Raw genomic sequence first — 57,671 nt, forward strand, 5'->3', positions numbered from 1 at the left:
GAACGCTTCGATTGGAACATACACGTCATTCCATGCACCTGGATTTCAATTTCGACTTCGGCGTTTTCTTTGATCTCCACCATACTGTCCATGTTTAACTCTCTGGCAAGCACAGAACGCGCCGCGCCTTTGCGTCCCCAGTAGTTGCATGTATAGTAGTTGGTGCCTGTCGTTTCTGTGCTCCAATGAAGCTTCAGGCCAGGCGCAGATTCACGAGCAGCCATAAGCACGGCAGGATCGCCAAACACGGCTGCATCGACACCGGTTTCCGCTAAATAAGCCAGATATTCGCCAAGCTCTCCCACTTTATCGTTATGGAAAATGGCATTTACAGCAACGTATACTTTTGCCCCTTCTTTGTGAGCGATCTCTACAGCTTTTGTTACATCTTCACGAGAAAATTCCCCGGCTAATCTCAAGCCGTATCTCTGTTCCCCAACTAAAAACGCAGTTGCCCCCGCCTGTATCAGCGGCAAAATGTCCGCCGTACTCGTCGGCGTTACTAAGAGCTCTGGTTTTTTCATGACGTTCACCTCTTCTTTTTACTAATCGCAAGTCCGTCCCCGACTGGCATAATCGCAGTTTGATAATCCGGATGATTCATCAGCCAATGATTATATTCATCAATTTTTGCTATCAGCCTGCGCTTTCTTTTCGGTTCTATTTTGCTGTAATCCTCTGCCACCAGACCTTTAAACAGCACATTGTCTGTTATAATCACCCCGTCCGGCGAAAGCATCGGTTCATATAAATGAAAAAAGTTTTGATACTGTCCTTTTGCAGCGTCAATAAAAATAACATCGTAAGGCGCGGTTACATGAACGGCGGCGGCTAATTCAAGCGCGTCTCCGTAAAAAACATGAATCCGGTCATCAAGCTGAAACTCCTTGATATTGTTTACCGCTTCTTCATGCCGTTTCTCATTGCGTTCAATTGTATATATTTCGGCAGACGGCAGCTCCAGCGCCATACGAATGGCGGAATAACCAATGGCCGTTCCGATTTCTAGTATTTTTTTCGGCTGTTTCACAGACAAAATTTGAAGCAGCACCGCCATGCCCGCTTTTTCCATAATTGGGACATGATGTTCATCTGCATATGCTTCAAGCTTCTTCACGTTTTCCGGCCGAGGCTTCAATAATGCTTCTATATAGTCATTTATTTGTTCATACCGGTCAGTCACTACAAACAGCCTCCCGTTCTAAAAAGGAGTGCCCCCGTCTTTTTACACAGGACACTCTCTGAATACGTCATGATACATCGGTAAACAACCCGATATATTTTATCATAAAACCTTGCGGAAAGCGAATAAAAGGAGAGCTTTTTGCTCCCCTTTTATTGCTCATTTTTTGAGAAAATGTATTTTTCTTTTGCTTTATTATGCTCTTTTAACGTTTTTGTAAATACAACCTCACCACTTGATTTAGCCAAGAAGTACAGATAGTCCGTTTGATCTGGATGCAACGCCGCCTCCCATGACGACATGCCGGCGTTGGCAATCGGTCCTGGCGTCAATCCCGGGTTTTTATACGTATTGTACGGTGAATCGATTTCCAAATCCTTATAAAGAACACGATCTTTATGCTTGCCTGCCGCGTACAGCACGGTCGGATCTGTTTGGAGCGGCATGTTCTTCTTCAGACGGTTATAAAAGACGCTCGCAATTTTATGGCGATCGACTTTTTCAGTCGCTTCTTCTTCAATCAAAGAAGCCATCGTCAGCAGCTTATGCACGGAAAGGTTATTTTTCTTCATTTCTGCTTTGTATGTTTCGACATAAGAATTTGTCTGTTTAACCATTGCCGTGATGATGTCTTCAAGTGACGTGTCTGGATCATGAAAAGGGTATGTAGCCGGGAATAGGTACCCTTCCAGCGGATGCTTAATGTTTTTATTGAAAACATCGTTTGTAATAGTGTCCGGGAATTCTTTCTTCAGCTGATTGATAAATGTTTCATCGTCCAGCTTCGCCATGACTTGTTTTTTAGAGTATTTCGTTTCATCAGCAATAGCGGCCGCGATTTGTGTCAGCTGCGCTCCCTCAGTTGCTGTAATTTGAAATGCATAGCCTGTAGCCCCGCTCGTCAGCTTATGAATAATGGCATCTACATCCATTCCTTTATTCAAATGGTAGAATCCCGCCTGAAACCCGGAAGCGCCTTTATATTTGACATAATACTGAAATGCCTTCTCGCTTTTTATGACATCGTTTTTCTTCAATATCGATGCGATGGCCGAAACAGACGAGCCGCTCGGAATGTTGATGTTAACTGTGGTTTCACTGTCTTTTTCAACAGGTTCAAGCAATGTTTTCCCATATAAAAATGCCCCGCCAATGATGAGAAGCAGCACTATAATGGAAGACAGTATGATTCTTTTTTTATTGAAGAATGATTTTTTTTGCCGATTGATATACATTAGGTCCCCTCCCATCAGCTCTTATACTACATGATTCATTGGATTTCGGCAATTTATTACAAAACAAGGGTGAAAGAGGCCTTATACAGCATAAAAAAAGCCGGAGCAGTATGGCTCCGGCTTTGGCGCGGTGTTTTATTCTTCGTCTTCGTCCGCTAAGAATGTGTTAAGGGTTTCTTCAATCATATCCCATTCTTCGTCAGTTTCGATCGGATGTAGCTCACCGTTTTCACTGCCTTCGTTTGGCGTGAAGCTGGAAGCAAGAATTTCTACTTCTTCATCATCTTTTGCTTCCATTGGGTAGTACAGCACATAAGACTTCCCAAACTCTTCGTTTTCAAATGTAAACAGCACTTCACAAAGCTGTTCATTTCCTTGATCGTCAACAATTGTAATATTATTTTCGCCGTGTTCCATTTTCTTCACCCCTGGCTTTAATTTAAACTGTCAAGATATCCTTGCAAAATCATAACAGCCGCCATTTTATCAATGACTTTTTTTCGTTTTTGCCTGCTGACATCAGCGGCAATCAGCATTTTTTCAGCCGCCATTGTGGTAAGACGCTCGTCCCACAGCACAACAGGAACATTGTACGTTGTTTCAAGCATTTTCGCAAATGTTTGGCTGGCTTCGCCTCTCGGGCCGACTGTTCCGTTCATATTCTTAGGAAAGCCGAGCACGATTTTATCTATAGTATACTCCTGAATCAGATCAGATAAACGGGAAAAACCATAATCGCCTTCAGCTTCATTGATCTTTATGGTCTCAATGCCCTGAGCAGTCCAGCCCATTTCGTCGCTCAGAGCAACACCGAGTGTTTTGGTTCCTAAATCGAGTCCTAATATTCTCATACTTTTTTTACGCCTCTTTATGCTGTTCTAAATAAGACTTCACCAATTCCTCGATTAATTCGTCTCTTTCAAGTTTGCGAATTAAATTACGAGCGTCACGATGCCTAGGAATATAAGCGGGATCACCTGACAGCAAGTATCCGACAATCTGATTGATTGGATTGTAGCCCTTTTCCTGAAGCGCGTCATACACTGTAATCAGCACCTCATTTACATTAGTCTCAGCAGAATCATCGGAGAAATTAAATTTCATCGTTTTATCAAACGAGCTCACCGTTTTGCACCTCTTTCCCAAATTCGCAGGCAAAGTTCAGCCTGGGGTCCTAATCTTACCATCATTCTACACTACATGGGCAAATTATAAAACGGATTTGACCCAATCTTCTACAGAAGTCAAAGCTTCTTCTAATTTTTCCGGCTGTTTGCCGCCTGCCTGCGCCATATCCGGACGGCCTCCGCCGCCACCGCCGCAAACTTCCGCAGCTTGTTTGACCAGCTTGCCGGCATGTAGGCCTTTCTCAATGAGATCCTTTGTTACGCCGGCGGAAATATTGACTTTATCGTTTTGTACCGCACCGAGCACAATCACCGCAGATCCAATCTTCGCTTTCAGTTCGTCCACCATTGCGCGGAGATGATTCATGTCTTTCGCATTTACTTTTTCCGCAAGCACACTCACACCGTCAACATCTTTCACTTTTGACAGAATCGCTCCTGCTTCCACGTTGCCTAGTTTCGCAAGAAGAGATTCATTTTCTCTTTGTGCTTCCTTCAGTTCAGCCTGCAGAGCCGCAACCCGTTTCGGCACTTCTTTGATATTTGTTTTCAGCTCGTCTGCAGCGTGCTTCAATACTGAAATTTGGCTGTTCATTTCTTCGTAAGCGCCTTGCCCCGTTACAGCTTCAATCCGTCTTGTGCCCGCGCCGATTCCAGATTCAGAAGCCACTTTAAACAAGCCGATTTCCGCTGTGTTTCTGACATGGCATCCGCCGCACAGCTCTAAACTGTAATCTCCGACTTGAACGACACGGACAATATCGCCGTATTTTTCGCCGAACAGAGCCATCGCGCCCATTTCTTTTGCTTCAGCGATCGGTTTTAAATCAATGCTGACCGGGATACTCGCCCAGATCTTTTCGTTTACGATTCTTTCAATTTGTTCAAGCTCTTCTTTTGTCACTTGACCAAAGTGCGAGAAATCAAAACGAAGGCGGTTTTCAGTCACAAGAGATCCCGCCTGATTGACATGAGTTCCAAGAACGTCTTTCAATGCCTGATGCAATAAATGCGTTGCCGTATGGTTTTTAATGACGCCGCTTCTCATATGGTCTTCAACTTCAGCAGTAACATGCAGGCCTTTTTGAACAGTGCCGCTCTCCACAACACCTTCATGCACATGCTGGCCGTTCGGCGCTTTTTTTACATCTTTAATTCTTACCACTGCCTGTTCGCTGCGGAGATAGCCTTTATCGCCGATTTGGCCGCCGCTTTCTGCATAGAACGGTGTTTCATCAAGAATCACTTGAACGCTGTCTCCTTCATGAGCCTCTTCAATGAATTGGCCGTCTTGAAGAAGCACAATGACACTGGCATCAGCTTTTGTTTGAGAGTAGCCGACAAATGTGCTTTCATCGCTCACGTCGCGCAATGCGCCGCCCTGCACCTGCATGCTGCCGACATCTTGGCGGGCGTTTCTTGCCCGTTCACGCTGCTGATTCATTTCTTCTTCAAAGCCTTCATGGTCAACCGTCATATTCTCGTCTTCGGCGTATTCTTCCGTCAGCTCAACTGGGAATCCATACGTATCGTACAGTTTAAACACATCGGCCCCTGAAATCACGCTGCTGCCCTTGCCTTTTTCTTTTTTGATCATTTCTGACAAGATCGCAAGCCCTTCGTTAAGAGTTTCGTGGAAGCGCTCTTCTTCAGTTTTGATGACTTTTGCGATAAAATCCGCTTTCTCTTTTACTTCAGGATAGAAATCAGCCATGATTTCAGCAACAACCGGCACTAAGTCGTACATAAACGGACGGTGGATGTTGATTGTTTTGGCATAACGCACTGCCCGGCGCAATAAGCGTCTTAAGACATAGCCGCGGCCTTCATTGGACGGCAGCGCCCCGTCACTGACAGCAAAGGCGACCGTTCTGATGTGGTCGGCAATCACTTTAAACGCAGTATCTTTCACATTGTCTGTGCCATATGTTTCACCAGAAATGCTTTCTGTTGCTTTGATGATCGGAACAAATAAATCGGTATCAAAGTTAGTCGGAACATTCTGGATGACAGATACCATTCTTTCAAGCCCCATGCCCGTATCAATGTTTTTCTTCGGAAGCGGCGTGTACGTGCCGTCAGGGTTATGGTTGAACTCAGAGAACACAAGATTCCATACTTCCAGGTAACGGTCGTTTTCTCCGCCTGGGTAAAGCTCCGGATCTTCCGGATCGTTTCCGTATGCTTCACCGCGGTCGTAGAAGATCTCTGTGTTCGGTCCGCTCGGTCCTTCACCGATGTCCCAGAAGTTCCCTTCAAGACGGATAATTCTGTCCTCAGGAATACCGATTTTTTTCGCCCAGTACTCATACGCCTCTTCATCCTCGGGGTGAACCGTAACAGAGAGAAGCTCTTTGTCGAAACCGATCCACTTGTCACTGGTTAAAAACTCCCAAGCCCATGTAATGGCTTCTTCTTTGAAATAATCGCCAATGGAAAAGTTTCCGAGCATTTCAAAGAATGTATGATGGCGCGCAGTTTTACCTACATTTTCTATATCGTTTGTTCTGATCGCTTTTTGAGCGTTTACGATTCTTGGATTTTCCGGAACGACACGGCCGTCAAAATATTTTTTCAGTGTCGCAACACCGCTGTTGATCCAAAGCAGTGAAGGATCCTCATGTGGCACTAATGATGCGCTCGGCTCTACCGCATGTCCTTTTTCTTTAAAGAAATCCAAAAACATTTGACGAACTTCAGCAGAAGTTAGGTGTTTCATTGTATTTCCTCCTCTATAAAAATCGAAATTCTCTTTAGTGACAGCAAAAAAGCCCTCCCCCTATGCAAACCACACGTTTACACAGGGACGAGAGCTGTCTCGCGGTACCACCCTGATTACGGGCTTCATTTATCATTCGCCCGTCACCTTTTACCCTGTAACGCAGGATGTGCGGCAGTGATTAACTGCACTCAGGATTAGCTTCCTCCGATCTTCTGATAAAGCTCCTTTCAGCTTGCGGAGCTTCTCTCTTTAACAGGGCTTCGGCGTACTCGGATCCGTCACTCGAGATTCGTATGTATTCTACGAGAAATTATAGACAAGCTGCACGTCAATGTCAATGCTCCGTCCTCATCCGCAAAAAATGGATCATCATCACTTTTAAAACAGCCGTCGCAGGAACAGCCAGAATCATCCCGACGATTCCCGCAAGCTCTCCTCCGGCAAGCAGCGCAAGCATGATGACGACAGGATGCATTTTAAGGCTTCTGCCAACAATGAACGGACTGAGGATATTCCCTTCCATAAACTGCAGAGTAAACACTGTAATCACCACAACAAGAATCGCATTCACTGAGATCGTCATCGCAATTAAAAGCGCCGGAACCGCTCCGATAAACGGACCAAAATAAGGTATGACATTCGTTATCCCTGAAATCAGGCCTAAGATCAACGGATAGGGAAGTCCAAATATCCAGAATGTAACGCCCGCCAGCACGCCGAGAATGAAACAGACCAGAAGCTGGCCGCGGACGTAATCGCCAAGAGAGTCATCCACATCCCGCAAGAAGGCGCTGCCCCGCTTTCTCCACGACTTCGGAGTCAAGTACCATACCGTCTTTTTCATCAACTCAATATCCTTTACCATATAAAACACGAGAAAAGGGATTGTTGCCGCAATGATGAAGTAATCAAGCACGTTGCGAATTCCGCTGATTGCACCCTCGATCGCTCCCGCGAAAAACGCCTCCGTCTGGCGGATCATTTTATCTATCCGATGGTGCATGCCGTCCGGCCAGTCATCAGTATGGTTATGCACATGAAGAAGGAGCCCGTTATACGTATCGGCAAACATAGGTATATTCTCAGATAAATCCGTCAGCTGCACAATTAAAACAGGCACCCCTTTATACAGCGCCCAGCCAATTCCGCCAAAAAAAAGAACATAAATAACCAAGATGCTCAAGGTCCTCGGCAATCCTTTGCCGTGCAGCCACTCCGTGACCGGGAGCAATAAATAAGAAATAAAAATTGAAATGATCAAGGGAATAAAGATTGTTTTTATGACGAGCCAAAAGGGCGACCATAACACATCAAGCATAAAAAAGACGTAGACTGTTAACAGGACCAGCAAACAAATGGCCACCCACAACAAAAGCTGCACCGGTTTTTGAAGCATCTGCTTTCACCTCTTCTATATCTTTTGAGGAACGGTACGAATTATTCTCTCTCCTTATAACAAAAAGGATACTCTTCGGAGAGTATCCTTTTTCACTTAAAACATTTTCGTTATTCTTCTTCTCATCCGCTTCATGCTTCGATTATTCAGCATGTTGGATTGAGTCGTCATTCGGTACACGAGAGCCCCAGCTCCCAATGCCAAAAGAGAAGTCATCGTCCGATTCATCCTGCGCATCTCCCTTCATCATTAAAAATTGATGCTGCGTTCATCCTCAGAAAACAAATCATCTAAGCTGCTTAACGTTCCGTCTTCTTCCACCTGATGAGTTGCAATCTTCCCTTTGGCTACTGTCAGTTCAATAAAACAGCTCCAGCAATAATATTGGTTCACGCCGATTTTCCCGATATCCTTACTTTTGCAATTCGGGCATATAAGCATATCTCACACCTCTATCCGTTCAGAACGATCTCGTCTTTCCGCACCTCGACAAGCGAATCCGCTCTTTGGATCTGATGCTTGCTTCCCGCCAGATCAGAAAAGAAACCGTCCGAGAGTTCATATGCTACGATTATGCCCCTGTCCAAACAAAAGTATACATCTTCCAGCATCCCCAATATATCTCCCTCTTGCGATTTTACAAGCTTCATTTTCATCTGCTCGTATGTGAAGCATGATTTCGGAAGAGGCAGAAGCTGGTCTGAACTGATCGAGACCAATATGCGGTCATCAAGAATGCAAGAAATATCACACGCCCGTAATAACGCGTGATGATGATGCAAAAACCGTTTTTGTGCAACAATAAACCCGAGACAATCTCCCTTAAGAGAAAAACAAATATCGGAAATTGTCCCAAGATAACAAGAAGTTCGTTCTGAGTATACTGGGAATCCTTCTATCTCATGGCATGTTCTCAAAGTGTGATCAACCACCTTTTGTTGAACAAGCTTAGGTTTTGCTTTGCACCTTAGACTCATACGATGAAATCACTTCCACCGCAAAATAAAAAAACTCCCGCAGCGCGGGAGCCTTTTACAGCTGTCCTTCTTTCATAAAATCGAATGGTGTAATGCCTTCCATACCAATATTGGCATCGTGTACGCTGAATGGGAGCTCTTTTTGCAAAGCCTCAAGCTCAGCATCCATTTCCTCAATCTGTATTGAGAGCCTGTTTCTCAAGGCGGTCTGCCTGACCGTTGCGTCATTATTTTTCACGCCCCACTCCAGCGCCTCCTCTTCTCCGCATAAAATGAGAAACTTCTTCGCTCTTGTAATCGCGGTATAAAGAAGGTTTCTTCTGAGCATTCTATAATAGCCTTTCACAACAGGCAAAACCACAATCGGAAATTCACTTCCCTGCGATTTATGAATAGAGCAGCAATACGCGTGTGTAAACTGGTTAAAGTCTTTTTTCGTAAACGTCATTTCATTCCCGTCAAAAGAAACGACAGCCATATCTTCTTTTTCTGTATTTTCCTTCGCATAAAATATCGACGTAATTTCGCCAATATCTCCGTTGAATACATTGTTTTCCGGCTGATTGACGAGCTGCAAAATTTTATCTCCGGTTCTGTAGACAACATCTCCGAATTTCAATTCCCTCCGTTTTTCTTTAGGAGGATTTAAAATGTCCTGCAGCATTACATTTAGTTCATTGATCCCGGCTTTTCCTCTGTACATCGGAGCGAGAACCTGAATGTCCTTTGCCGTATAGCCTTTTTTCAATGCATTGGCGACGACCTTTTCAACTACCTCTTTAATTTGCGATCCTCCGCAGCGAATAAAGGAACGGTCCTTCGTCGGGGCAGTCAAATTGTTTGGCAGCAAACCATTTTTCATCTGATGGGCAAGCTCGACGATTGATGATCCTTCCGCCTGGCGGTAAATATCTGTCAGTCTCACAGTGGGTATCACCTGAGATGCCAAAAGGTCTCTCAGCACTTGGCCCGGACCGACAGAAGGCAGCTGATCTTCGTCTCCGACGATGATGATTTGAATATGATCAGGGATCGCCTTGAACATATGGTTTGCAAGCCATATATCAAGCATACTCGCTTCATCGATGATTAACAGCTTCCCTTCGATCGGCTGATCCTCTGTATGGGTAAAGCCCTCTGCGCCATTCCAGCCAAGGAGCCTGTGAATCGTGACTGCCGGAAGGCCCGTTGATTCACTCATCCGTTTCGCCGCTCTCCCTGTCGGTGCGGCCAATACAATCGGAAAGACTTCATCCTTTTTATAAGCTGACGGGTCTAGCGACACACCGTGAAGCTCTCCGTACAGTTCGACAATCCCTCTGATTACCGTCGTTTTCCCTGTTCCCGGGCCTCCCGTTAAAAGCAGCATCGGTGAGGAAAGGGCTTTTTGAATCGCTTCCTTTTGGCTGGGGGCATACTGAACGTTCATCCGTTCCTCCAGTTCTCCCAAAGCGAGCAGAAATTCTGATTCAGGAAACTGGTCGTCATATTCGGTTTGGCTTGCGATATGTTTCACGCGCTTCGCAACATTTTGTTCCGCGTAAAACAGCGATGGGAAATAACAGCGGCCATCTTCTATGACAATGTCTTTATTTTCTCCAAGGGCAATAATCGCGTTAGCTGCATCCATTTCTGTGATGCGCTGCCCTTCCTTTGCTGACTGATTTAACAGTGATTGGGTATCGATAATGAGCTGTTCCGTTTCTATGTACGTATGCCCATCTGACAGACAAGTTGTTTCAAGCGTGTACAAAATGGCGGCTTTTACCCGCTCAGGATGATTACCCGAAAGCCCCATTCTGCTGCCCAGTTCATCCGCTTTTCCAAACCCGATGCCTTCTACATCTTTCACAAGCTGATAAGGGTTTTCCTGAATCTTTTCAAGCGTCTCCGATTCATAGGCTTGATAGATTTTCATAGACAGCTGCGGACCGAATCCAAACTGATTAAGGGATATCATGATTTGTTCCAGTCCCTGATGCCGCTGCAGGGCGCCGGCTAGCGTGTCGGCTTTCTTTTTTGACAGCCTTGGAACATCGTAAAGCACTGAAGCGTCAGCTAGTATTTTATTAATCGCGCTGTCACCCAGTTTTTTCACAATTTCTTCAGCTGTTTTTTTGCCGATCCCCTCGAACAAATCACTTGATAAATAGTGAACGATGCCTTCTTTAGTCGTCGGAATCTCCTTTTTGAAATGCTCCGCCTGAAATTGGAGCCCGAATTTTGGATGGGTTACGATCTTGCCGTAAAACGTGTAGGTCTCTTCTTCTTGAAGCGCAGGGAAGTAGCCCGTCACGGATACGGCTTTATCTTCAATGGCTTCGGAGGTCTCTCTGACTTTCACTTTCAGAACCGTATATAAATTGGTGTCATTATGATAGATGACTGTGTTGACTGTCCCTTTTAGATAGGGCTCTTCCTCCATGTTAAGCTGATCCGGATGCTGCTGCACGAGCTGTCCCTCCTCCTGTGCTGTTATGATGGATCGATCAGTTTTTTAGCATGAAGCGCAAGCATATGATCCGGCTGGATGGCGATCGCCTTGTCCAGCATTTCCAGCGCTTTTTTTCGATTTTCTTTATATGCATAAGCGACACCGGCATTGTAAAATGCATCAGCGTGCCCCGGATTTAGCTTAGTTACAGCTGTGAACTGGCTGAGCGCTTCGTCCAGCATGCCCTCGTTCGCTAAGCACATCCCAAATTGAAAGCGCGCTTCCGCATCGTTTTCATTCAGTTCGACCGCTCTTTGTAAATATGGCAGTGCAAGTTTAGGTTGTTCGAGTTTGACAAGAACCGTTCCGAGCATGTAAAACAGGTCGCCGTTTTCCATCCCGGCACGAAGCGCTTTTTCAAACATGTCTTTCGCTTCTTTGTACATTTCTTTTACAACATAGACATTTCCTGCCCCATAATACGCAGTGGCTGCGCTATTGTCTAATTCAAGCGCTTTATCATAAAACGCAAGCGCCCGTTCCAGCTCGTTTACGGATGAAAGCAGGTTAGCAAAGTTGATATATGGAATCGCGTCTTCTTTATTTTCTTCAATCGCTTTTGTAAATGCCTCTGCCGCTTTCTCGTAATCGCCTTCCTGCATCGCCTCTATACCGAGTTGATTATAATCCACCGACCATCTTCCTTTCATTAAAAAACCCCAACTCAGTGTTGAGGTTTTTCATCTTTTATACGTACCACAATTTTGTTCCATCTTTGTACACATCATCAATTGTTCCGCCGCCAAGGCATTCTTCGCCATCATAGAAGACAACGGCTTGACCCGGCGTAACAGCGCGGACTTGTTCATCAAAGATGACTTCCGCTTCGCCTTCACCCGTCATGCGCACCGTCACTTTATGATCTTCTTGACGGTAACGGAATTTAGCCGTGCAGGAAATCTCTTCGCCCTTCATGATATCCGGACGAACCCAGCTAATATTCGTTGCTGTAATTTTGTCGGAATAAAGAAGCGGGTTATGGAATCCTTGATCCACGTAGAGGATGTTCTTTTCAAGATCTTTACCGACCGCAAACCACGGCTCGCCGCTTCCGCCGATGCCAAGCCCGTGACGCTGTCCGATCGTATAGTACATCAACCCGTCGTGGCGTCCTTTTACTTCGCCGTCCATCGTCATCATATCACCCGGCTGTGCAGGGAGATATTGGCTGAGAAACGTTTTGAAGTTGCGCTCGCCGATAAAACAGATGCCCGTACTGTCTTTTTTCGCCGCCGTAGCAAGATCTGCTTCTTTGGCAATTTCACGCACACGGCTTTTTTGAAGCTCGCCGATCGGGAACATGACTTTGCTTAGTGTATCTTCTGTCAGCTGATTCAAGAAGTACGTTTGATCTTTGTTTTCATCAATGCCTCGCAGCATTCTGACTTTGCCGCCGCTTCTGTCAACCCTTGAATAGTGGCCAGTCGCTAGATAGTCGGCGCCAAGTGACAGGGCGTGCTCCAAAAACGCCTTGAATTTAATTTCTTTGTTGCATAGCACATCCGGGTTGGGTGTTCTGCCTGCTTTATATTCATCAAGGAAGTATTGAAATACCTTCTCATAATATTGCTTTTCAAAATTTACGGCATAGTACGGAATTCCGATTTGGTTGCAGACGCGGATCACATCTTCATAATCCTCTGTCGCCGTGCAAAAACCGTTTTCGTCCGTATCATCCCAGTTTTTCATAAAGATTCCGATAACATCATAGCCCTGTTCTTTTAACAGAAGGGCCGCCACAGATGAGTCTACACCGCCGGACATACCGACGACGACTCTTGTATCTTCCGGCCGTTTTTCCAATTTCATTCACTCCAATAACTAAGCCGCCTTATTGTGTCAGCCGTTTGACAACGTCGGCCACATGTTTGGCAGCAGTTTTCACTTGCTCAGCGGTATTGCCGAGGCCGAAGCTGATCCGAATTGAGGACGTCAGCCGGTCACTCTCTTCTCCGAACATAGCAGTCAGAACATGTGACGGCAGGACCGAACCGGCCGTGCACGCTGATCCGCTTGAAACGGCTACTCCCGCCATATCCAGATTCACCAGCAGCGCTTCCACTGATACACCGGGGAAATAAAGGTTCAGAACATGCGGCAGGCAATGCTCTTTGTCCCCGTTGATCTCGAATGCCACACCGGCATTTTCAAGCGTGTCGGCGATGATTGTTTTAAACGATTGATACTTCTCGTTTTTTTCGTCCCGTTCTTCACTTGACAGCTTGATGGCTTCTTTCAGCCCGACAATGCCGGGAACATTTTCTGTTCCGGCACGGCGTTTTCTTTCTTGCTCTCCCCCGAATAAGAGCGGGGAAAGCTTCACATCTTTACTTGCATATAAAAAGCCTGTCCCTTTTGGCCCGTTGAGCTTGTGCCCAGAAACAGACAGAAGGTCGATATGGCTGTTGTTCACATCAATTGGCAGCAACCCGAATGCCTGTACAGCATCGGTATGAAAATAAGCCTGGTGTTCCTTCAGCAGCTCACCGATTTCATCGATCGGCTGCAATGTTCCGACTTCATTGTTTCCATACATCACTGTCACAAGGATTGTATCATCACGCAGTGCTTCTTTCACCTGTTTTGCACTGACTCTACCATTTTGGCCAACGTCCAGATACGTAACTTCAAATCCGTCTTCCTCTAGTTTTTCACAAGCATGAAGCACGGCGTGATGCTCAACTTTTGTCGTAATGATGTGTCTGCCCAAATCTTTTCTTGCAAGCGCGGTTCCCATAATGGCCAAGTTATCAGCTTCCGTCCCTCCGCTTGTAAAAATGATCTCCTGCTCCGCCGCTCCGATTTCGGCTGCAATCTGAGCTCTTGCTTCGTCCACCCATTTTCGAGATTCTCTACCAAATGAATGAATACTGGATGGATTCCCAAAATTGCCGGAGAAATGAGGGATCATTTTTTCCAGCACTCGCTCATCCATCGGAGACGTTGCGGCATGATCTAAATAAATCCGTTCCATTATATTTGCACCTCTGATCTAAATATAGAACATATAAGCTTCTTGCTCTCCGTCTGTATAGCTGGCAAGATCCTCTAATGTTGTACTGTCTAAAACCTCTTTCACAGCATCACGTATACGAATCCAGAGCTCCCGCTTGGCAGGCTCCTCGTCTTCCAGCACTTCAACAGGACTGATCGGCCCCTCGAGTACACGGATAATATCTCCCGCCGTGATCGCATCCGGCTCGCTGCCTAATACATATCCGCCGTATGCGCCTCTAATGCTTTTCACTAAGCCGGCATTTCTGAGCGGCGATACGAGCTGCTCCAAATAATGCTCGGAAAGATTATTCGTCTGTGCGATGCTTTTTAATGAAGTCGGGCCTTCACCATGCTTTTTTGCAAGCTCGATCATAATGGTGAGCCCGTATCTTCCCTTAGTTGATATTTTCAACATGAACACCTCTGTTATTTCATGATTTTCCACGTTTATAATGGCAATTTCTATATGATTCGTCCGTTTATTATCTAATAGACCAACTGTTATTATAACATACCTTCAGCGATTTTTCATTGAGGCGGGGGGAAACGGGCTTCCCTCTTTCCTAATGTCCGGTTTTCCGTTACCCTGTAATTATGTAAGGAGAGATGAGGATGAAGCCATTGGCATATCGGATGCGTCCGACAAAAATTGAGGATATTATCGGCCAGCAGCATCTGGTGGCTGAAGATAAAATAATCGGCAGAATGGTTCAGGCAAAACATTTGTCATCCATGATTTTGTACGGGCCGCCCGGAATTGGAAAAACATCAATCGCAACAGCAATCGCCGGTTCAACAAGTATTGCTTTTCGGAAGCTGAATGCTGTCATTAACAATAAAAAAGATATGGAAATCGTAGCCCAGGAAGCTAAAATGTCAGGCCAAGTGATTTTGATTCTGGATGAAGTTCACAGGCTGGATAAAGGGAAACAAGATTTTCTTTTGCCCTATTTAGAAAACGGGATGATCATTTTGATCGGAGCAACCACGGCTAACCCGTATCATGCCATAAATCCGGCGATCAGAAGCCGGACACAGATCTTTGAGCTTGAGCCGTTAACACCGGAACTGATTAAACAGGCTCTGGAACGGGCGCTTCATGATGAGCATCGCGGCCTTGGCACCTATTCTGTATCCATTGATGATCAGGCGATGGAGCATTTTGCCCGGGGATGCGGAGGGGATGTCCGCTCCGCTTTAAATGCGCTTGAGCTGGCCGTGTTGTCAACAAAGGAGTCACCAGATGGTGTGATTCACATTACATTAGAAACCGCGGAAGAATGTTTGCAGAAAAAGAGCTTTACTCACGATAAAGATGGTGACGCGCATTATGATGTTTTATCCGCTTTTCAAAAATCGATCCGCGGCTCTGATGCCAACGCTGCTCTTCACTATTTGGCAAGATTAATTGAAGCAGGCGATCTGGAAAGCATTGCAAGAAGACTGCTTGTCATCGCCTATGAAGATATCGGCTTAGCAAGCCCCCAAGCTGGCCCAAGGGTGCTGCACGCTATTCAGACTGCTGAGCGAGTCGGATTTCCCGAAGCACGAATTCCGCTGGCCAACGCAGTCATTGAACTTTGCCTCTCGCCGAAATCAAACTCAGCCATTCTGGCAATCGATGAGGCGCTTGCAGATATCAGATCCGGAAAAATCGGGGATGTCCCTAAGCATTTAAAAGACGCGCATTATAAAGGAGCTCAGGAATTAGGAAGAGGAATCGACTATAAATACCCGCATCATTACGACAACGGATGGGTCGAACAGCAATATCTCCCTGATCCTTTAAAAAACAAGCAATATTACAAGCCGAAACAGACAGGCAAGTTCGAACTCGCATTAAAGCAGGTATACGACAAATTAATGAAAAGAAAATAAATTAAAAACAGCCTTGAAGCATCATCAAGGCTGTTTCTATGCGTTATTTATCCTTCACGCGTTTGATTTCAATGTCTTTTACAAGATCCATGACAACATGCCCGCCCATAATCAAACCGGCAACTGACGGCACAAAAGCATTAGAAGATGGCGGCATTTTTGCTTTGCGGATGTTCGCTTCGTCATTTCCCACTTCTTTTCTGACATCTTCCCGAATAACAATCGGGCTTTCGTCAGAGAAAATCACTTGAACACCCTTTTTGATGCCCTCTTTCCGTAATCTCGTACGGACGACCTTCGCAATGGGATCAGTGTGCGTTTTTGAAATATCAGCGATTTGGAAGCGTGTCGGATCTGTTTTATTGGCGGCGCCCATGCTGGAGATGAGCGGAATATCCCGTTTCAAACATTCTTTCATTAAATGGATTTTATAATGAATGGTGTCTGACGCATCAATGACATAATCAAGCTTATATTCAAAAAATTGCTCATACGTTTCTTCCGTATAGAACATTTTTAATGCGATCACTTCACACTCCGGGTTAATGTCCGCGATCCGCGCTTTCATTAAATCAACTTTCGGCTGTCCGACTGTTGAAAGGAGCGCGTGAAGCTGACGGTTTACGTTTGTAATGTCCACATCATCTTTGTCGACAAGCAAAATGCGGCCGACGCCTGACCGCGCGAGAGCTTCCGCCGCGAACGATCCGACTCCGCCGACCCCAAGCACAGCAACCGTGCTGTTTTTCAGCGTTTCTAGGCCTTCTTTTCCGATAGCTAATTCATTGCGTGAAAACTGGTGTAACAAGAACCTCACTCCACATTCGTATTCTGGTTTCATCTATTAAATGGCTGAATCATGTGCAGCCGTTTTTTCTGCGCACAAAAAATAAAGTCCCAATAGTGCCGTTGCAGCTTTCCTTTGTTTTGAACCCGCTCTCAGCAGGTGGGTGCCCTCTTTCAAATCTTGTAAGTCCTCTTTACCGAATGAAAAGAGGCATGTACGCCATTTAAAAATACGGGCTCCCAAATCAAAAAAATGTTCGGTCAAAACTAGGTGTACAACTAACACATCAGGACTTTATTTAACTTGTCAAAATCATATCATAGACGATTTTGATTTTCAAGAATCGAACTGCTCATTCAGCTCTTTACTTTTTTCTTGATAGAAAGGTGAAGCTCGTCCAGCTGGGCGTCGCTTACTTCGCCTGGCGCTTCTGTCATCAGGCAGCTTGCACTTGCCGTTTTCGGGAATGCAATCGTATCTCTTAGGTTCGTACGTCCTGCGAGAAGCATGACGAGACGGTCTAAGCCAAGCGCGATTCCGCCGTGCGGAGGAGCGCCGTAATCAAATGCTTCAAGTAAGAACCCGAACTGCTCAGCCGCTTCTTCTTGTGAGAAGCCAAGAAGCGCAAACATTTTTTCCTGAATGTCCTTTTCGAAAATACGGATTGAACCTCCGCCAAGCTCATAGCCGTTTAAGACGAGGTCATAGGCTTGTGCTTTCATGTCTTCAGGCGCTGTTTCAATCAGTTCAAGGTCTTCACGGACAGGCATTGTGAACGGATGGTGGGCTGCGTAAAAACGGCCTTCCTCCGGATCATGCTCTAAAAGCGGCCAGTCGATAACCCATAAGAAATTGAACAGGTTTTCGTCAATCAGTCCGCGTTCTTTCCCAAGCTTTAAGCGCAGGGCGCCGAGCGATGCGGCAACCACTTCGAATTTATCCGCTCCGAACAGCAGCAAATCACCTTCAGCAGCATCAAGCGCCTCAATCAGCTTGGACTGCTTGTCTTCATCAAAGAATTTGGCGATCGGGCCTTTCACTCCGTCTGCCTCAACTTTCACCCAGGCAAGTCCTTTTGCCCCGTAGTTTGCGGCAAAAGCGCCAAGAGCGTCAATATCTTTTCTTGAGTAATCGCCCGCTCCGCCTTTTACGTTGATTGCTTTTACCACGCCGCCGTTTGCCACAGCTGATGAGAATACTTTAAACTCTGTATCCTTCACAATGTCAGACACATCTGTCAAAAGCATATCAAATCGAGTATCCGGTTTATCAGAACCATAACTGTTCATCGCCTCATCATACGTCATTCGAGGAAGAGGAAGCTTGAGCTCCACACCTTTTGTTTCGCGCATAATCTTTGCCATCATATCCTCAGCCAATGACATAATATCTTCCTGGCTCATAAAGGACATTTCAATATCAATTTGCGTAAACTCAGGCTGGCGGTCCGCACGCAAGTCTTCATCTCGGAAACAGCGGGCAATTTGATAATAGCGTTCAATGCCTGACACCATCAGAAGCTGTTTAAATAGCTGCGGAGACTGAGGCAGCGCATAGAACTCACCTTCATGCACTCGGCTCGGCACCAAGTAGTCACGGGCGCCTTCAGGTGTGCTTCCTGTTAAAATCGGCGTTTCAATATCAAGAAATCCTTTTTCATCTAAAAAGCTGCGGACAGCTTTCGTCACGTTATGGCGCAGCTGCATCGTTTGGAACATAGTCGGTCTGCGCAAATCCAAGTAACGGTGTTTTAAACGGACGTCCTCTGATACGTCTTCCGCTTGATCTGAAATCGCAAATGGAGGTGTCTTTGCAGCATTTAATACGTTCACTCCATCAGCGTGAATTTCGATCGCGCCTGTTTTCAAATTCTGATTGACTGTTCCCTCTTCACGCGCCACTACTTTCCCTTGAATATCAAGCACGTATTCGTTTCGGATGCCTTCCGCGATAGCAAGCGCTTCTTTTGACACATCAGGGTTAAACACGACTTGAACAATTCCCGTACGGTCGCGCAAGTCAATAAAAATCAATCCGCCGAGGTCCCGTCTTTTTTGGACCCAGCCTTTCAGCGTTACAGATTCACCAATTGCTTTTTCAGTTATTTCGCCGCAATAATATGTTCTTCCAAACAATAGATTCCACTCCTTATCCCTTTTGGTTTGCCTTCATCACATGTATCAATTCATCAAGTGCCACTTCAATCTGTTCGCCCGTCTGTGCATCCTTAACATTGATTTTATTTTGGGCTAGCTCATCTTCACCCAAAATCGCAATAAATCTGGCATTCAGGCGGTCAGCTGTTTTGAACTGGCCTTTCATTTTCTTATTTTCATAATCGATTTCGCTGGAGATTCCTGCTTCTCTCAGTTTGTACACCAATGAAACAGAATAATCCTTTGCTTTCTCGCCGAGGGTGACGACATAGCAATCGATTCCCTGATCGACAGGCAGTTCTCTTTTTTCAGCATCAATGGCGGCAAGCAGGCGTTCAATGCTCATCGCAAACCCGATGCCCGGCGCTTCAGGCCCGCCGATCTGTTCGACCAAACCATCGTAGCGTCCGCCGCCGGCAAGAGTTGTAATCGCGCCAAACCCCTCCGCATTGCTCATGATTTCAAATGCGGTGTGGTTGTAATAATCCAGCCCTCTCACAAGATTAGGATCAATTTCATACGCAATGCCAAGATCGTTTAAGTATTGCTTTACTTTCTCAAAATAAGCGGCTGATTCTTCATTTAAATATGTCAAAATCGAAGGTGCTGATTTCATCAGTTCATGATCGCGGTCTTTTTTGCAGTCCAAGATTCTGAGCGGGTTTGTGTGCAGACGTGACTGGCAGTCTGAACAAAACTCTTCGATGCGAGGCTCAAAATGTTTCACGAGCGCTTCTCTGTAGCTTTTGCGGCTTTCTTGGTCGCCGAGACTGTTTATGACAAGCTTGACGTTTTGCAAACCTGCTTTTTGATAAATACTCATCGCAAGCGCCATGACTTCGGCATCAATCGCAGGGTCACTCGAGCCTATTGCTTCAATTCCAAACTGATAGAACTGGCGGTACCGGCCCGTCTGCGGACGTTCATAACGGAACATCGGCCCGACATAATAAAGCTTTGTCGGCTGGACAGGATTTGCAAATAGCTTATTTTCATTAAAAGCGCGAACCGCCGCAGCTGTTCCCTCTGGTCGAAGCGTCAGGCTTCTTCCTTTGCGGTCCTGGAAGGTATACATTTCTTTTTGTACGATATCTGTAGACTCTCCGACACCTCTGGCAAATAGTTCTGTATGCTCAAAAATCGGTGTGCGGATTTCTTTATATTGATAAGTGCGGCAAGTGTCTCTCATAATTTGTTCAACAAACTGCCAGCGATCTGATTCTCCGGGCAGAATATCCTGTGTTCCTCTTGGAATGTTATATCCCATATGTAGACCTCCTTATGTATCCCTTATAAAAATATACAATGATCGTTAATGATGAAAATAAAAAAACTCTCGTCCCTACTATACATGTATAGTAGGGACGAGAGTTATACCCGTGGTGCCACCCTAGTTGGAATATGTTCATATTCCCGCTCGATCCTTTAACGCAGGTTCACGTTCACTGCCTAATGACGGGATTAACGCGTTCAGCAGGAAACCTCCGGAGTGTTGTTTCGAGAAAGACGCAATGGGATCCGCTTTCAGCCTGGGGCGGTTCCTCTCTATCCATGCAATCTGACCTACTCTTCTCCATTATTGGTTCAAATCTTTCATCATTTTGCTATGTACTCAATTTCTATTATAATAATGGGATTGAGGTTCTCTGTCAAGCTTTATTCCGGTTGTTTTTCCTTATCGCTGCTTCTTTGGACATAAGACCAAATTCAGATGCCGTTTCAGTAAGATAACCAGTCGTATCAGGTTCAGCGTGATCGCTGTAATGCAGATTTGCTTCACCGTCGTGAAACGCGCGGCCCATTTTTGGATGATATTTCATGATTTGCACACCTTTTTGATTGTATTTACGCCTAGTATAAACAAATCATTTTATTTTTATTTAAAAATCAGAAAGGACTTTACGATATTAAGCAAGAAAGCTTTTTTTATGATCATCTGAAAGGAGGACACAATGAGCAAGAAATACTTTGTTCTTATTGTATGTATTATCGTCGCGGGGGCGCTTTTCCCGCCTTTTTCTTCCGTTACAGCCGCTCAGGGAGAAGCGGTCATCGCAACAGATGAAATGAACGTCAGAAGCGGCCCGGGGCTTAGCTACGGGATTACAGCGAAAGTAAAAAAGGGAGAGCATTACCCGATTTTAAAAGAAGAAGGAGACTGGGTGCAGATACAGCTTGGTTCCGGAGACAAAGGATGGGTGGTGTCATGGCTTATTACAAAAGAAGATCAGGGCAGCTCAAGCTCTTCGGAAAGCAGTGATACTGTTACATCAACAGATCCAGATCTGCGAATGAGAACCGGACCGGGCACTTCATACGACGTCATCGGCAAATTCCCGCAAGGCAGCCAAGCGTCTGTCATTGATAAAGATTCGGGCTGGATCAAGATATCCTATCAAAACGCCACCGGATGGGTGTCATCTGAATATGTCACGTCAAGCGGCAGCAGTTCAGTATCTGATGGGAATGATCAAACCGAATCTCCCGATGCATCAACGAGCACGGTCGGTGTTTCCTCACTAAATGTAAGAGCCTCCGCCTCACATGACGCGGCGATTATAACGAAACTGGATCGCGGAACGAAAGTGACGATTCTCAACGAGAAAAATGGCTGGGCTCACATCGAAGTGAACGGGTTGAAAGGCTGGGTTGCAAGCCATTACCTTTTGACTAGTTCTGATCCAGCTGAAGATTCAGCAAATGCCGGCAGCTCCTCCTCCGCTAAAAAAGCCTATATCGTATACGGAGGAACGAATGTAAGAAGTGATGCGTCAACATCATCTTCGATCGTAGAACGTGCTGCCAAAGGCGATTCCTATCCGATAACCGGTTCAAAGGGCAGCTGGTATGAGATAAAGCTTGATAACGGACAGACTGCTTATGTCGCCAATTGGGTGGTCCAAACGTCTAAAAGTGCGGAAGAATCAGGAGAACCCCCTGTCGCTGATTCCCCGTCCGGAAACGGCTCTCTAAACAATAAAACGATTATTGTTGATCCGGGACACGGAGGAAAAGACAGCGGAACGATCGGCTACTCGGGTAAATTCGAGAAAAACCTGACGATTAAAACAGCAAAACTGCTCGCCGGCAAACTTAGATCGGCTGGAGCAGATGTGTATGTGACACGCCAGGATGATACCTTTGTCAGCTTACAGTCACGGGTCTCTACGTCTCACTATCGCAACGCTGACGCCTTTATCAGCATTCATTATGACAGCTATGCGGATGCTTCCACGAGAGGCAGCACCGCTTACTACTACAGCCCTGCCAAAGATCAGGGACTGGCGTCAGATGTACATTCAGAAGTGGTGAAGCGTTCTTCCATTCCTGACCGCGGCGTGTTATTCGGAGATTATTATGTGCTTCGGGAAAACAGACAGCCCGCTATGCTGTATGAGCTGGGGTATTTAAGCCATCCGCAGGAAGAGGCCATCGTACATAGCAGCTCTTACCAAGAAAAAGTAACAGACGGTATCGAGAGCGGATTGGAGAAATATTTCCAATAAAAAAAGCTGCCTTTTGGCAGCTTTTTTATTTTGAATCCATCATGAGCGTGACCGGTCCTGAGTTTGTAAGCTGAACATCCATCATCGCTCCAAACATTCCGGTCTCCACTTTGATTCCTTTTTCACGAAGCAGGTCGTTCCATTTTTCATAGAGACCTAAAGCTTTATCAGGTTTTGCGGCGTTCATGTAGTTCGGCCGGCGCCCTTTTTTCGTATCTCCGTAAAGCGTAAACTGTGAGACGGATAAAATCTCTCCTCCTATATCTAAAAGAGACAGATTCATTTTCCCTTCACTGTCATCAAATATACGAAGATGAACCATTTTATCGGCCAAATAAGCTGCATCCTCTTCTGTATCATCGTGAGTGATGCCGACCAGCACCATGATGCCTTGTCCAATTTGACCGACAACCTCTTCATTCACTGTTACGCTTGCTTCAGTTACTCGCTGAACAACTAATCTCATTTTCTAACCCCTTTAGTTCATGACGCGGCGCACAGAATAGATATCTCTTATCTGTTTAATACGCTCGACGACTTTGTGCAAGTGATTGATGTTCTGAATAAAAATCGCCATATGAATAGTTGCCACTTTATTGCGATCCGATTTGCCAGAAACAGATGAGATATTTGTTTTCGTTTCATTCACTGCCTGAAGCACCTCGTTCAGCAATCCGCGGCGGTCATACCCAAGAATCTCTATCTCAACATTATATTCCTTGCGCTTTTGAACCTGCGACTCATGTTCCCACTCTACCGGAATCAGCCGCTCCAGGGCTTCATTCGTTTTGACATTCGGGCAATCTTCACGATGGACCGAAACCCCTCTGCCTTTTGTGATAAATCCGACAATATCGTCACCCGGTACAGGATTGCAGCATTTTGATAAACGGACAAGAAGATTGTCGATCCCCTTGACGCGAACGCCCGCTTCCCGTTTCCTGCCTTGCGGGTACGGCTTAGATTCCGCAGTGACTTCCTGAACGCTCTTTTCCTGTTCTTCCTGATCGCGCTGCTTTCTCTCTTTTTCCGTCAGGCGGTTTGCGACCTGCAAGGCTGTAATGCCGTTATAGCCGACCGCTGCGTACATATCCTCTTCATTTGAGAAATTAAACTTGTCAGCAACCTTCTGGATATTCTCCGGCGTTAAGACATCCTTCACTTCAAAATCCAGATTCTTAATTTCTTTTTCTACCAGCTCACGACCTTTTTCGACATTTTCTTCGCGCCGCTGTTTCTTAAAGAATTGACGGATCTTATGCTTCGCCTGGGAGGTTTGAGCAAGCTTCACCCAATCCTGGCTCGGACCATAGGAGTGCTTAGACGTCAGAATTTCAACGATATCACCTGTCCGAAGCTTATGATCCAGCGTTACCATTTTTCCGTTTACTTTGGCACCGATTGTTTTATTGCCGATTTCAGAGTGAATCCGGTAAGAAAAATCAATCGGAACAGAACCGGACGGAAGCTCGATTACATCTCCTTTCGGTGTAAAGACATACACCATGTCAGAAAACAAATCGATTTTGAGCGATTCCATAAATTCTTCAGCATCTGTTGATTCATTTTGGAATTCTAAAATTTCACGGAACCAAGAAAGCTTTTTCTCAAAGGTTGCGCCTTCGGTGGCCGCTTTCCCTTCTTTATAAGCCCAGTGAGCCGCAACTCCGTATTCCGCAATTTCATGCATTTCAAAGGTGCGGATCTGCACCTCCAGCGGATCGCCTTTAGGCCCGATAACCGTTGTATGAAGCGATTGATACATATTCGGCTTCGGCATTGCGATATAATCTTTGAATCTGCCGGGCATCGGTTTCCAGCATGTGTGAATGATGCCGAGCACCGCGTAGCAGTCCTTTATGCTATTCACAAGAATGCGGACAGCCAATAAATCGTAAATTTCGTTAAATTGCTTATTTTGCAGCACCATTTTGCGATAAATGCTGTAAATATGTTTCGGACGTCCCGAGAAGTCAGCTTTGATGTGCACTTCTTCGACACGTTTCTTCACTTCATCGACTACCTCTTCGACATAAAGCTCACGTTCTGCGCGTTTCTTCTTCATGAGGTTGACAATTCTGTAATATTGCTGAGGATTCAAATAACGGAGCGCCGTGTCTTCCAATTCCCACTTAATTTTGGAAATCCCGAGTCGATGCGCCAAAGGCGCAAAAATCTCCAGCGTTTCATTGGAAATTCTCCGCTGTTTTTCCTGAGGAAGATGTTTCAGCGTCCGCATATTGTGAAGACGATCCGCCAGCTTGATCAGTATGACCCGGATATCTTGAGCCATAGCGACAAACATTTTGCGATGATTTTCCGCCTGCTGTTCCTCTTGAGATTTATATTTAATTTTGCCGAGCTTCGTTACGCCGTCCACAAGCATTGCCACTTCTTCGGAAAATGCTTCTTTCAGGTCATCAAGCGTCACATCTGTATCTTCCACGACATCGTGAAGAAATCCGCCCGCGATTGTGGAAGGATCCATTTCAAGATCCACGAGAATTCCCGCAACCTGAATCGGATGAATAATATATGGCTCGCCCGATTTGCGGTATTGCTCGCGATGAGCATCCTCAGCGTACAGATATGCTTTTTCGACAAATGCGATATGCTCATCAGATAAATAGCTGCGCGCTTTATCAATAACTTGCTCGGCAGTCAATACTTGTTCGTTCGCCATGGAATCACCTTTTTTAGAATGTAAACTGTATTGTAGTTTATTATCAAGAAAAAAACGAAAGATGTAAAGAGCAGAAGTTCAAATCGCCAAATATTATATAAAATAAATGCAAAACAATAGGAAAAAAGCACCCTGACATGGAGTGCTTTTTCGTTATGCGATTATCCTTAGTATTTCATCAATGTTAACATGTCATAATCTTTAAGCTTTTCTCTGCCGTCAAGGTAAGAAAGCTCGATTAAGAAAGCGATACCAGCAACCACGCCGCCAAGTTCTTCAACAAGTTTGATTGTGGCTTCAATTGTGCCGCCTGTCGCAAGCAGGTCATCTGTAATGAGCACACGCTGACCCGGTTTAATCGCATCTTTATGGATCGTTAATACGTCTTTTCCGTATTCCAAGCCGTAATCCACTTTAACCACTTCACGAGGCAACTTGCCTTCTTTGCGGACCGGCGCAAAACCTACGCCAAGCACGTAAGCAACGGGACAGCCGATAATAAAGCCGCGCGCTTCAGGGCCGACGACCAAATCAATTTGTTTTTCTTTCGCATATTCAACAATTTGGTCTGTGGCATAGCGGTATACATCGCCTTTATCCATCAATGTCGTAATATCTTTAAATTGCACGCCCTCTTTCGGGTAATCCGGTACAATTGTTACGTATTGTTTTAAATCCATCTGTTTTATGTCCTCCTCGTACTTTCATAAGCCTCTGAATCTTGTTTCATCAGCTTATTCAGCCATTCCTTCAGCTCTTCAGCAGAAGAATAATTCAGCTTTTGATCCAATTCCATCAGCTGCTTCTTCGCCTGATAGGTTTGTGAGTCTGTTAAGTCGCGTTTCTTGACTCCGCTAATCACAGACAGCACACCATTCTCTATTTTAACAAAACCGAGATCAAAAAACACCTTTGTCATGAAATTGATTGTTTCAACGGACCAGCCCTTATGTCTCGCAAGCTCTGAGCCGTGTTGTTTCACGTCAAAAGAACCTCTTTTCAGAAGAAACCCATAATACCATTTAAAGTGGTCTCTTGCTGGAAAAGCTGATAAAAAGTGATCCTCTTGATTAAGAAAAATAAAATATATCCGCTCAGGCATCTTGCCTTCCAGCAAATGTGCGAGCATGTCCAACGAAGGCGGCGGATCCAGTAATACAATATAAGCACCATCGAGATCTAACGCCTTCGCCTGATCTTCAGAACTGATGACGTGCACTTCACGGCGAAGATCTTCAGTCTGAAGAAGTGTTGTTGAGTCTTCTTTGAAAGAGACAATGGCCCGTTTAGCAGATGGAAGGGCAGAAACTGTGTCTTCCCACATCCGTTTCCCCCTTAAATCAAACAGCTGCCATTCAGAAACAGCGGCATCCTTAATCATAAGCTGCGGTTTTTTTCTATTGTTCCATTCGTTGATAGACATCTCACCGACAATTGAAATTCTTGAGCCGCGGACGATGCCTTCTTCAAGCTCACCTTTATTAAAACCGACGCAATCAAGCTGAGATGACTCGTTTCTGACCGTCATTTTGACATGATTTTTATTTGCTCCAATCTTCCGGACATCTTCCAGCACAGCGTTTTCTACGAGAACGTGCGGTTTCGGGTTTAGCATGCCAAAGGGGGACAGCAGGTTCATTTCTGTAATGCTATCAACCGTAATGTCCTCGACACCGCAGACGAGATCGACTTCCTGTACAGGAATAAAATCCTCTTCCGTAAGCGTATTGTCCGCTATTTGATTCAGCCTGTTTCGCAAATCCGGCACATCTTCGGCATTCAGCGTCATCCCCGCCGCCATTGGATGGCCGCCGAAATGAGGAAGAATATCTCTGCATTCAGAAAGGCTTTCGAATAAATTAAAACCCCTGATGCTCCGGGCCGAACCTTTAGCGATCCCTTTTTCTTCATCAATGCCAAGCACAATGGCCGGGCGGTAGAAACGGTCCACAAGCTTTGAAGCCACAATTCCGACGACTCCTGGATTCCATCCGGCTTTGGCCACGACGATTGCAGTTTGATCGAGGCTTTGCTGTTCAACCATTTCAATCGCTTCATCCGTCATTTTACTGACCATCTTTTGGCGCTCTTTGTTCAGCTGGTCAATTTCAGCGGCAAGCTCTCCCGCTTCAAACGAATCCTCTGTCATGAGCAAATGAACAGCGGGATCCGCCTGTTCAATTCTTCCGACGGCATTCAGCCTTGGTGCAAGCTGGAACCCGACTGTTTCTTCGTTCGCTTCTCCGATGTCTCCGCCTGACAGCTTGATCAGCTCTTTTAAGCCCAGCCGATTCGTCCGACGAAGCCTTTCAAGTCCCAGTGTTGCAATTAATCTGTTTTCGTCATGCAACGGGACTAGATCGGCAATGGTGCCGATTGCCGCCAGGTCAAGCAATTCATCTGGGAGTTCGCCCAATAAAGCGTGGGCAAGCTTAAACGCGACTCCGACTCCGGCCAGTTCTTTAAACGGGTAGGTGCAGCCCGGCTGCTTCGGGTGGACGATCGCGTAAACATCCGGAAGTTCCGGTCCCGGCTCATGGTGATCTGTAATGATGACATCCAGTCCGAGTTCCTTTGCCACCTTTGCTTCATGTACAGCGGCAATTCCTGTATCAACCGTAATAATCAGAGAGAAGCCCCGTTCCTTAATCGAACGAAATGCCTGTTCATTAGGGCCGTAGCCTTCTTTAAAGCGGTCAGGTATATAAAAATCAACTTGAGCCGACAGCTTTTGCAGTGTGTGCAGCATCACTGACGTACTGGTAACTCCATCGGCATCATAATCGCCATATATCATAATCTGTTCTTGTTGTGATATCGCCTGTTTTATTCGCTCTGCCGCTTCTTTCATGCCCTTCATTTCAAAAGGATCATTAAAATCGGCATCCTTTGTATGTAAAAACAGCCTTGCGCTTTCTGCTGTATCAAAGCCTCTTTTTACAAGCAGGGACGCAACAAGAGGTGTTATATGCAATTGTTCTGTGAGTGATTTGACCTTATTCTGATCTGGTCGCTGGATTTCCCATCGCATTTTTGACGCTAACATAAATTCACCCCTCAACCACCCTATTATACTAGAGCAGGCTGAGGGGTTTCAAATATTATTCGAAAACTAGTCTTTTTTCTCAAGTCTGGCTGATGCATCCTGTGTGTCATTCAGGTCAGCATGCAACGTATCCTCTTGTTTATGTATCGTTCCTTGTACAGTTTTCTTTTCTTTCCGCAGCGCTTTTATTTCCCGCTTTAGTTTCATCACCTGAAAAACGCCGGCAGAAAATACGATCAGCGCGCCCATTAGAACTGAGCCCAAAATAACTAAAATAAGCGGCCACTCCGATCTGCCAAACAGGTAATCAACTTCTACCGATCTTACATTAATAACTGCAAAAATAGCGACAATTAAGGTAAAAATAAGTGCGAAAATAATGGTCCATTGTTTATTCATTCTCTTCCTCCAAAACTTCAGAATATTAGGTAACTTTCCCTGTCAAGGCTTGTTTTAAACATGGCTTGACACTAGGTCAAGCCTCATTTGCGGTTAATTTTTCCCGGATCAACCTCTTCAATCCGTTTCCCTCACCGGAAATCACAAGGGTATCTCCCTCATCAATAACTATTTCCGATCCCGGATTCAATTGTTTTTCCTGATTCTTCTTAATGATCGCAATGACAGTCACATGATATTCCTGTCCTGCGTTCAAATCACCAATTGTATGATGAATGGCAGGCGCTCCCGCCTCTGCTTTACACCACTCTATGATTAAATCATTAAGGGCTGCCTCGACGCTTTCTAATGCTTTCGGTTTATATGCCATTCCGCCGAGAATGGCAGAAATTTGCCTGGCTTCAGCATCGTCAAATTGCACGGAGGCCACACATTCTTCATGATCATTTTCGTCAAAATAGTACAACTCTCTCCGGCCGTCATGATGAATGATAATTGAAATTTTATCGCAGTTTCTAGTGATGATTTCAACTTTATGCCCTATGCCCGGCAGCACTGATTCACGAACCCTCATAGATAAACCCTCCCACATATCTGAAAACCAGCCACAAATACTCTTAACACCATTTATATGTTTAAATGTAAGCGCATGTCATTATAGCAAATGTCTATTTTAAGTTCAATGAAACTTCAAAAAAACAAGCTGCCCTGCAAAGGACAGCCTGACATTTTTTTATTGCACCGAATCTTTTTTCAGTTCTTTCCCTTTCCATACAAGCCAAATTTGTGCGGCGATATAGAGGGATGAATATACACCTGTTAACAGCCCGATTAACAGTGCGACTGAGAAGTTTGTAATAGAGGCCGCTCCAAAGATCAACAGCGCCACTACAACAATAACTACAGTCAGTACAGTATTAACTGAACGAGTAAAGGTTTGCTGCAGGCTTAGATTTACGATATGGTTCAGGTCAGCAAACGTTTTCGGCTTACGTTTTTTCATATGCTCGCGAATCCTGTCAAATGTAACAATTGTATCGTTTATCGAATAACCGATAATCGTCAGGACGGCGGCAATAAACGTCACATCTACTTCCAGCCTTGTAATGCTGAAAATCGTGAGGATGAAGAAAGCGTCGTATAACAGTGAAGCAATAGCAGCAATCGCCATTTTGTATTCAAACCGGATCGAAACGTAAATAATGATACCGATAGAAGCGATCGCGACTGCGTACAGAGCACTTCTTGCCAGCTCTTTACCGACTGTCGGTGAAACTGTGCTGACATTCGGCTCTGTTCCGTATTTGTCTTTGAAATACGTTTTTACTTTGGCAATCGTTTCTTTATCTGGGACCCCGACAAAACGCGCAACCCCAATATTGCTCTTGTCACCAGAAAGAACAACTGTATCAGGGTCCATGCCAAGTGATGCAAAATCTTTCTCCACCTGCTCTGTCGTCAGCTTATGGTCGCTTTGCACTTCAATTCGTGCGCCGCTTGCAAAATCAATGCCCAGATTCAGCTTAAACACAAGCAGAATGATAATCCCTATAACAGTGATGGCACTGGATAATATGAGGAAAAATTTACGTTTGCTTGTGAAATCCCATTTTTGGAACGGCGTATACGGCTCGGTATTTTCATCTGTATGCTGAATATCCATGATATGTTTCTTTTTGACGCCGAACCAGCCTTTTTTCCGATCAAACCATCTGCTCTCCACAAGAAGCGACAGCAAAAATCTAGATAAGAAAACCGCTGTGATAAAGCTTGTTAAAATCGACAGAATCAGCATTGTCGCAAACCCTTTTACAGAGCTTGTCCCAAAGATGAAAAGCACAACGGCCGCAATAATTGTTGTAATATTCGCGTCAAGAATCGTTGCGAATGACCGTCTGTTTCCTGAACGGAAGGCAGAGCGGACTGACTTTCCTAGCTTAAGCTCCTCTTTAATCCGTTCATAGGTGATGATATTCGCATCAACAGCCATCCCGACACCTAATATCAGCGCGGCAATTCCCGGAAGTGTGAGTACAGCGTTCATCCAGTCAAAGACCTGGAGAGTAATATAGATGTAAACTGACAGCGTAATCACCGCAATAAATCCAGGCAGACGATAATAGAAAAGCATAAATAAGAAAATAATTGCGATTCCGATAATGCCTGCAAACACCGTATCCTGCAGCGCCTGCTGACCAAATTGCGCGCCTACTGATGTTGAATATTTTTCAGTCAGTTTTACAGGAAGCGCGCCGGCGTTTAAAATGCTGGCTAAATCTTTCGCTTCTTGAACTGTAAATTGGCCTTCAATTGTAACATCTTTTGTGTTTAATTCTTGACTTACATTCGGAGCGGATACATATTTAGGATGCTCTTTTTGAACTTCTTTCTTAAAGGAGTCTCCTTTTTCGTAATCCATCCAAATGACAAGCTGGTTGTTTGGCGCCATGTTCATGACTTTTTTGGTCACTTCACCGAATTTATCAGCGTCTTTCAATTTAATGCTGACAATGGGTTCATTTGTTTTGGCGTCATATGTTTGTTTAGCCCCGTTTTCCACTAGGTCAGAGCCGTTCAGCAATTCTTTGTCATTTGTATCTCTGAAAGAAAGCTGCGCTTCAGTGGCCAAGATTTCACGCGCTCTGTTTTGGTTTGTCACCCCAGCGAGCTGAACGCGAATCCGGTTATTTCCTTCAATTTGAATGTTCGGTTCACTGACACCGAGAACATTTGCCCTCCGGTTCAACGCCTCTACTGTGCTGACCAGAACGTCTTTTGTGATTTTGTCACCTTTTTTTACGGGCTGTACATCATACAGCACCTCAAATCCGCCTTGCAAATCCAATCCTAACGTAATATTGTTAGCGGCAGGCTTCGTAAAGTAGCCCAAGCTCGTGCCGATCAATAAAACGAGAAGGAAAAACGCAATCAAGCGTCCTTTTTTCATTATGTATATCCTCCCTTAAACCTATGTGAATCAGCCTGCTATCTCAGCAGTTCTTCCAATGCTTCCTGGCCTTCTTCACTTCCCAGCCAATTAGACGTTTTAAATGACTCAACGGTTGCATAGTTCATAAATTCGCCAATTTTCACTGATAAAATATCGCTCGTCAGTTCATAAATGTGCAGTTCCGTTTTCTTTTTCCACTTCTTATGTGTTAAGTATGACCACAAACTTTCGAGTTCAACATCATCATACCCGAGAATCTTAAACTCTTCCAGTTTGCTGTAAAGAAACGGCCTGACGTGGTCTTTATATAGATCGGCGGGATGCTTCTCCATGAATTCCACGCTCCTTTTTTTATTGTTTTTCAAGAAGACTTGTCATGCTTGGACGATATATACGCATATCTTTATTGTATATGATTACAGGTAGTTTGAGAAGGCAGGGGGTAAAAATGGCGAAACAGACGTTTTTAAGGGGCACTCTTATCCTGATCGCAGCAGGAATGGTTACAAGAATGCTCGGGTTTGTCAACCGGGTGGTTATCGCCCGTTTTATCGGTGAAGAAGGAGTCGGGCTTTACATGATGGCGGCGCCTACCTTCTTCTTGGCCACTACATTAACTCAATTCGGTCTGCCGGTCGCGATCAGCAAGCTTGTCGCTGAAGCAAGCGCGCGCGGGGATCATCAAAAAACAAAAAATATTTTAGTCATGTCTCTGACCATCACAGGAGTGCTCAGCCTGATCTTTACACCGCTGTTTCTGTTTTTCGCTCCGGTTATGGCGGAAACGATGCTGACAGATAAGAGAACACTGTATCCGCTCCTGGCCATTACGCCGGTTGTGCCGATTATTGCCATATCGAGTGTGCTGAGGGGATACTTTCAAGGAAAACAGAATATGAACCCGCTTGCCGTGTCACAAGTTCTTGAACAGGTCGTCCGCATTTCACTTGTCGCTGTATGCACGACGATTTTTCTCCCTTACGGAATTGAATATGCCGCAGCGGGAGCAATGATATCCTCCGTCGCAGGTGAACTGGCGTCACTTCTTTATTTGTTCATTTGCTTTAAGTATAAAAAGACAATTAAAATCAGAAAGCATTTTTTCCAGTCAATTAAAAACGGAACACAAACCTTTACCCAATTAATGAGCGTGTCCCTTCCAACGACCGGAAGCCGGTTTATCGGCAACCTCTCTTGGTTCTTCGAGCCGATTGTCGTCGCTCAAAGTCTTGCCATCGCCGGTGTGGCAACAGTTGCCGCCACGAAGCAATACGGGGAACTGACCGGCTTTGCCATGACGCTGCTGACCCTGCCCAGCTTTATTACATATTCTTTGTCGACTGCACTTGTTCCTGCGATCAGTGAAGGAATGGAGCAGAAAAAACTGCAGGTGGTGGAATACCGGCTGGAACAGGCTATGCGTCTATGCCTGCTCAGCGGAGGCATTGCGGTTGTCATTTTATATGTTTTTGCGGATGAGCTGATGAGGGTGATGTATGGTTCCTCAGGCGCAGCTGTATTTATAAAAGTCATGGCCCCGTTTTTTCTGCTTTATTATTTCCAGGGCCCTCTTCAAGCTGTGCTGCAGGCGCTTAATTTAGCGGGTGCTGCGATGATGAACAGCTTAATCGGAGCACTTGTCAAAACAGGCCTAATTTTCGTCCTTGCCACCAGACCGTCTCTCGGCATCATGGGCGCGGCATTAGCGATCGTAACAGGCATGGTGCTCGTTACGCTTTTGCACGCGGCAACAGTCAGTAAGGTGCTGCCGATCAGTATCAAAATCAAGGAGTATGCACTCAGTTTCGCTGTGATTGCGATATGCGGATTCATCAGCTCCGCCATCAAACAATATGTCACCTTTGGAGCGTCCGAGGTTGTGAATGTCGCCGGATGGATTGCGACGAGTGCTGCTGTCTATATCATCCTCCTGCTTGTATTCCGTTTAATTAAAAAAGATGAGCTTCGCCGTATTCCTATTATCGGACGTCTGATTGTCCGATAAAGATTACGTGCGGGGCCCATCTTTTTCATCAATAAATAATTCTCCGTCAGTAAACGAGCAAAATGAAATGTTTGAAGGATTTGTATATCCGTGTTTTCTTAATTTTTCAAGCAGCCATTGTTTATCTTTACCGATTCTTGATAGGTTTTCTGTTTGAATAGAACCGTCTATAATGAGCGGTATTTCGAGCTGCCGATGCTCCCCGCTGTTTTCTTTCTTTACAACAGTCAGTTTACCTGACGGCTCTAAAATGGCAAATGATACATCAGCTACTCTGTCGATATTATTTTCTCTGAGCTGAACCATTAAATCATCAAAATTATAACGCTGTGATTTCATGGCGTTTTCGTCAATTTTTCCATATTTGATAATAATGGTCGGCTTGCCGTCCAGAAGCTGGCGGATTTTTCGGTTTTTTAAAGAAAAGTATGCGAATGTCACTTGAATGATCATTAAAACAAGCATTGGCAAAATGGTGTGAAATAGATGATCTTCTACGTTTTCTATAGCTAAAACGGCAATTTCAGCCATCATAATAAAAACAACGAGGTCTAAAATGCTAAGCTCCCCGATCTCCCGTTTGCCCATGAAACGAAAAATGACCAATATCACAAAATACAATATGATTGTGCGAAACGTAATAGTGAGAAGCTCTTCCATCATACACCTCCAACTCATCATAGGATGCAACAAAACGGACAATTTATGTAAGATGAATGGATCGTATTTCATAAAGCTTTTACGTCTAATTCATGGGGCAAGGGAATACATTTTTACAAAGACGAGCCATCAGCATGTCTGACGGCTTTGTTCAAAAAGAACAGAAGCCTTTTAATACAGGCAGAGAGGAGACATTCATGGAGGAAACGAAACAAGTTGGAAAAGGCATTCTTTACGGCTTAATCGCCATTTTTTCAGCTATGCTCCTGACGAGCTTAGCCGTTTCACTTTTACTGACGGCAACCTCGCTGGAAGAGTCATCATTCAACTGGCTGATCACTGCCATCTCATTTCTTTCTTTATTCATCGGCGGGTTTATTTCAGGAGGAAAAGGGAAGGAAAGAGGCTGGATGATCGGGGCATTAACCGCCTTAAGTTTTTCAGTGATTATTTTATTGTTTCAGTATTTAGGGTTCGGAAAAACATTTACAGCGGAGCAGCTGCTCTATCATCTTGGATTTTTAGGGGTGTGCATGCTGGGCGGGATTTTCGGCGTGAACATGAGGGGAAACAGGTCTTCAACATAAAAAAGACGACAAAAAAAAGAGCGGGATCATCCGCTCTTTTTTTTGTTTGCTATGTACAGCTCCTGCTGTTATTCAGCAGCAGAAACTTCTCTGATCGCGCGGCGGTCGAACGTAAGACGTGTGTTTTCACCAGTCTTAACGACGACTTTGCTTTCGTCGATAGAGTCAACAGTACCGTGCAATCCCCCGATTGTCACTACTGAATCGCCTTTTTTCAGTTCCTCCTGCATTCGGCGTACTGCCTTTTGCTGTTTTTGCTGAGGACGAATCAGCAAGAAGTAAAGGACCGCAAACATTAAAATAATAGGAACCAATGTGCCTAAAGTGCCTGTCATGATTTTCACCCCTTTCTGTAAGCCTGTGATTTATTTTTATTTAGAAGCTTTTCGCATTTGGCTTGTTGTAGCCGTAACGCTCAAAGAACTCTTCTCTGAAATCACCCAGACGATCCTCACGAATAGCCTGTCTTACCTGCACCATTAAGTGTAACAGAAAATGAAGGTTATGGTAAGTTGTTAATCGAAGGCCAAATGTTTCGTTGCAGCGGATCAAATGTCTGATATACGCGCGAGTGTAGTTTTTACATGTATAACAATCACACTCTTCATCAATCGGACGGAAATCTCTTTCGAATTTCGCATTTTTCATATTGAGACGGCCTTCAGCTGTAAACACCGTACCGTTTCTAGCAATCCGCGTAGGCAGCACACAGTCAAACATGTCGACCCCGCGGATCGCTCCGTCGATCAGCGCGTCCGGAGAACCGACTCCCATCAGATATCTCGGTTTATCCTTCGGCAAGAGCGGTGTTGTAAACTCGAGCACACGATTCATGACATCCTTCGGTTCACCGACAGATAATCCGCCTATAGCATATCCCGGGAAATCAAGAGAAATCAAGTCCTTCGCGCTTTGCGTGCGCAAATCTTCATATTCTCCGCCTTGCACAATGCCAAACAGCCCCTGTTCGTCCTGACGGGTGTGGGCATTGAGGCAGCGTTCCGCCCAGCGGCTTGTCCGCTCAACTGAGCGCTTCATATAATCGTACTCTGCCGGATATGGCGGGCATTCGTCAAACGCCATCATAATATCGGAGCCGAGTGCGTTTTGGATCTCCATCGCTTTTTCCGGAGATAAAAACAGCTTGTCTCCATTTAAGTGATTGCGGAAATGGACGCCCTCTTCCTCTATATTACGAAACTTGCTTAAAGAAAAGACCTGAAAACCGCCTGAATCTGTTAAAATCGCGCGGTCCCAGTTCATAAATTTATGGAGCCCGCCCGCTTCTTTGACAATATCTTGACCCGGGCGGAGCCATAGGTGATACGTGTTGCTTAAAATGATGCCCGCATCCATTGATTTAAGCTCTTCAGGCGACATCGTTTTGACTGTCGCCAGTGTGCCGACCGGCATAAAAACAGGCGTTTCAAAGGAGCCATGAGGCGTATGCACTTTGCCCAGCCGCGCCCCTGTTTGTTTGCATTCTTTTATAAATTCATAGCGTATTGGTTGTTCAGCCACTTTTGATGAGGCCTCCTGTTCTCGAATTATAGGATCAGCATCGCGTCTCCGAAGCTGAAGAAACGGTATTCCTCTTCCACCGCATGGTTATAGGCGCGCAGAACGTTTTCTCTTCCCGCAAGCGCGCTGACCAGCATAATCAATGATGATTTCGGCAAATGGAAGTTTGTAATCATTCCGTCAATGGCTTTAAATTCATAGCCCGGATAAATGAAGATAGATGTCCAGCCGCTTGATGCTTTAAATTGCCCGTCATGCTCCCCGGCAATCGTTTCAAGCGTGCGGGTCGAAGTCGTACCGACAGAAATGATCCGGCCGCCATTTCCCCTTACTTTGTTTAAGACCGCAGCCGTGTCTTCTGACATTTGATAAAACTCCGCATGCATATTATGCTCTTCCACGTCATCGGCACTCACAGGGCGAAACGTTCCAAGGCCTACGTGCAGTGTGATGAACTCAATTTGCACACCTTTGTCTTTCAATTGCTGTAAGATTTCTTCGGTGAAGTGAAGGCCTGCTGTAGGCGCAGCGGCAGAGCCAATTTCTTTTGAAAACACTGTTTGGTAGCGCTCTCTGTCATCAAGCTGTTCTTTGATATATGGCGGGAGCGGCATCTCTCCAAGAGATTCCAGCACCTCGTAGAAAATGCCTTCATAGTGAAATTCCACTTTTCTGCCGCCATGCTCAAGCTCTTCCGTGCAGACTGCCTTTAACCTTCCGTCTCCAAACGTCACTACGGTTCCTTTTTTCACCCGTTTCGCCGGTTTGACAAGCGTCTCCCACTTGTCACCAGCTTCTTGTTTGAGCAAAAGAAGTTCCACTTTCGCGCCGGTATCCTCTTTTGTTCCGAATAACCGCGCCGGCAGCACACGGGTATTGTTCAGCACAAGACAATCTCCTTCTTTAAAGAAGCTGATAATGTGTTTAAACGAGCTGTCAGTCAGCTCTCCTGTATGTTTATCAAGCACCATAAGCCTTGAAGCATCGCGCTGCTCCAACGGCACTTGTGCAATTAAACGTTCCGGTAGTTCAAAATCAAATAAATCGACTTTCATGATGATTTCACCTTTATTCTAGTCTTTTGTTATTTCATTCTGCCGAAAAGATTAAGCAAAATTGATAATACCACACTTATGATGATACAAGTGACAACCGGGAAGAAAAACGTGACATTTCCCTTTTTCACAAAAATATCTCCCGGCATCTTGCCGACAAAATGCAATACTGCTCCGATGATAAGCAAAACAGCACCAAGAATCATAATGATCTTAGGGAATTCAATCATATCGTGGAGCCTCCATTTGGAAATGATGATACACGGCCGGTGTCACGATCCTTCCACGCGGCGTTCTTTGGATAAAACCGATTTGCAGCAGATACGGTTCGTATACGTCTTCAATCGTATGAGGTTCTTCACCGATAGTGGCTGAAATGGTGTCAAGACCCACCGGGCCTCCATTAAACTTTTCGATCATACCCATTAGCAGCTTGTGATCAATATGATCCAAACCGAGGCGGTCAACCTGAAGCCGTTCCAGCGCATCCTGTGAAATCTCTTCCGTGATCCGGCTGTCACCCAGCACCTGGGCGAAATCGCGGACTCTCCTCAGCAGGCGGTTCGCTACGCGGGGCGTACCTCTCGATCTCCTCGCAATTTCAAGAGCTGACGGATTATCAATTTCAACCTCGAATACATCAGCGGTTCTTGTGACGATATCCGCCAGCTCTTCTTGCGTATAGTACTCAAGGCGCGACATCACGCCGAACCGATCTCTTAACGGCGCCGTCAAAAGCCCTACCCTCGTCGTTGCGCCTACCAGCGTAAAAGGAGGCAAGTCGAGCCGAACCGAGCGGGCAGAGGGGCCTTTTCCAATCACAATATCCAGACAAAAGTCCTCCATCGCCGGATACAGCACCTCTTCTATCGATCTGTGCAGCCTATGTATTTCATCAATAAATAATACATCACCCGGTTCTAGCGCCGTTAATATGGCAGCCAAATCACCAGGTCTTTCAATCGCGGGCCCTGATGTCGTCCGCAATTCCACTCCCATTTCATTGGCAACGATGGAAGCAAGCGTGGTTTTCCCGAGTCCGGGCGGCCCGTACAGAAGAACATGATCCAGCGTCTCCTGTCTCATTTTCGCCGCATCTATAAACACACGCAAATTTTCTTTCACCTTATGCTGTCCGATATACTGCGCCAGATTTTGCGGCCTCAAACTTTGCTCTATCACTGATTCATGGTTGTCTGCTTCACTTGAGACGAGCCGTTCATCCATGAACATCACCTTACTTCAATAGTTTTTGTAATGCTTTTTTCACATATTGGTCTGTTGTCAGCCCTACTTCTTCTTTTAAGTGAGGAAGCACCTTTTTGATTTCTTTTTCAGCATATCCTAGAACCCTGAGGGCCTCAAGCGCTTCTTCGAGAGCAGTTTCTGCTGTTTGCTTTTCAAGCCTTTCTTCATGATTAAACAGATTTTCAATCATTTCAGGCACAACATCAGCGAGCTTTCCTTTTAAATCAAGAATAATCTGGCGCGCAGTTTTCTTTCCTACACCAGGAAACTTGACCAAAAAGGCTTCATCCTCACTTTCAATTGCTTGGATAACCGCTCCCGGATCACCTGAGCCTAAAATAGCGAGTGCCCCTTTTGGACCGATTCCGGTCACGTTTAACAGCTTTGTAAAGAGCGCCTTCTCCTCCCTTGTTGAAAAACCGTAGAGCGAAAAAGCATCCTCTCTGATATGGTGGTACGTAAAAATCGTTTCTTGGTTTCTCTCCTTATATATAAACGGATTCGGCGTGAAAATCTGATAGCCAATGCCGCCGTTCTCTATCACAATATATTGGGGAGATACATAATCAATCGTCCCTTTAACAAATTCAATCACGCAAATTCACCTCTTTGACTGTTCTTCATTGTACCATAAAAACAGCCAAAGTCTTATAGAAAAGTTAACATACGTTCGCTTCTCTCTCATTCTTCCACGAAAAAAAAGACATGAATACATGTCTTCAATCAGCGGACGTCACCCGCTGTATGTCTTCATATGTTCTATGACGTCCTCAAACTCCGCTTTTGTCCGAAATGGAATGCCTCTCAGCAGATTTTTTTGCATATGGCTTTCCAGCCTTTCTAAATCAATTTGAAAAAAAGACTGAATCGGTTCGGAAGCTGACTCGGGCCGCCCATGAAAAGTGGAAATCACGCCATTATCCGATACACCGATATACCCGTTCACCTTGCTGAGCGGAGAAATATCGTCCATTTGCTTCCGGAAGAGCACATATCCCTTACTTTGTTCGACAAGCGTCCAGCCGGTATAAGCTGCCCAAAACTCATCCATAGAAAGCACTTTTTCACGCTTATGCTCAATGCTGACATCTCCGTCCAAATACACTTTTTCAAGCTGCACATGCACCTGCAGCGGTTCATAGTGCTCCACTTCCGCCCCTAGCGCGTGGGGCGGAGCACCTAATAGAAATGCTGCGGCTGAGCAAAGAATGCCCAGCAAAAGATACGCCGTGCTGAATCGTTTCACCCTCTACACCTCTTTGCACACGTTTATGACTAGTTTGACCAAAGAGGCTACTGCTTAACCGTTTTCTCGAAATTTGTTTGCATGTTTTCCGTGACAAGCCTTTCCTCCGTATACATATCAGCGTTTTGCTCAGAAATCGTTAAAAATTGTGTCAGAAAAGCGCTGAAAAAGTACAATGCCGCAAAGATCCAAATGACACCGCCAGCACCGAGCGGTCCAATGAAAAGACTGACGATGCCCGGCGCGATAAACGCACATAAACCGGACCCTAAGTTCAAGACTGACATGGCAGCGCCTTTATTATCAGGTGCAAGTGTCGGCAAAAGCGCGCTCAATGGCACGTAGCCGGCCAATGCTGCACCGTAGCAGCAGGCGATAATCATCAGCACCCAATACTGATGCCCGATCAACTGAGGCGTGTAATAAAGCGCCAGCGTAAAAATACCGCACCCGACACCGCCAAACCACATCACGGTATTGCGCCAGCCAAGTTTATCTCCGACTGCACCGAAAATGATATTAAACACAATATTCACGAAAAACAGCGTTCCCCATATTTGCAGCCATTCTGAAACGGAATACCCGTAACGCGCTAAATAAGTGGGGAGAAAAATCGCAAATCCAAATTGTCCTATGGCATTAATTGTCTTGACCACACCGCCGATGCCGACTTTAGGGTTTTCAAACATAATTGTAAATGCCTTCGATAGTTCTTTCCATTTCGGCTGATCTTGTTGTTGTACCGGTGTGAATTGATCTTTGTTAACAAATAGGGCGAGGAATCCGCCTGCCGCGACAAACAGCAAAGCGCTCCAAAGCGTATTGATTTCTCCAAAGGCCGGAACCGCATAGCTGGAATAGAACGGACCGAGCACATTTAAGCCGCACGTAAACATAAACCAAAACCAGCCAACGGCTTTTCCGAGAATATGATGAGAAGTGCTGTATGACACCCACACGAGAAAAGAATATGCAAACAGCGGATATCCCAAGCCTCTAAGTGCATAGCTGCCCAGGAGAGCCGGATAATGCATATGAGGAATTGCCCAGCCGATAAAAGCGGCCGAACCGAGGATAAATGCAAGCAAGCCGACAATCATCGTTTTTCTCGGCCCCCAAGTTTGGACAAACGTGCCTGAAAGCCAAGCCGAGATGGTGACAGCAATGCCGTACATGGTAAATAACGAAGCGGATTGCTGCATGCTGAGACCATGTTCAACGAGAAAAGGAGACAGCCATCCTTGTTCGAGTCCGTCTCCAACCATAAAGATAACAACGCCAATATAACCCCAAATCATGTGAGAAGGAATTCCGATTTTATTCAAAAAATTTCCTTTATCTTGTGCTGTATCCATTTTCTCCACCGCCTACTTAAAGTATCAATGGAGGTTATATACCCAAGCTTTCTGAATTGTAATCCTGCTTGATCAAAAAGCGATTTTTTCATTGTGCTCGACACTGACAGGCATGCCGATAGCGAGCGACTGCTGAGCCGCTCTGGCGATCCGTTCCGCCTGAAAACCGTCGTTTCCGGTGCACGCAGTTTCCCGGTTTGTGCCGATCGCTTCCGCAAACCGAATTATCTCTTCCTCATACGCATCCTTATAGCGTTCAAGGAAAAAGAAATGCGGTTTATCTTTCATCACAAAATCAGCAGTTGACACTTCGACTGTCGTCGGTCTGCTGTTGTCCGCCGCTGCCGAGCCTTTCGTCCCGAAAACCTCGATTCGCTGGTCATATCCGTAAACAGCTTGGCGGCTGTTGTCAATCACAGCCATGGCACCGTTTTCAAAAGTAAGCGTAATGACAGCCGTATCAATATCTCCCAGCTCTGCAAAGGAAGGATTCGCCAAAGCCGCCCCTTTTGCATACACTTCCGCCACTTCGCTTCCCATAATATATCTGGCCATATCAAAGTCATGGATCGACATATCCATAAACAAACCGCCAGAAGTACGGACATAACCTATATTCGGGGGTTCTGGGTCCCGCGATGTGATTTTTAATAAGTGGGGCGTTCCAATTTCACCTTTTTCAACAATGGTTTTGATTCTTTTAAAATGAGGATCAAAACGGCGGTTAAAACCGACTTGAAGTGCAACCCCGTGTTTCCGTACGGCCGCAAGCGCTTCTTTTGTTTCATCTAAAGAAAAACTGATGGGCTTCTCACAAAAAATATGCTTTTTCGCCTCAGCCGCTTCTCTGATCATCTGTGCATGTGTGGCTGTCGGTGAGCAAATAAAAACAGCGTCAATATCAGAGTCATGCAATAAATCACGATAGTCAGAGGTTATGTATTCAATTTGATGACTGTCAGCCCAGCTTTTTATACGGCTTACCTGAATATCAGAGACCGCCTTTATTTTCATATGAGGAATCCGGCGTATATTTTGAACATGAAGTTTGCCGATGCGACCTGCACCGATAATCCCTGTTACAATCTGTTTTGTCATAGCTTGTTCCCCCTTGAACATTTACGAAAGCGCTTTATTTTAAATTAATACTATCCCATTTGTAAGCGCTTTTCAAGAATGGAAATGATCGCTTTATGTCTCTTTTATCACAATCGAGGTTTATAGGTAGCCTTCTTCTTCAAGACCAGATACACTAGATATAGGCTCTTTTTCCTGAACAGTTTATGATTTTCCTATAAACAGCTGCATAAAATAGAGCAAAGAGGGTGAATGAAATGCTGACAAAAGCAGAGGCACTGGCCCATTCAGTCATATACCACAAAAACAGCAGATTTGATAAAGTGAAAGAAAAGCCCGGGGAATTGACACTCATCGGCAAGGGAAGAAGTGCTTATGTGTTTGCCTTAACAGAGGGCGATCGAAAATTGGCGCTGAAAGTATTTTTCCCAGAGTATCAAGCGACAGCCGTCAAAGAAGCCGCGATCTATGAAAAATTAGCCGGTTCTGCGTTCTACCCTGACATCTACGAAACTGGTGATTCATTTATTCTCATGGAATATATTAAAGGTGAAACCTTTTATAACTGTCTGAAGAAAGGCATCGCGATCAGTGATGACATGATTCAGCAGGTTGAGGAAGCACTTTCTGACGCCCGGGCCGCCGCTCTGAACCCGTCAGACATTCATTTGCGGAATCTGATTTTGACAGAAACCGGGGCAGTGCGGGTGATTGATGTTGCAAGATTCGAACAGACCAAAACGTGCACCCAGTGGGACGATTTAAAATCAGCGTATCATGCACTCTACAAAAAACCGATATTCCCCAAAAAGATTCCGGGTTTTTGGCTGGAGGTCATCGCATTTTTATATAAGAAAGATTGGTTCCAAAAGCATTTCGCACAACGGAAAAGAAAATATTCTTAAAATGAAAAGGCAGCCGCACAAGCGGCTGCCTTTGTTGGTTTATATTTACTTTCTGACAGCAGAAATCAGTTTCATTTGTTCAGGTGACAGCTTAATTCGATAGCCTCTCACAGTTAAGTAAACCGTTTCTGAGTCTTTCTCCCAGGAATGACAAAATATTTTCTCCATTTCTGTCTCCCCCACCCTTTATTTGATTAGTCCATCATACCACCGCTTTATTGAGTGAATTTTAAGGAAATGTAAAGATCGTATGAACATGAGAGAAAAAAAGGGGAGCATTACATGTTACACGCAGTAAAATCCCACTCATCCTATTTGCACTTCTGATATTCTTCGGCCCGCCGTCTATTGAATGTTATTTTCACTGAAGAGCGTTCCGAAAGGCCATTTCGAACAATCGGTTGAATCGCCGGATGGCAGTTATACGTTACACACTTATGTATCCCGCAATACCTTTAGCTTAGATGCGGCCCGAGGAACTTGTGAATGAAAAAACACTTGTCAAGGAAACAATTTACTGGAATGATCCGGACAGCAGCCCAAGTCACATGGATCAATCACAATACAATGAAAATCGACAATCAGACTTTACACCCTGCTATTGATGAAACGTATGATTGGCGAAAGGTTGATCATTGGTTACGTGAAGAACTGCCGCAGGCGCCATTGAGATGATGAAATATGAATGATATGAACTGAACTAGTGAAAAACGAATCAACAACTGACAGAGCTGGGCCATTTGCTGCTAAAGAATCTTATGACAATTCCTCTCAGTTTGCCTCTATAAGAAAAACGTGGCGTTTTCTTTTTTTCCTTCCTCTTCTTATTGATAATTACCCGTCATATAATGTGACAAACCAATTGTAGAAATAGTTCGATTAGCCCAAAATCCTTTTTATACATGTATTCGAAATGAAGTGAGGAGGAAGCTTGATGGAAGATTTTGTTACGAGTTTAAATGCTGTCTTATGGAGTACGCCCGTTATTTATATTTTATTGGGAATTGGATTGATTTTTTCTATTATGACTCGTTTTTTACAAGTCAGACATTTGAAAGAAATGATTGTTCTGATGTTCAAAGGTAAGAGCTCTGAAGCCGGCGTTTCTTCTTTTCAAGCATTATCGATTGCGCTGTCCGGCCGAGTGGGAACAGGAAACATCGCGGGTGTGGCGACAGCAATCGCCTTCGGCGGACCCGGTGCGGTGTTCTGGATGTGGACGATTGCCTTTATTGGTGCGGCGAGCGCCTTTGTTGAATCAACTCTTGCCCAAATTTACAAAGTGAAACAAGACGGCCAATATCGAGGAGGCCCCGCTTATTATATAGAAAAAGGATTAGGCATTAAGTGGTTTGCCGTCTTATTTGCCGCTGCTGCCCTTATCGCAATGGCCCTTCTGATGCCGGGCGTCCAGTCCAACTCCATTGCGGTCGGCGTCAAAAATGCATTCGGCATCTCTCCTGTCATTACAGGCGGTGTTCTCGTTTTATTGTTAGGATTTATCATTTTTGGCGGCGTCAAACGTATTGCCAATGCCGCGCAAATGATTGTTCCGTTTATGGCCATTGGCTATATCCTGCTGTCTTTGATCATTATTGTCATGAATGTTTCTGAATTGCCTGCTGTGATCTTATTAATTTTCAAAAGCGCTTTTGCATTGGATTCCGCTTTTGGCGGCCTGATCGGCATGGCAATTTCTTGGGGTGTCAAACGAGGCATTTACTCAAACGAAGCCGGCCAGGGAACAGGCCCGCATCCGGCGGCCGCCGCAGAAGTTTCCCATCCGGTCAAGCAGGGGCTGGTTCAGGCATTTTCGGTTTATATTGACACCTTATTTGTATGTTCGGCTACAGCTTTCATGATCTTATTTACCGGCATGTACAATACCCAGACTGCAGATGGTTCTTTTATCGTACATCACCTTAAAGGCGTAGAGGCTGGACCTGGTTTCACTCAAGCGGCCATTGACAATGTCCTTCCCGGATTTGGCGCTGGTTTTGTTGCCATCGCTTTATTCTTCTTCGCATTTACAACGATTATGGCATATTACTACATCGCAGAAACAAATATCGCCTATTTAGCCCGAGGCAGAAAAAGCAAATGGGCAATGTTTGGTTTAAAACTGATTATATTAGCCGCGACGTTCTACGGAACTGTAAAAACCGCATCACTTGCTTGGGCATTAGGTGATGCAGGACTTGGCATTATGGTATGGCTGAACGTCATTGCGATTGTGCTGCTTGCCAGACCGGCGCTTCTCGCTTTAAAGGATTATGAGCGCCAAAAGAAGCAGGGCTTAGACCCCGTCTTTGATCCGAAAGCGCTGGGCATCAAAAACGCTGATTTCTGGGAGAAAGAATACACACAAGAAAATGAGCGTGTCTCTTGAATACACCAAAACGGGCCCGATATGACATCGGTCCCGTTTTTTATGAGCGGTAATTTGTATATACTTCTTGAACATCATCGTCATCTTCAAGAATGTCGATCAATTTTCCCAGCTTCTCAACAGCCTGATCATCGGCATCCGTATAGGTTTTCGGAAGCATGGTCACCTCTGCCGAAGAAATTGGATATGTCGATTCAAGGGCTGTTTTTACGTCTTCAAAATGCTCGGGCTCCGTTAATACCACATATTGATCTTCTTCTGCCTGCATCTCTTCTCCCCCTGCTTCCAGCACATCAAGCATGAGTTCATCTTCATCTATTTGATGTTCTGTACAGTCAATTGTCATAAATCCCTTCCTTTCAAATAAAAAGGACACACATCCACTTTCCCCCAGACTCCCGCCATTTTTATTAAATGCTGTCCGCACATTTGATGCCGTACGATTTTTGTTATCTGTTACACATTCAACCATAACAGCAATCCCTGATGGGCCGTAGCCTTCATAGGTGATTTCCTCATAGCTGCTTCCGTCTTGGTTCCCCGCGGCTTTTTTAATGACGCGGTCAATATTTTCATTCGGCATATTGGCGCCTTTAGCTTTTTCGATGACAAGACGCAATGCTGAATTCACTTCAGGATCAGCTCCGCCTTCTTTTGCTGCCACATAAATTTCTTTCACAAGCTTCATAAATATTTTCCCGCGCTTTGCATCCTGCGCATTTTTCCTTTTTTGTATGTTTTTCCATTTGGAATGGCCTGCCATGCTTTCACCTTCTTTTGACATTTTCTATGTACACTTTAATAGGTATTTTTCGCTGATGCAAAGAAAAAGGCTGCCGATTATTTTCCGGCAGCCTGTCACTCCTAGCGGGTGTTCATTTTATGCAGTCTTCTGAACAGCCCTTTATCTGTAGACACTTGAACGTCACGGTCATTCGCATAGTTGCGTGCGGCTTTTGTAACGTTATCCCTGTCGGACTTTGTGAATTCTCTGTGGCTTCTGACTGCGACAACTACTTTTTCATCCGTTACCATTACTTGTGTGTCATTGACGTTTTTTACTTGTTTCACACGGTTGGCAATCTTCGCAGCTAGTCTTTTGTTTTCTTGGTTGTCATATCCGTTGTTTGTCACGTTCCGATTCATGTTTCTGTTATTCGTGTTATTATATGTTCCATCAGTTGCCAAAGGAACGCGATCATTAGCAGTAACACCGTTACGGTTATTCACATTAGCAGTGTTTCGGTTACCGTCGTTCTGGTCCTCCATTAATTCAGTAACAGGACCATCGTTGTCGATTCCTTCTCCCTGTCTGTCAGCATCATTTTCATTTGTATAATATCCGATTGGACGGGTATTGCCGTTATTACGCGTATCATTCTGAGCATTATCGTTTGCTCCGCATGCTGTTAATCCGGCTGTCATTAGAATCAAGCTCGCGATCGTCATTTTTTTACCCAATGGAAAAACCCCCCGTGGACGAATTGAGCATGTTTGCTCTGTTTTATCATGTACGTTCGAGGGACATGTTAAGCTTGTCAGTTCTGTCCATTTGGCGGAGATCTGCGCAAAACAAAAAAAGGAACGATTTGCATCGTTCCGAATCATCACTCATTTTCTTCTTCCGGCCGGCCAAACATTTGGTTGACAGAAGGCTGATTCGACATTGGCATAGAAGCTCCGGCCGCATATGGATTTGGGTTTGGATTTGGGTTTGGGTTAGCTGCGCCGTAAGGCATATAAGGGCTTCCATAAGCTCCAAGTCCCGAATAGCCAGGTGCAGAGAAATATGGCTGATGATCATCGTCACAGCCGCAGTCGTCAGGATCTTTGTACGGCATGTAGCCAGGGGCCGCAGCCGGCTGGTATGCTCCCATCACTTGAGGAGTGCCATAATGAGGGCCATAAGGCATTTGTCCATACGGAGATCCATAAGCCGGAGATGCGTATTGAGGCGCTCCGTATGAACCGTAATGTCCGTGGTGGCTGTTTTCATGGTGCTGGTTTTCATATTGACCCGGATCATACTGAGGCGATACAAAGCTTGGCTGGTATCCGTAAGGCTGGACCATTGGGTAAGCTTGAGCCGGATAGTACGGGTAGCATAATCCTGATCCTGGAAGGACCGGTGAAATAGGGACCGGACACGGTACGAAATGAGCTGGATAATGATAATAAGGTTGAGCAGCCGGCATATTCGGAACTGTGTGATGAATATTTTCTTCTTCCATACCGCCTACCTCTGGCGCCTTTGGCATATTAGGCATATTCGGATAATTTGCATTTTCCATATTACTCATAGCCTCCTGTTGTGGAAATTGATCTTGCATGTGATGCATATGATCCATATTTCCGTCATGATGTTTTTTCGGCTCCTCCGGTTTAGGAGGCGACCAAGGCTGGAAAAGCTGTTTCATATCATAATAATCGTTCACATCAGCTTCAGGATACACATCTTCCTGCAAATTAGGCATCGGCGGGACATACGGCACAGACTTCTTTTCTTTCGGCTTTGTGTCCTCTACGTCAACAACGGATTTAGGTTTTTCTTTCGCATATGGATGCTCTTGCTTCATACTCCCGGCCGAAGCCGGACTTTTGCCTGCTTTCGGCTCTTTTCTGACCGGGACAGCTTCAGACGGCACTTTTATTTTCATTCCAGGCATGATTAAGTCTGGATTGCTAAGCTGCGTATTGAGTTTCTTCACTTCCTCAATATCAACTCCGTACTTTTCAGCTATTTTCCAGAGCGAATCGCCTTTTTGAACGATATGGATTTTCAACGTTTTCCCCTCCTATGCAAAACGTGAACAGTTCAGCTGAGATTACAATATGTTTCTTCACAACATATGCCCGAACAAAAGAAGTTATGAGTCAGGAGGAGAAATATTTCTGATTTACGTAATCAAAAGCATACGATTCAGGGCAAGGAGGGCATCTTGCTGAATGGCTTTTGGCACCTTAATCACGCCTGAAGGTTCTCCTTTTTCTATTTGTTCTAAAGACCATAGCAAATGCGGCAAATCGATTCGGTTCATTGTCAAGCACGGGCACATGTTCGGATTGAGTGATTCGACTTGTTTATCAGGGTGCTCGTGAATGATCCGCTGAACAAGATTCATTTCTGTGCCGATTGCCCACTTGCTTCCCGCCGGAGCCTGATTGATCGTATCGATAATATATTTCGTTGATCCGCTGTCGTCACTTAGCGTCACGACTTCATGTGAGCATTCCGGATGCACAATGATCCGAATGTCAGGGTCACGTTCTTTCACATCATGGATATTTTTCACAGTGAATTTTTCGTGGACAGAACAATGCCCTTTCCACAAAATCACTTTCACATTCTTATGCTCAGATTCAGCCGATAATTCATCTTTTATCGGATCCCACACAGCCATATCCTCAAGCGCGATGCCCAGATCATAAGCCGTATTTCTCCCTAAATGCTGATCAGGCAAAAATAAAATTCGTTTTTTCTGTGTAAACGCCCATTCAAGCACCTTTTTCGCATTCGAAGAAGTCACAGTCGCTCCGCCATGCTTACCGACGAAAGCCTTGATCTCCGCAGTGGAGTTTACATAAGTTAAAGGTATGATCGTATCTCCGAATGTATGCTGAAGTTTCTCCCACGCCCTATTGGTCTGCTGCATGTCAGCCATGTCAGCCATAGAACACCCCGCTCTCATATCAGGCAGGATGACCGTTTGTTCCTCGCCTGTCAGCATATCAGCGGTCTCTGCCATAAAGTGCACACCGCAAAAAACAATATAATCCGCTGCTTTGTTTTTTTCCGCTATTTGGGCCAGCTGAAGGGAATCGCCTGTTTGGTCAGCAAATTGCACGACTTCGTCTTTTTGATAATGATGGCCTGGTATAAAGAGCCTGCTCCCAAATTTTTTCTTAATGGCTGCAACCCGCGTTTCCATATCCTTTCTTGACATTCCTTTATAACCTTCAGGCATCATATCATTCGATTGTTTGATCACATCAAGAATTGACATAAAGGCATTCCTCCATAGATTCATTTGATAATGTAACATCCATGCTGATGTCTAAACTTTTGACGGAATGCGTCAGGAATCCTAATGAAATATAATCCACACCCGTCCCCTTAAAAGCAGCCAAAGATTCTAACGTAATTCCGCCTGAAGCTTCAGTTTTTATATGGTCCGGTGTGAGATCTGCAAAATGGCGGACCATATCAGGCGGACAGTTGTCAAACATAATAACATCCGCTCCTGCTTCAATCGCTTCTTTCAGCTGTTCCTCCGTTTCAATTTCCACCTCGATATTTACCATATGCCCGGCGGCCTGACGCGCTTTTTGGCACGCCTCTGCAATAGAGCCGCATGCTGCAATATGATTATCTTTAATCATGATGCCGTCATACAATCCGAATCGATGATTATATCCGCCCCCGGCTCTGACAGCGTGTTTTTCCAGCATTCTCAGCCCCGGTGTTGTTTTTCTCGTGTCACAGATTTTTATCTGTTCATCATCCAGCCGCCGCACAGCCCCGCTTGTCATCGTCGCAATTCCAGACAGCCTCTGAATAAGATTTAATACAACCCGCTCTCCTGAAAGAAGTACAGCCGCCGGACCGCGTAAAACGGCAATCACTTCCCCTTTTCGCAACATGTCCCCATCTGTTTTATGTAAATGGATTTGAACATTTTCGTCTAATAAAGCAAAGCCTTCTTTTATCACCGCAGCTCCGGCAAAGATGCCGTCTGACTTTGCAACAATCTCCGCTTCACAGCTCTGTTCTCCAAAGATAGCCTGCGATGTTAAATCCCCCGTACCTATATCCTCAAGAAAAAAGTGATTCAGCAATTTTTTCAGCTGTAAATGATTCATTTCTCCAAATCCCCCCGTTTTTTCTAATCTTCGTTCCTTTTTTTGTGTGGACAATTTGTCTTCCTTGCCAGCGCTCATCAGCTTGAGGAAAATCGGTGCGAAAGTGCGCCCCTCTGCTTTCCTCCCGCAAAAGCGCAGAAAACGTCATCAGCTTTGCAGTTTGCCATAAATGAGAAAGTTCCAGCTGCGGTATTGTGATATCCTTCACATTCACTTTTTGAAAAGGCAGCGTATGGAGCCAGATGCTCAGCTCAATCAGACTGCCTTTTTCTCGTAAGATAGACATGTGGCTTGTCATTCTGCTTTTCAATTCATACACCTCTGTATTCGGCACCTCGTAGACGACGGTTTCTGGAGATGATTGATATTGGCTGTTATAAACCGGTTTTTGCATAATATGCTCTGCTGTTCTTTTTCCAAATACCAGCGCCTCCAGTAAGGAATTGCTCGCAAGCCGATTGGCTCCGTGCAAACCGGTGCATGAGGTCTCGCCAATTGCATAAAGCCCCGGCACTGTTGTTTCTCCCCATCGATTAACAAAAATACCTCCCATCAAGAAGTGCATTCCCGGGGCAACAGGTATTTTCCCGCTTTGAATATCAACCCCTGCTTTTTCACATATAGCGGTGATGGTAGGGAAACGCGCTTCGAAATCAGAAATCGCACTGCAGTCGATAAAAACGCGGTTTCCTTTTGTCATTTCTTCGTGAATAATCCGTGAGACGATATCTCTTGGAGCCAGGTCACCCAAAGGATGCCGCCCAGCCATAACCCGGCGGTCGCGTTCATCAACTAAACATCCGCCTTCCCCTCTTACAGCTTCTGAAACAAGCCCGAAGGAAACACCGTTTTTCACAAGCAGTGTCGGATGAAATTGAGTAAACTCTAAATCAGTTAATTCCGCTCCGGCCCGGTAAGCTAAAGAAAGGCCGTCACCGGTGACGGATGGATCGTTCGTATGGTGAAGAAACAGGCTTCCGCATCCGCCGGCCGCCAGCACCACTTCATCCGCATGCCTTACCTTGATCCGCCCCTGGCTGTCTTTTGTCATGACGCCGATACAGCGTCCGTTCTCCATAAGCAAATCTGCCGCTGTTTCATGCTCGATTAACTCGATTTTGCTGTTGATCTGTTTCAGCAAATACTCGACAAGCAGCCTTCCTGTTGCGTCTCCGCCTGCATGAAAAATGCGGTTGTACGAGTGAGCCCCTTCTCTGCCAAGACAAAGATCGCCTTGCTCATTTCGATCGAATGGAAATTCACTCTCCAATAAGTTTTGAATCATAATTTTTCCATCGTGCAAAACGTCTGCTGCAATAGCTAGATCGTTATGTCCGCAACCTGCATATAACGTATCTTCCAGATGGGCTTCAATCGAGTCACTCTTTGCATAAGCCGCAGCAATTCCACCTTGTGCATAGACTGAATTGCTGTTTTTGGCGCTTTTCTTTGTGATGACAGTCACTTCATATGAGGGCGGGAACGCTGACGCTAAGGAAAGTGCCGCCGCCCCTGAACCGATGACTACAACCGTCTTTTTAGACATATGCCACCCTCCTGTTGTTTACACCTGTCTTGACACTTATATTTACACAAGGATAAAATAAACTCAAGAGTTTTTTATGGAGAACGGATGGAGGACGACCGGATGATTTATTTAGATTATGCAGCGACAACGCCTATTTGTGAGGAAGCCCTTAACGTATATCAAAAGCTCAGTATGGATATGTACGGAAATGCAAGCAGCCTGCATGACGCAGGAGGAAAAGCAAAGCACATACTGGAGTACTGCCGTGAAAAAATCGCTGACATCATTGGCGGAGATGCAAGTGGCATCTATTTTACCAGCGGCGGCACGGAATCCAATTTTCTGGCCATTCAATCATTGCTAAACGGCCTGCCAAAAACAAAAAGACATTTTATTACGACTGCCATGGAACATCAGTCCATTCACAACTGTGCAGCTTTTCTGGAACAGCACGGATTCGATGTAACAATCATTGAACCGAATGAATACGGTCTTATTACCGAGGAAATATTAGCAGCTCATATCCGCCCGGAAACAGGCCTGGTTTCTATTCAGCATGCCAATTCTGAAACCGGGATCATCCAGCCTATTCAACGACTGTCTTCCTATCTGCACGAACAGGACATTCTTCTCCATTGCGATGCTGTGCAAACGTTTGGAAAAATCCCGATTCATACAGAACAACTGGGGGTGGCTGCACTCTCAGTGTCCAGCCATAAAGTCCATGGACCTAAAGGAGTGGGTGCGGTCTATATTCGGCCAGGAGTGCCTTGGAAACCCGTTTACCCTCTTACCGCTCACGAACAAGGATTCAGAGCCGGCACGGTGAATGTTCCCGGGATCGGAGCCTTCACTGCCGCTGCAGAGCTGATTATAAGCGAAATGGATAAACAGATATCCCGCAATGAGACATTAAGAACATACTTTTTAGACCAAATCAGCATTCGGTCTCTCCCTGTGTCCCTTGCGGCTGACACTTCACAAACGGAATGTCTTCCCCATATTGTCGGGTGTTTTTTTCACTCATTTGAAGGACAATATGTTATGTTAGAATGTAATCGGAGTAATATTTGCATTTCAACGGGCAGCGCTTGTTCCGCCGGTTATCACGGGCCGTCTGAAGCGATGAAAGCATTAAGAAAAACAGAACAAGAAGCCCTGCAATTTATCCGCATCTCTTTTGGAAGGCATACAACGGCTGAACAGCTGGATAAGTTATTACATACGTTTACAGCGCTTTGGGAACAAAAGAAAGGAGAATTTGATATTGACCGAAGAATTAAAGCTCATGGGCGCCAACAGGCGTGACCAGCTTCTTCTGTGGCTGAAGGAATCCGTATCACCGCTGACAGGAGGAGAACTCGCAAAAAAAGCGAACGTTTCAAGACAGGTAATTGTTCAGGATATATCGCTCTTGAAAGCGAAAAATGAACCAATTATCGCCACAAGCCAAGGATATGTGTACATGGATGCAGCCGCTCAGCAGCACCAGCAGGCAGAAAGAATCATAGCTTGCCTGCACGGTCCTGAACGGACAGAAGAGGAACTGCAAATCATCGTGGACGAAGGTGTTGCCGTAAAAGACGTAAAAATCGAACATCCAGTATACGGAGATTTAACTGCAGCCATCCAAGTAGGCACTCGGAAGGAAGTTAGCCATTTCATTAAAAAAATCAATTCTACGAATGCCGCCTATTTATCACAACTGACTGACGGCGTGCATCTTCATACACTGACAGCACCCGATGAATATCGTATCGACCAAGCCTGCCAAGCACTCGAGGAGGCCGGCATTTTAATTAAAGATTAAAAAAAGCCCTTTACGGGCTTTTTTTATAATTGGTAAGACTGATATGCACCAAGAAGTTTCACTTTACAGCCGAGCGCTTCGAGCTCCTGCATGGCACCTGGAATCAATACCTCATCAAACGCTTTCTCAATATCAACAATAAAGAAATAGTGGCCTAATCCGGTTTTCGTCGGACGTGACTCAATCTTCGACAAGTTTAAGTTTCTCCAAGAAAATGCAGACAGCACTCTGTGCAGCGCCCCAGATTGATCATCCTGCGGAAGCATTACCATCAGTGTCGTTTTGGGCCTTGAACTCAATTTTGAATTCACTTCAAATGATATGTTTTCATCAGGAGACAGGATAACAAATCTTGTATGATTATCCTTGTAATCCTGTATATCTCGTTTCACGATTTTCAATTCGTATGTAGAAGCGGCCATGTCATTGGCAATTACCCCGATATTCAGCTCGGGATGGTCACTGACAAATTTCGCTGCCGCTCCGGTTGAATTAGCGTATTCATAAGGTACGGAAGGAAATTGACGATGGAGAAATTTATGGCATTGCGCGATCGCGTGTGAGTGCGAGTAAATTTTGTCGAGCTCTTTCCATGCATTTTCTCTTGAAGGATGGACGAGCAAGTGCTGATGAATCGGCAACGTCATTTCACCCACGATTGGCAAGGGCTGTTCATGTATTAAATAGTCTATCGTTAAATTGACCGATCCTTCTAATGCATTCTCTAAAGGAACAAAAGCGAAATCAACTTCGCCTGCAACTGCCGCATCTATACACTCCGGTATGGTGCGGTAGGCAACATGTTCGGCGCCGTTTTGAAAACAAGAACTAACTGCTAGATGTGTGAATGTTGCTGCTGGACCTAAATAACCGACTTTCATGACGATATTCTCTCCCTTATGCACCTGAACCTAATATTTCAACCTTTTCTACAAAATCAAACTTCCTGAGTTTATTCATTAACGTATGAATGTCCTCTTCCATTGCAGACGTACTGATAGACAGTGTCACATTCGCCCTGCCTTGAAGCGGTATGGTCTGGTGAATGGAAAGAACGTTGCTTCCAGAATCAGCTACCGCCTGCAGGAGCTGAGATAACGCGCCTGACCTATCCTCCAAATGAAAGAAAAGTGTGATAATTTGTTCTTTAACCATAGTGTAGAACGGAAAAACAGCATCTCTGTATTTATAAAACGCGCTTCTGCTTAAATCCACCTTTTGAACGGCATCTGCCACTGAATCTGCTTTTTTTCGATCAAGCAGCTTTTTGACTTCCAATGTTTTTCTCATCGCATCGGGCAATACATCTTCACGGACAAGATAAAATGTCTCCTCTTTCATTTGCATCCCCCCTTTAAAATAGAGAGCCTGACATCCAGGCTCTCCTCTCAGTCATCATTAATCAATAAATTCAAATTCGAATTCCAGAAGCCTGATAATATCTCCATCCTTGGCTCCGCGTTCTCTGAGCGCTTCATCAACACCCATTCCGCGCATCTGTCTTGCAAACCGTTTAACCGATTCATCACGGGAGAAATCAGTCATCTTGAATAACCTCTCAAGACTGTCTCCTGAAAGCACAAATACACCGTCTGGATCCCGTGTAATGTTAAATGGCACTTCTTCATTCTCCATCGTGTACATGACACGGTTTTGTGTAAGCTCTTCCTCGTCATACAGCGGGAATTCCGGCGTGTTCTCCAGCTGATTGGCGACTTCAAACAGAAGCTCGCGAAGACCTTCTCTTGTCACCGCACTGATTGGGAATACCGGGTAATCATCCGTCAGCTTTTCTTTAAAGGCTTCCAGGTTTTCCGCAGCCTGCGGCATGTCCATTTTATTTGCAACGATAATTTGCGGACGTTCAGTGAGACGCAGATTGTACTCGCTCAGTTCCTGGTTAATCGTGACATAATCCTCATATGGATCGCGGCCTTCCAATCCGGACATATCAATAACGTGAACAATAACCCGTGTCCGTTCAATATGGCGCAAAAACTGGTGGCCGAGTCCGACGCCTTGGTGTGCGCCTTCAATCAGTCCAGGCAAATCGGCCATAACAAAGCTGCGTCCGTCATCCGTTTCAACCATGCCGAGATTCGGGACAAGCGTTGTAAAGTGATAGTCCGCAATTTTCGGTTTTGCAGATGAGACAACAGACAGCAAAGTGGATTTTCCCACACTCGGGAACCCGACAAGGCCGACATCCGCTAGCACTTTTAATTCAAGAACAATATAACGCTCTTTTCCCGGCTCGCCGTTTTCTGAAAGCTGAGGCGCGGGATTAGCCGGCGTAGCAAAGCGGGTATTCCCTCTTCCTCCTCTTCCGCCTCTTGCGATGACAGCCTGCTGCCCGTGCTCTGTTAAATCAGCAATGACCTGCTTTGTATCATCATCTGTCACAACGGTGCCTGGCGGAACTTTAATAACCATATCATCGGCATTTCGCCCATGCTGGTTTTTGGACATGCCGTGCTCGCCGCGAATCGCTTTAAAGTGTTTTTTGTACCTAAAGTCCATCAGGGTGCGGAGACCTTCGTCCACTTCAAAAACAACGTCTCCTCCATTTCCCCCATCACCGCCGGCAGGGCCGCCCTTCGGCACATATTTTTCACGGCGAAACGCAACCATTCCGTTGCCGCCGTCGCCGCCTTTTACATAAACTTTCACCTGATCTATAAACATAATGTCCTCCGTTCTAAACCGTTAAAAACTCCGCTAGTCCAACCCAATTTCAACCATACATTCGTGACTTGTGATCTCAAAACGCAAGATATCAATGTCCACATATCCATTTTGCCGAATATCGTCAAAAGCAGATGAATCGGCAAAAGCGCCGTGAAAATCAAGATACAGAATGAGCTGTCTGTCAGGATGATCCGTTTGCAGTGAAACCGTTAAATGATTTTCGCTCTCTCTGCTGACTGCTTGATCAAACAGATAGAACAGCTTTCTCATCAGTTTCGTCAGCTTTTGATCATAAGCCGATAAATCCTTAATTTCTCCAAGAACTTCATATTCAAGTGTCATATAATGGGTTTTCCAATTAAACGTAAGAAAATCAAACGCCAAGTGCGGTGTTTTCAGGTTTGAGAGCTTTGATTCGTGCTTTGCGTCTATAACCATTTCTTCAATCATTTCAAAGACGCGGTCATACTTCTGCAAGCTTAAGTTTCCTTTAATCAGCTGCAGCTTATTCATCCAATCATGCCGGGAATGGGCAAGCAGATGAATCAGTTCATTTGTTAATGCCGTGTCGTTTATATTTTCTTCTTGTTTTTTTGAAACATCCTTCATTTTCGCACTCCCAATCATTTAATTTCTTATTTAGGAGTCTGTATAAGTGTGTATTATGAATTATAACAGAGAAGGCTTTATTAGAAAAACAATTGTTTTTCCCAGAAATATCATGTTCCTTTTTTTCTGGCTAAGGTTGATTTGCAGCCAGGCAGAACATTTTATGTATTACTGCTTGGGGAACATATCCAGTGGGTTTGAGACGTTTATTCTCATTCTTGGCGGGGTCTGCTCGCACATACTCTGCATTTCATTCTTGGTGTTTACTCCGCATTATTGCAAAAAAAACTCCAGTCATCGACCGGAGTTTTTTGAATCATTATTGAGCTACAGGATATACGCTCACTTTTTTGCGGTCACGGCCGAAACGTTCGAATTTAACAGTTCCGTCGATTTTCGCAAATAGAGTGTCATCTCCGCCGCGGCCCACGTTTTCACCTGGGTAAATTTTTGTTCCGCGTTGACGGTAAAGGATAGAACCGCCTGTTACGAATTGACCGTCAGCACGTTTAGCACCTAAACGTTTAGACTCAGAGTCACGTCCGTTCTTTGTAGAACCTACTCCTTTTTTAGAAGCGAAAAACTGAAGATC

At 45.1% G+C, this 57,671-nt stretch carries 58 protein-coding genes, 1 other RNA gene, 2 pseudogenes and 1 other annotated feature (2 of these 62 cut by a window edge); of the genes and pseudogenes, 10 read left to right on the plus strand and 51 right to left on the minus strand.

All coding sequences use genetic code 11. The annotated features are described in order from the left end of the window. The 16 genes from V6D44_RS14130 to cymR all read right to left on the minus strand — a co-directional run. On the minus strand, positions 1-524 hold the 5' portion of the coding sequence (locus V6D44_RS14130; protein ID WP_289347776.1) for a peptidase U32 family protein. 406 nt of this gene lie to the left of the window's left edge; the window shows 524 of its 930 coding nt (coding positions 1-524); the start codon lies at positions 522-524; the stop codon falls past the left edge of the window. A 5-nt stretch (positions 525-529) separates the two neighbouring features. Further along, positions 530-1,183: an O-methyltransferase gene (locus V6D44_RS14135; protein ID WP_289347777.1), complete on the minus strand. Its 654-nt coding sequence runs from the start codon at positions 1,181-1,183 to the stop codon at positions 530-532. A 152-nt stretch (positions 1,184-1,335) separates the two neighbouring features. Then, on the minus strand, positions 1,336-2,418 hold the full coding sequence (gene mltG / locus V6D44_RS14140) for an endolytic transglycosylase MltG (RefSeq protein WP_087992260.1): 1,083 nt from the start codon (positions 2,416-2,418) through the stop codon (positions 1,336-1,338). Between the two features lie 135 nt (positions 2,419-2,553). Next, positions 2,554-2,835, minus strand: coding sequence for a DUF1292 domain-containing protein (locus V6D44_RS14145; RefSeq protein ID WP_087992261.1), 282 nt, complete (start codon positions 2,833-2,835; stop codon positions 2,554-2,556). 17 nt (positions 2,836-2,852) lie between these two features. Next, positions 2,853-3,269: a Holliday junction resolvase RuvX gene (ruvX, locus tag V6D44_RS14150; protein ID WP_087992262.1), complete on the minus strand. Its 417-nt coding sequence runs from the start codon at positions 3,267-3,269 to the stop codon at positions 2,853-2,855. Between the two features lie 7 nt (positions 3,270-3,276). Continuing rightward, a complete protein-coding gene (locus tag V6D44_RS14155; protein WP_003225903.1) occupies positions 3,277-3,543 on the minus strand; it encodes an IreB family regulatory phosphoprotein in 267 nt (88 codons plus the stop codon). A gap of 84 nt (positions 3,544-3,627) precedes the next feature. After that, positions 3,628-6,264, minus strand: coding sequence for an alanine--tRNA ligase (alaS, locus tag V6D44_RS14160; protein ID WP_202327079.1), 2,637 nt, complete (start codon positions 6,262-6,264; stop codon positions 3,628-3,630). A gap of 337 nt (positions 6,265-6,601) precedes the next feature. Continuing rightward, positions 6,602-7,663 (minus strand): AI-2E family transporter, encoded by a 1,062-nt coding sequence (locus tag V6D44_RS14165; protein ID WP_087992264.1) that lies wholly within the window; start codon positions 7,661-7,663, stop codon positions 6,602-6,604. A gap of 96 nt (positions 7,664-7,759) precedes the next feature. After that, positions 7,760-7,891, minus strand: coding sequence for a YrzQ family protein (locus V6D44_RS14170; RefSeq protein ID WP_087992265.1), 132 nt, complete (start codon positions 7,889-7,891; stop codon positions 7,760-7,762). Between the two features lie 21 nt (positions 7,892-7,912). Further along, on the minus strand, positions 7,913-8,104 hold the full coding sequence (locus tag V6D44_RS14175; protein WP_087992266.1) for a hypothetical protein: 192 nt from the start codon (positions 8,102-8,104) through the stop codon (positions 7,913-7,915). Positions 8,105-8,115: 11 nt separating this feature from the next. Beyond that, a complete protein-coding gene (locus V6D44_RS14180) occupies positions 8,116-8,640 on the minus strand; it encodes a PRC-barrel domain-containing protein (RefSeq protein ID WP_087992267.1) in 525 nt (174 codons plus the stop codon). A 55-nt stretch (positions 8,641-8,695) separates the two neighbouring features. After that, positions 8,696-11,092 carry an SF1B family DNA helicase RecD2 gene (gene recD2, locus V6D44_RS14185; protein WP_087992268.1) on the minus strand — a complete coding sequence of 799 codons (2,397 nt, stop codon included), beginning with the start codon at positions 11,090-11,092 and terminating at the stop codon, positions 8,696-8,698. Positions 11,093-11,115: 23 nt separating this feature from the next. Continuing rightward, positions 11,116-11,736: a tetratricopeptide repeat protein gene (locus tag V6D44_RS14190; RefSeq protein ID WP_250621905.1), complete on the minus strand. Its 621-nt coding sequence runs from the start codon at positions 11,734-11,736 to the stop codon at positions 11,116-11,118. 85 nt (positions 11,737-11,821) lie between these two features. Further along, positions 11,822-12,937, minus strand: a complete 1,116-nt coding sequence (gene mnmA, locus V6D44_RS14195) for a tRNA 2-thiouridine(34) synthase MnmA (RefSeq protein WP_087992270.1) — start codon at positions 12,935-12,937, stop codon at positions 11,822-11,824. 28 nt (positions 12,938-12,965) lie between these two features. After that, positions 12,966-14,108, minus strand: coding sequence for a cysteine desulfurase family protein (locus V6D44_RS14200; protein ID WP_202327072.1), 1,143 nt, complete (start codon positions 14,106-14,108; stop codon positions 12,966-12,968). An 18-nt stretch (positions 14,109-14,126) separates the two neighbouring features. Further along, positions 14,127-14,543: a cysteine metabolism transcriptional regulator CymR gene (gene cymR, locus V6D44_RS14205; protein ID WP_003225879.1), complete on the minus strand. Its 417-nt coding sequence runs from the start codon at positions 14,541-14,543 to the stop codon at positions 14,127-14,129. A 200-nt stretch (positions 14,544-14,743) separates the two neighbouring features. Here cymR and V6D44_RS14210 point away from each other — a divergent pair, with 200 nt between their 5' ends. Beyond that, positions 14,744-16,009, plus strand: coding sequence for a replication-associated recombination protein A (locus tag V6D44_RS14210; RefSeq protein WP_202327070.1), 1,266 nt, complete (start codon positions 14,744-14,746; stop codon positions 16,007-16,009). A gap of 43 nt (positions 16,010-16,052) precedes the next feature. Here V6D44_RS14210 and V6D44_RS14215 read toward each other — a convergent pair whose 3' ends face one another. The 5 genes from V6D44_RS14215 to V6D44_RS14235 form a co-directional block, all read right to left on the minus strand. Beyond that, the gene (locus tag V6D44_RS14215) at positions 16,053-16,817 is read right to left on the minus strand and encodes a tRNA threonylcarbamoyladenosine dehydratase (protein WP_087992273.1); all 765 of its coding nucleotides are present in this window, start codon (positions 16,815-16,817) and stop codon (positions 16,053-16,055) included. An 82-nt stretch (positions 16,818-16,899) separates the two neighbouring features. Next, positions 16,900-17,092: non-coding RNA, 6S RNA (ssrS, locus tag V6D44_RS14220), on the minus strand. Between the two features lie 60 nt (positions 17,093-17,152). Continuing rightward, entirely contained in the window at positions 17,153-18,931 is a 1,779-nt protein-coding gene (gene aspS / locus V6D44_RS14225) for an aspartate--tRNA ligase (RefSeq protein ID WP_087992274.1), read from the minus strand. A 13-nt stretch (positions 18,932-18,944) separates the two neighbouring features. Continuing rightward, positions 18,945-20,219, minus strand: a complete 1,275-nt coding sequence (gene hisS, locus V6D44_RS14230; RefSeq protein ID WP_087992275.1) for a histidine--tRNA ligase — start codon at positions 20,217-20,219, stop codon at positions 18,945-18,947. Between the two features lie 90 nt (positions 20,220-20,309). Further along, positions 20,310-20,541, minus strand: a binding site (T-box leader). 60 nt (positions 20,542-20,601) lie between these two features. Next, the gene (locus tag V6D44_RS14235) at positions 20,602-20,772 is read right to left on the minus strand and encodes a YrzK family protein (RefSeq protein WP_087992276.1); all 171 of its coding nucleotides are present in this window, start codon (positions 20,770-20,772) and stop codon (positions 20,602-20,604) included. Between the two features lie 132 nt (positions 20,773-20,904). On the opposite strand from V6D44_RS14235, the gene V6D44_RS14240 reads away from it, so the two are divergent. Continuing rightward, a complete protein-coding gene (locus V6D44_RS14240) occupies positions 20,905-22,458 on the plus strand; it encodes an SH3 domain-containing protein (protein ID WP_087992277.1) in 1,554 nt (517 codons plus the stop codon). A 25-nt stretch (positions 22,459-22,483) separates the two neighbouring features. Here V6D44_RS14240 and dtd read toward each other — a convergent pair whose 3' ends face one another. The 8 genes from dtd to comN form a co-directional block, all read right to left on the minus strand. Next, the gene (dtd, locus tag V6D44_RS14245; RefSeq protein ID WP_087992278.1) at positions 22,484-22,924 is read right to left on the minus strand and encodes a D-aminoacyl-tRNA deacylase; all 441 of its coding nucleotides are present in this window, start codon (positions 22,922-22,924) and stop codon (positions 22,484-22,486) included. A 12-nt stretch (positions 22,925-22,936) separates the two neighbouring features. Continuing rightward, positions 22,937-25,141 (minus strand): GTP diphosphokinase, encoded by a 2,205-nt coding sequence (relA, locus tag V6D44_RS14250; protein ID WP_087992279.1) that lies wholly within the window; start codon positions 25,139-25,141, stop codon positions 22,937-22,939. 167 nt (positions 25,142-25,308) lie between these two features. Next, positions 25,309-25,821 carry an adenine phosphoribosyltransferase gene (locus V6D44_RS14255; protein WP_087992280.1) on the minus strand — a complete coding sequence of 171 codons (513 nt, stop codon included), beginning with the start codon at positions 25,819-25,821 and terminating at the stop codon, positions 25,309-25,311. A 5-nt stretch (positions 25,822-25,826) separates the two neighbouring features. After that, a complete protein-coding gene (gene recJ / locus V6D44_RS14260; RefSeq protein WP_202327066.1) occupies positions 25,827-28,187 on the minus strand; it encodes a single-stranded-DNA-specific exonuclease RecJ in 2,361 nt (786 codons plus the stop codon). Positions 28,188-28,253: 66 nt separating this feature from the next. Further along, positions 28,254-28,586 (minus strand): LapA family protein, encoded by a 333-nt coding sequence (locus tag V6D44_RS14265; protein ID WP_202327064.1) that lies wholly within the window; start codon positions 28,584-28,586, stop codon positions 28,254-28,256. 76 nt (positions 28,587-28,662) lie between these two features. Further along, on the minus strand, positions 28,663-29,160 hold the full coding sequence (locus tag V6D44_RS14270; RefSeq protein ID WP_087992283.1) for a cation:proton antiporter regulatory subunit: 498 nt from the start codon (positions 29,158-29,160) through the stop codon (positions 28,663-28,665). A 159-nt stretch (positions 29,161-29,319) separates the two neighbouring features. After that, on the minus strand, positions 29,320-31,533 hold the full coding sequence (secDF, locus tag V6D44_RS14275) for a protein translocase subunit SecDF (protein ID WP_087992284.1): 2,214 nt from the start codon (positions 31,531-31,533) through the stop codon (positions 29,320-29,322). A 38-nt stretch (positions 31,534-31,571) separates the two neighbouring features. Next, a complete protein-coding gene (comN, locus tag V6D44_RS14280) occupies positions 31,572-31,868 on the minus strand; it encodes a post-transcriptional regulator ComN (RefSeq protein ID WP_087992285.1) in 297 nt (98 codons plus the stop codon). Between the two features lie 116 nt (positions 31,869-31,984). Here comN and spoVB point away from each other — a divergent pair, with 116 nt between their 5' ends. Further along, positions 31,985-33,541 carry a stage V sporulation protein B gene (spoVB, locus tag V6D44_RS14285; RefSeq protein WP_087992286.1) on the plus strand — a complete coding sequence of 519 codons (1,557 nt, stop codon included), beginning with the start codon at positions 31,985-31,987 and terminating at the stop codon, positions 33,539-33,541. A gap of 3 nt (positions 33,542-33,544) precedes the next feature. On the opposite strand, the gene V6D44_RS14290 is transcribed toward spoVB, so the two are convergent. Next, on the minus strand, positions 33,545-34,201 hold the full coding sequence (locus tag V6D44_RS14290) for a DUF421 domain-containing protein (protein WP_202327062.1): 657 nt from the start codon (positions 34,199-34,201) through the stop codon (positions 33,545-33,547). Between the two features lie 197 nt (positions 34,202-34,398). Between V6D44_RS14290 and V6D44_RS14295 the strand changes: the two genes are divergently transcribed. Continuing rightward, complete coding sequence (locus V6D44_RS14295) at positions 34,399-34,788, plus strand: TIGR04086 family membrane protein (protein WP_202327061.1); 390 nt, start codon at positions 34,399-34,401, stop codon at positions 34,786-34,788. Positions 34,789-34,856: 68 nt separating this feature from the next. Here the strand turns inward: V6D44_RS14295 and yajC are convergent, their stop codons facing one another. The 9 genes from yajC to iolG form a co-directional block, all read right to left on the minus strand. Beyond that, positions 34,857-35,123: a preprotein translocase subunit YajC gene (gene yajC, locus V6D44_RS14300; protein WP_087992289.1), complete on the minus strand. Its 267-nt coding sequence runs from the start codon at positions 35,121-35,123 to the stop codon at positions 34,857-34,859. 40 nt (positions 35,124-35,163) lie between these two features. After that, positions 35,164-36,309, minus strand: a complete 1,146-nt coding sequence (tgt, locus tag V6D44_RS14305) for a tRNA guanosine(34) transglycosylase Tgt (RefSeq protein ID WP_087992290.1) — start codon at positions 36,307-36,309, stop codon at positions 35,164-35,166. 26 nt (positions 36,310-36,335) lie between these two features. Continuing rightward, on the minus strand, positions 36,336-37,364 hold the full coding sequence (gene queA / locus V6D44_RS14310) for a tRNA preQ1(34) S-adenosylmethionine ribosyltransferase-isomerase QueA (RefSeq protein ID WP_202327060.1): 1,029 nt from the start codon (positions 37,362-37,364) through the stop codon (positions 36,336-36,338). A gap of 29 nt (positions 37,365-37,393) precedes the next feature. Continuing rightward, positions 37,394-37,594, minus strand: coding sequence for a DUF2905 domain-containing protein (locus V6D44_RS14315; protein ID WP_087992292.1), 201 nt, complete (start codon positions 37,592-37,594; stop codon positions 37,394-37,396). Continuing rightward, a complete protein-coding gene (gene ruvB, locus V6D44_RS14320; RefSeq protein ID WP_072183425.1) occupies positions 37,587-38,591 on the minus strand; it encodes a Holliday junction branch migration DNA helicase RuvB in 1,005 nt (334 codons plus the stop codon). The genes V6D44_RS14315 and ruvB overlap by 8 nt, the downstream gene beginning before the upstream one ends. A 10-nt stretch (positions 38,592-38,601) precedes the next feature. Further along, on the minus strand, positions 38,602-39,207 hold the full coding sequence (ruvA, locus tag V6D44_RS14325) for a Holliday junction branch migration protein RuvA (protein ID WP_087992293.1): 606 nt from the start codon (positions 39,205-39,207) through the stop codon (positions 38,602-38,604). A 138-nt stretch (positions 39,208-39,345) separates the two neighbouring features. Beyond that, the gene (locus tag V6D44_RS14330; RefSeq protein ID WP_087992294.1) at positions 39,346-39,858 is read right to left on the minus strand and encodes an intercompartmental signaling factor BofC; all 513 of its coding nucleotides are present in this window, start codon (positions 39,856-39,858) and stop codon (positions 39,346-39,348) included. Between the two features lie 47 nt (positions 39,859-39,905). Beyond that, positions 39,906-41,213, minus strand: coding sequence for an MFS transporter (locus V6D44_RS14335; RefSeq protein WP_202327058.1), 1,308 nt, complete (start codon positions 41,211-41,213; stop codon positions 39,906-39,908). A 72-nt stretch (positions 41,214-41,285) separates the two neighbouring features. Further along, positions 41,286-42,311: an inositol 2-dehydrogenase gene (gene iolG / locus V6D44_RS14340; RefSeq protein WP_087992296.1), complete on the minus strand. Its 1,026-nt coding sequence runs from the start codon at positions 42,309-42,311 to the stop codon at positions 41,286-41,288. Positions 42,312-42,547: 236 nt separating this feature from the next. On the opposite strand from iolG, the gene V6D44_RS14345 reads away from it, so the two are divergent. Continuing rightward, positions 42,548-43,195, plus strand: coding sequence for a phosphotransferase (locus V6D44_RS14345; protein ID WP_087992297.1), 648 nt, complete (start codon positions 42,548-42,550; stop codon positions 43,193-43,195). A 45-nt stretch (positions 43,196-43,240) separates the two neighbouring features. Here the strand turns inward: V6D44_RS14345 and V6D44_RS14350 are convergent, their stop codons facing one another. After that, positions 43,241-43,363 carry a hypothetical protein gene (locus tag V6D44_RS14350; RefSeq protein WP_141113410.1) on the minus strand — a complete coding sequence of 41 codons (123 nt, stop codon included), beginning with the start codon at positions 43,361-43,363 and terminating at the stop codon, positions 43,241-43,243. Between the two features lie 184 nt (positions 43,364-43,547). Between V6D44_RS14350 and V6D44_RS14360 the strand changes: the two are divergent. After that, positions 43,548-43,870 (plus strand): annotated as a pseudogene (locus V6D44_RS14360) (DUF5412 family protein). A 259-nt stretch (positions 43,871-44,129) separates the two neighbouring features. Further along, complete coding sequence (locus V6D44_RS14365; RefSeq protein ID WP_087992298.1) at positions 44,130-45,584, plus strand: alanine/glycine:cation symporter family protein; 1,455 nt, start codon at positions 44,130-44,132, stop codon at positions 45,582-45,584. Positions 45,585-45,624: 40 nt separating this feature from the next. Here the strand turns inward: V6D44_RS14365 and V6D44_RS14370 are convergent, their stop codons facing one another. The 6 genes from V6D44_RS14370 to nadB form a co-directional block, all read right to left on the minus strand. Further along, positions 45,625-46,347, minus strand: a complete 723-nt coding sequence (locus tag V6D44_RS14370; RefSeq protein ID WP_087992299.1) for a YebC/PmpR family DNA-binding transcriptional regulator — start codon at positions 46,345-46,347, stop codon at positions 45,625-45,627. A gap of 101 nt (positions 46,348-46,448) precedes the next feature. Beyond that, positions 46,449-47,045, minus strand: a complete 597-nt coding sequence (locus V6D44_RS14375) for a YhcN/YlaJ family sporulation lipoprotein (RefSeq protein WP_087992462.1) — start codon at positions 47,043-47,045, stop codon at positions 46,449-46,451. Between the two features lie 146 nt (positions 47,046-47,191). Then, a complete protein-coding gene (gene safA / locus V6D44_RS14380; protein WP_202327056.1) occupies positions 47,192-48,367 on the minus strand; it encodes a spore coat assembly protein SafA in 1,176 nt (391 codons plus the stop codon). 114 nt (positions 48,368-48,481) lie between these two features. Beyond that, complete coding sequence (nadA, locus tag V6D44_RS14385; protein WP_202327054.1) at positions 48,482-49,588, minus strand: quinolinate synthase NadA; 1,107 nt, start codon at positions 49,586-49,588, stop codon at positions 48,482-48,484. Continuing rightward, a complete protein-coding gene (nadC, locus tag V6D44_RS14390; RefSeq protein ID WP_202327052.1) occupies positions 49,575-50,444 on the minus strand; it encodes a carboxylating nicotinate-nucleotide diphosphorylase in 870 nt (289 codons plus the stop codon). Before nadC ends, nadA begins: the two co-directional genes overlap by 14 nt. Beyond that, positions 50,398-51,990, minus strand: coding sequence for an L-aspartate oxidase (gene nadB, locus V6D44_RS14395; protein WP_087992302.1), 1,593 nt, complete (start codon positions 51,988-51,990; stop codon positions 50,398-50,400). The genes nadC and nadB overlap by 47 nt, the downstream gene beginning before the upstream one ends. Before the next feature lie 102 nt (positions 51,991-52,092). Here nadB and V6D44_RS14400 point away from each other — a divergent pair, with 102 nt between their 5' ends. Together V6D44_RS14400 and V6D44_RS14405 are read left to right on the plus strand one after the other, a co-directional pair. Continuing rightward, complete coding sequence (locus V6D44_RS14400; RefSeq protein ID WP_202327050.1) at positions 52,093-53,280, plus strand: IscS subfamily cysteine desulfurase; 1,188 nt, start codon at positions 52,093-52,095, stop codon at positions 53,278-53,280. Beyond that, positions 53,240-53,782 (plus strand): transcription repressor NadR, encoded by a 543-nt coding sequence (locus V6D44_RS14405; protein WP_087992304.1) that lies wholly within the window; start codon positions 53,240-53,242, stop codon positions 53,780-53,782. The genes V6D44_RS14400 and V6D44_RS14405 overlap by 41 nt, the downstream gene beginning before the upstream one ends. Positions 53,783-53,805: 23 nt before the next feature. Here V6D44_RS14405 and pheA read toward each other — a convergent pair whose 3' ends face one another. The 4 genes from pheA to spo0B are packed head-to-tail and all read right to left on the minus strand — an operon-like array spanning position 53,806 to position 57,079. After that, a complete protein-coding gene (gene pheA / locus V6D44_RS14410) occupies positions 53,806-54,663 on the minus strand; it encodes a prephenate dehydratase (RefSeq protein ID WP_087992305.1) in 858 nt (285 codons plus the stop codon). 16 nt (positions 54,664-54,679) lie between these two features. Then, positions 54,680-55,123: a transcriptional regulator ThrR gene (gene thrR / locus V6D44_RS14415; protein WP_003222630.1), complete on the minus strand. Its 444-nt coding sequence runs from the start codon at positions 55,121-55,123 to the stop codon at positions 54,680-54,682. A 57-nt stretch (positions 55,124-55,180) separates the two neighbouring features. Next, positions 55,181-56,467 (minus strand): GTPase ObgE, encoded by a 1,287-nt coding sequence (gene obgE / locus V6D44_RS14420; RefSeq protein ID WP_087992306.1) that lies wholly within the window; start codon positions 56,465-56,467, stop codon positions 55,181-55,183. Between the two features lie 33 nt (positions 56,468-56,500). Further along, positions 56,501-57,079, minus strand: coding sequence for a sporulation initiation phosphotransferase Sop0B (spo0B, locus tag V6D44_RS14425; RefSeq protein WP_087992307.1), 579 nt, complete (start codon positions 57,077-57,079; stop codon positions 56,501-56,503). Positions 57,080-57,141: 62 nt separating this feature from the next. Between spo0B and V6D44_RS14430 the strand changes: the two are divergent. After that, positions 57,142-57,280: pseudogene (locus V6D44_RS14430) on the plus strand (hypothetical protein). A gap of 118 nt (positions 57,281-57,398) precedes the next feature. Here V6D44_RS14430 and rpmA read toward each other — a convergent pair. Continuing rightward, positions 57,399-57,671: the 3' portion of a 50S ribosomal protein L27 gene (gene rpmA, locus V6D44_RS14435; RefSeq protein ID WP_003152662.1), read on the minus strand. It continues 12 nt past the right edge of the window; only the last 273 of its 285 coding nucleotides appear in the window; the start codon falls outside the window, past its right edge — the gene reads right to left on this strand; it ends in the stop codon at positions 57,399-57,401.

The organism is Bacillus sp. 0209A, assembly GCF_036765095.1.
Lineage (GTDB): Bacteria > Bacillota > Bacilli > Bacillales > Bacillaceae > Bacillus > Bacillus subtilis_G.

Bases quoted from the DNA above. Each gene is read 5' to 3' on its own strand.
- mltG (WP_087992260.1), bottom strand. From the start codon at position 2,418: ATGTATATCAATCGGCAAAAAAAATCATTCTTCAATAAAAAAAGAATC.
- V6D44_RS14145 (WP_087992261.1), bottom strand. From the start codon at position 2,835: ATGGAACACGGCGAAAATAATATTACAATTGTTGACGATCAAGGAAAT.
- ruvX (WP_087992262.1), bottom strand. From the start codon at position 3,269: ATGAGAATATTAGGACTCGATTTAGGAACCAAAACACTCGGTGTTGCT.
- alaS (WP_202327079.1), bottom strand. From the start codon at position 6,264: ATGAAACACCTAACTTCTGCTGAAGTTCGTCAAATGTTTTTGGATTTC.
- V6D44_RS14165 (WP_087992264.1), bottom strand. From the start codon at position 7,663: ATGCTTCAAAAACCGGTGCAGCTTTTGTTGTGGGTGGCCATTTGTTTG.
- V6D44_RS14170 (WP_087992265.1), bottom strand. From the start codon at position 7,891: ATGAATCGGACGATGACTTCTCTTTTGGCATTGGGAGCTGGGGCTCTC.
- V6D44_RS14175 (WP_087992266.1), bottom strand. From the start codon at position 8,104: ATGCTTATATGCCCGAATTGCAAAAGTAAGGATATCGGGAAAATCGGC.
- V6D44_RS14180 (WP_087992267.1), bottom strand. From the start codon at position 8,640: ATGAGTCTAAGGTGCAAAGCAAAACCTAAGCTTGTTCAACAAAAGGTG.
- V6D44_RS14190 (WP_250621905.1), bottom strand. From the start codon at position 11,736: ATGCAGGAAGGCGATTACGAGAAAGCGGCAGAGGCATTTACAAAAGCG.
- V6D44_RS14200 (WP_202327072.1), bottom strand. From the start codon at position 14,108: ATGGAACGGATTTATTTAGATCATGCCGCAACGTCTCCGATGGATGAG.
- V6D44_RS14210 (WP_202327070.1), top strand. From the start codon at position 14,744: ATGAAGCCATTGGCATATCGGATGCGTCCGACAAAAATTGAGGATATT.
- hisS (WP_087992275.1), bottom strand. From the start codon at position 20,219: ATGGGATATAACATTCCAAGAGGAACACAGGATATTCTGCCCGGAGAA.
- V6D44_RS14235 (WP_087992276.1), bottom strand. From the start codon at position 20,772: ATGAAATATCATCCAAAAATGGGCCGCGCGTTTCACGACGGTGAAGCA.
- V6D44_RS14240 (WP_087992277.1), top strand. From the start codon at position 20,905: ATGAGCAAGAAATACTTTGTTCTTATTGTATGTATTATCGTCGCGGGG.
- dtd (WP_087992278.1), bottom strand. From the start codon at position 22,924: ATGAGATTAGTTGTTCAGCGAGTAACTGAAGCAAGCGTAACAGTGAAT.
- relA (WP_087992279.1), bottom strand. From the start codon at position 25,141: ATGGCGAACGAACAAGTATTGACTGCCGAGCAAGTTATTGATAAAGCG.
- V6D44_RS14255 (WP_087992280.1), bottom strand. From the start codon at position 25,821: ATGGATTTAAAACAATACGTAACAATTGTACCGGATTACCCGAAAGAG.
- recJ (WP_202327066.1), bottom strand. From the start codon at position 28,187: ATGTTAGCGTCAAAAATGCGATGGGAAATCCAGCGACCAGATCAGAAT.
- V6D44_RS14265 (WP_202327064.1), bottom strand. From the start codon at position 28,586: ATGAATAAACAATGGACCATTATTTTCGCACTTATTTTTACCTTAATT.
- V6D44_RS14270 (WP_087992283.1), bottom strand. From the start codon at position 29,160: ATGAGGGTTCGTGAATCAGTGCTGCCGGGCATAGGGCATAAAGTTGAA.
- secDF (WP_087992284.1), bottom strand. From the start codon at position 31,533: ATGAAAAAAGGACGCTTGATTGCGTTTTTCCTTCTCGTTTTATTGATC.
- comN (WP_087992285.1), bottom strand. From the start codon at position 31,868: ATGGAGAAGCATCCCGCCGATCTATATAAAGACCACGTCAGGCCGTTT.
- spoVB (WP_087992286.1), top strand. From the start codon at position 31,985: ATGGCGAAACAGACGTTTTTAAGGGGCACTCTTATCCTGATCGCAGCA.
- V6D44_RS14290 (WP_202327062.1), bottom strand. From the start codon at position 34,201: ATGGAAGAGCTTCTCACTATTACGTTTCGCACAATCATATTGTATTTT.
- V6D44_RS14295 (WP_202327061.1), top strand. From the start codon at position 34,399: ATGGAGGAAACGAAACAAGTTGGAAAAGGCATTCTTTACGGCTTAATC.
- yajC (WP_087992289.1), bottom strand. From the start codon at position 35,123: ATGACAGGCACTTTAGGCACATTGGTTCCTATTATTTTAATGTTTGCG.
- queA (WP_202327060.1), bottom strand. From the start codon at position 37,364: ATGAAAGTCGATTTATTTGATTTTGAACTACCGGAACGTTTAATTGCA.
- V6D44_RS14315 (WP_087992292.1), bottom strand. From the start codon at position 37,594: ATGATTGAATTCCCTAAGATCATTATGATTCTTGGTGCTGTTTTGCTT.
- ruvB (WP_072183425.1), bottom strand. From the start codon at position 38,591: ATGGATGAACGGCTCGTCTCAAGTGAAGCAGACAACCATGAATCAGTG.
- V6D44_RS14335 (WP_202327058.1), bottom strand. From the start codon at position 41,213: ATGGATACAGCACAAGATAAAGGAAATTTTTTGAATAAAATCGGAATT.
- iolG (WP_087992296.1), bottom strand. From the start codon at position 42,311: ATGACAAAACAGATTGTAACAGGGATTATCGGTGCAGGTCGCATCGGC.
- V6D44_RS14345 (WP_087992297.1), top strand. From the start codon at position 42,548: ATGCTGACAAAAGCAGAGGCACTGGCCCATTCAGTCATATACCACAAA.
- V6D44_RS14350 (WP_141113410.1), bottom strand. From the start codon at position 43,363: ATGGAGAAAATATTTTGTCATTCCTGGGAGAAAGACTCAGAAACGGTT.
- V6D44_RS14365 (WP_087992298.1), top strand. From the start codon at position 44,130: ATGGAAGATTTTGTTACGAGTTTAAATGCTGTCTTATGGAGTACGCCC.
- V6D44_RS14370 (WP_087992299.1), bottom strand. From the start codon at position 46,347: ATGGCAGGCCATTCCAAATGGAAAAACATACAAAAAAGGAAAAATGCG.
- nadA (WP_202327054.1), bottom strand. From the start codon at position 49,588: ATGTCAATTCTTGATGTGATCAAACAATCGAATGATATGATGCCTGAA.
- nadC (WP_202327052.1), bottom strand. From the start codon at position 50,444: ATGAATCATTTACAGCTGAAAAAATTGCTGAATCACTTTTTTCTTGAG.
- nadB (WP_087992302.1), bottom strand. From the start codon at position 51,990: ATGTCTAAAAAGACGGTTGTAGTCATCGGTTCAGGGGCGGCGGCACTT.
- V6D44_RS14400 (WP_202327050.1), top strand. From the start codon at position 52,093: ATGATTTATTTAGATTATGCAGCGACAACGCCTATTTGTGAGGAAGCC.
- pheA (WP_087992305.1), bottom strand. From the start codon at position 54,663: ATGAAAGTCGGTTATTTAGGTCCAGCAGCAACATTCACACATCTAGCA.
- thrR (WP_003222630.1), bottom strand. From the start codon at position 55,123: ATGAAAGAGGAGACATTTTATCTTGTCCGTGAAGATGTATTGCCCGAT.
- obgE (WP_087992306.1), bottom strand. From the start codon at position 56,467: ATGTTTATAGATCAGGTGAAAGTTTATGTAAAAGGCGGCGACGGCGGC.
- spo0B (WP_087992307.1), bottom strand. From the start codon at position 57,079: ATGAAGGATGTTTCAAAAAAACAAGAAGAAAATATAAACGACACGGCA.